This is a genomic window from Acinetobacter tandoii (genome assembly GCF_008867985.1).
GTDB lineage: Bacteria > Pseudomonadota > Gammaproteobacteria > Pseudomonadales > Moraxellaceae > Acinetobacter > Acinetobacter tandoii.
This window is the reverse complement of sequence record NZ_VXLD01000017.1, coordinates 1-45,579: the sequence shown is the minus strand read 5'-3', so window position 1 is coordinate 45,579 and position 45,579 is coordinate 1. Positions and strand designations below refer to the sequence as shown.

Here is a 45,579-nt window from a genome sequence, read left to right as displayed (position 1 = left end):
TTTAATATGAATTTAGATAAATCGAAATAGTGTGTGAGATAAAATTGATCAAGGCTAATAATGACAATAACAACCCAAAGAAGGGGGAGTAATCTAAATAAGCGCCGAATAAAAAATATAAAGGAAGATTTATAATTGTGGAAAAAATGATTATAGACAATTCCCATGCTTAGCCCTGAAAGCACAAAAAAGATGGAAACGCCATAAATACCTAAATTACCTAAGAGGCTGCCCGCTTGAGGATGCCACAATGTCCAACTGATAAGGTGATAAATCATGATGGCACAGGCGGTTACACCCCTTAACCAATCAAGGGTTTCATATCGTTTCATATATATTTTCTAATTAAGCATGAACGAAGTCATATGTCGACTCCGTTCAAAAGAAATTATTGCTGAATCAATTGCGTTAATTCATTCACATAAGCTTGCATCGGTTGCGGATTTTGATCCAAACGGCTTTCAATATTCAAGCGAAGCAAAGGTTCTGTATTGGATGCACGTACGTTAAAACGCCAAGTGCCGAAATCTAAGCTTACCCCATCAGTACGATCAATCTCAGGATTTTGATCTGCAAAATGGTCAAACAGTTTTTGAATTGTAGCTTGCGTATCTGCAACCTTAAAGTTGATTTCACCACTACATGGAAACTTGGTAATCATATCTTCAACCAAGCTAGATAAAGATTGCTGTGTTTCAGATAAAACGCTAATCGCCAGTAACCATGGAATCATGCCACTATCGCAATAAGCAAAATCACGGAAATAGTGGTGTGCACTCATTTCTCCGCCATAGACTGCATTATGTTCACGCATGACATCTTTAATAAAGGCGTGACCAGATTTAGACTGTACAGTAATCCCTTGATATTGATCGACAATATCTAAGGTGTTCCAGACCAACCGTGGGTCATGTACAATTTTTTCATTGCTTTGTTTTAACAAGAAGGCTTGAGCCAATAAGCCGACAATGTAATAACCTTCAATAAATTGCCCTTTTTCATCAAAGAGGAAACAGCGGTCAAAATCGCCATCCCAAGCAATGCCCATATCCGCCTGATGTTCTAGTACTGCATGACGGGTACTATCACGATTTTCAACTAAAATCGGATTTGGAATACCATTCGGGAATGTGCCATCGGCTTCATGATGAATTTTGATAAACTCGACTGGAACTTGCAGTTGCTTGAACTTTTGCTCCAGTGCATCAATCACATGTCCTGCTGAACCATTGCCCGCATTGACCACCAGTTTGAGTGGGCGAATTTTTTCAGGGCGAATGTAGGTGAGGAGGTGATCGATGAATTCAGGCAGAATATTGTAACTTTCAACTGTACCTCTACGCTCAACTGTGGTAAATGCGCCTGATTCCGCCAGTGCTTGAATATCTTTTAAACCGGTGTCAGCACTGATTGGGCGTGCATTTTCACGCACCAGTTTCATGCCGTTATAATCCATTGGATTGTGACTGGCCGTGATTTCGATACCCCCTTGTACGTCAAGATGGAAGGCACCGAAATACACTTCTTCAGTTCCTGTCATACCCAAATCAAGAACATTGACGCCAGCATCGATGAGCCCTTGGATGGTGGCTTGTTTTAGGCCTTCGCTGCTCAGACGGATATCGCAACCAATCACCACGGTTTTAGGTTGGTAAATTTGTCCATAGGCACGCCCAATTTTATAGGCAATCTCTTCATTCAATTCTGAGCCGAGTTTGCCACGAATATCATAAGCTTTAAAACAGGTAAGGCTGGTCATATTTTTAACTCATATTATTTGATAAAAAAGGCTCGAAATTCGAGCCTTTATTCTTATTCGACAGTAACACTCTTGGCCAAGTTTCGAGGCTGGTCTACATCGGTACCACGCAATACTGCGACATGATAAGACAGTAGCTGTACAGGGACGCTATACACGATTGGTGCTAAAGTCGCACTGATACTTGGTACACTTACTACGTGTTGGCGATCTTTATTGTGAATGCCACTATGTTCATCCGCAAAGACAAACAATTCACCACCACGTGCTTGAACTTCTTCCATGTTCGATTTGAGTTTATCTAGCATGTCATCTTGTGGAGCAAGAATAACCACAGGCATGTCATTATCGACCAAAGCCAACGGCCCATGTTTGAGTTCGCCCGCAGCATAACCTTCAGCATGAATATAGGAAATTTCCTTCAGTTTCAATGCACCTTCCAAGGCGATCGGGAAATGTGTGCCACGACCAAGGAATAAGCAGTGTTGTTTTTCCACAAACAATTCTGAAAGTCGCAAAATAGCTGCGTTATTTTGCAAAGTATCTAAAATAACCTTAGGTAAGTGCCATAACTCTGCTGCAATGCTTTGAATTTGATGTTCTGAAATGGTTTGTTTGATTTGACCAATTTTTAAAATCAGTAACATCAATGCGGCCAATTGCGTGGTAAAAGCTTTGGTTGATGCTACGCCAATTTCAGGGCCTGCCAAGGTCAATAAACTGTGGTTGGTTTCACGAATCATCGATGAAGTGGCCACATTACAAATTGCCATAGTCACAATATTGATATTCTTTGATACAGCACGCTTTTGGGTATCACGCAGTGCAGCTAAGGTATCCGCAGTTTCACCCGATTGCGAAATACATAAGTAAAGCGTGTTATTCACAATGACAGGAGTGCGATAACGGAACTCGCTGGCAATTTCGACTTGACATGGTACATCAATGAGTTGTTCAAACCAGTATTTGGCAATCATGCCGGCATGGTAGCTGGTCCCACAAGCTAGAATTTGCACTTGTTGAATGTTTGCAAAATCCGCTTCTGCATGCTTTAAGAAATCTGCGCGTAAAGCATTACCATCTAAAGCTTGAGAAATAGTTTGTTGTAATGCTTCAGGCTGTTCGTAAATTTCTTTCAGCATGTAATGCTTAAATTCACCTTTCGATGCATTGCTGACCGTTGCATCCAGTTCTTTCACTGGACGATTGACCAGTTGCCCATTTACAAATACTTCAATCTTGTCACGTGTTAAGCGAGCAATGTCACCTTCTTCAAGGTAAATAAAGCGGTTGGTAATCGGTAATAAAGCTAATTGATCCGAGCTAATGAAGTTTTCACCAATACCCACGCCAATCACAAGTGGTGAGCCTTCACGCACCGTAATCAGTTCATCAGGATAATCTGTGTGAATAATTCCCAGTGCATATGCACCTTTAAGCTGTGGTACTACACTTTGTACAGCTTCTAACAGGCTAGAGGTTGATTTCAAGGCATCATGTACCAGATGCGCGACAACCTCAGTATCGGTTTGTGAGGTGAATACATAACCCAGGGCTTCAAGATCATCTTTCAGCTCTTGATAGTTCTCGATAATCCCGTTATGTACGACGGCAACATGACCCGAGACATGTGGATGAGCATTATTTTCGGTTGGTTTACCATGGGTTGCCCAACGAGTATGTGCAATCCCAAGTGAACCTGTGACCAGTGATTCATTCACGGCTTGTTCAAGATTGGCAACTTTACCGACACGACGTTCACGTAAAATATCATCATGATTCACTAGCGCTAGGCCTGCCGAATCATAGCCACGATATTCCAGTCGCTTTAAACCTTCAATTAAAATATTGGTAATACTACGTTCTGCAACGCCACCGACAATACCACACATAGGAATATCCTCTTATTTCTTCAATTTTTGTGGACGTTGATAGTTTTCTTTGACTATCTGCTTTGAACGTTCAAAGGCTAAGTTGTGATCTTCAACATCACGGGTAATCACTGAACCAGCGCCGACAGTGGCACCATGGCCAATGCGTACAGGGGCGACCAGTGAACTGTTCGAGCCAATAAAGGCCGCGTCACCAATAATGGTTTTGAATTTGTTGGCACCGTCATAATTACAGGTAATGGTTCCTGCACCAATATTTGAATTTTCACCAATTTCGGCATCGCCTAAATAAGTAAAATGATTGGCTTTAGAACCCAGACCGATGCTTGAGTTTTTCACTTCAACAAAATTCCCAATATGGACTTCATTGGCGAGTTTTGCACCTGGACGTAAACGTGCAAAAGGTCCAATTTGGGTGTCTTCACCGACAATGGCTTGATCGAAAATGCTATACGGTTGCACTTTGGTGCCTGCAGCAATTTTGGTGTTTTTGATGACGCAACCTGCGCCAATCTCAACGGAATCACCCAGTTCGCAATCGCCTTCAATGATCACGTTAATATCAATACGTACATCTTGGCCAACTTTAAGCTTGCCACGTAAATCAAAACGACTCGGGTCAATCAAATGCACGCCTTGTTGCATCAATTGTTTAGCTTGGAAGTTTTGAAATTGACGTTCTAATGCTGCAAGTTGAATACGGTCATTCACACCTTCGACTTCAAAGTTCATCACAGGTTCAACTGAAGCGACCTCAAGACCATCGGCCAGTGCCATCGCCACGATGTCAGTAAGGTAATATTCACCCTGAGCATTATTGTTGGTGAGCTGTGGTAGCCATTGATGTAACTTGGCATTACTCACGCAATAGATACCAGTGTTGATTTCACGAATCTGACGTTGCTGTTCGTTGGCATCTTTATGCTCAACAATCGCTTGAATTTTCCCATTTTCGCGCACAATGCGACCATAGCCTGTGGCATCTTCAAGGGTTAAGGTCACGAGGCCAATCCCTGTTCCACGTGAAGCATCAAGTAATTTTTGTAATGTTGCGGGGGTAATACAGGGTACATCACCAGACAAAATCAGTGAGATGCCATCTTGAGGTAGTACAGGTAAAGTCATCTGAACAGCGTGACCAGTACCCAGTTGTTCTGCTTGTTCGACCCATTGTATTTGTTCATGGTTAAAGTGCTGTTGCACTTGTTCGCCACCATGTCCATAAATAGTGATGATGTGATCAGCATGGAGTTGCTTTGCTGTGTCAATCACATGTCCAAGTAAGGGGCGTCCTGCTAAGGGTTGTAACACTTTGGGGAGCTGGGAACGCATTCGGGTTCCCTTACCTGCAGCAAGAATAATCACAGAAGTTGTCATAACACACCTTACAAGCTGGCGCTAAGCCAGAGAAATATTGAGGTATATAAAAATACAGAGCGCTGCCCAAAGCCCCGCAATAATGTCATCGAGCATAATGCCAAATCCGCCGTGGACTTGGCGGTCAATGACGCGAATGGGCCATGGCTTCCATACATCAAACAGGCGAAACAGCAAAAAACCAATCAATGCAGAGAAGACACTCATTTGTCCGAAATAAATCAACGGTAACAAGGTAATAGATTGACCTGCAAACTCATCCCAGACAATGCGTCCATCATCATGTACGCCCATCACTTTGGCGGTTTGACCGCAAATATAGATGCCAATCAGTGACATGAAGATGATGGCGTATATGGAGTTGATAAAGCCTAAATTCAACCACAATGGAATAAAAAGCAGGGCAAAAGCCGAACCAAATGTGCCTGGTGCTTTAGGTAATAAACCAGAGCCAAAACCGACACCGCAAAATACAATACAGCGGTTCGACCAAGACATATGGTTAAACTGAATTGGAGGTTTATGCAAAGTGTTGATACCCTTGAAATTGAAGCGGATGATCTTTGCCATCTTTTTCAAATGTAAGCCCAGTAGATGTTGTAATAGTTCCAATCACCGTAATTTTTACATCTAATTGTTGTTGCAAAAGTTGTTGGTAATTTTGCGGGCTTATTGTAAAGCATAACTCGTAGTCATCACCACCTGCGAGTGCGTATTGCCATTGTTGTACTTGTGTTAAATGTTGCAGACTGACATCGATAGGGAGCTGTTCCAATTGTAGTCGAGCACCGACCTGTGATGCCTTAAGAATATGTCCAAGATCTTGTGCCAGTCCATCCGACACATCAATCATGGCAGAAGCTAAGCCTTTCAACTGCTGTCCAAGCTGGCAACGTGGTGTTGGGTAATCTAAACGGTGCTTTAAGGTATGATTTGGATGTTGAAGACCAAAGGCCGCATCACCGACCTGACCGCTGACGCAAACGTAATCACCGACTTGAGCACCTGAGCGTTTTACCGCTTGCCCCGTATCTACCCAACCGAGGGCGGTGACGGAAATGGTGAGGTGAGGGCTTTGGGTCGTATCACCACCAATTAAACTCACGCCAAATTGATCGCAACAATCGTAAAGTCCCCGACTAAATTCTTTCAGCCAGTCATGATCAATTTGGGGTAGGCTCAATGCCAATAAGATACTCTGCGGTTTGGCGCCCATCGCTGCAATATCGGAAAGATTCACGGCAACAGATTTCCAGCCAATGGCATGGGGAGGAGTATCGAGAGGAAAATGTCGTCCTGCAATCAAGGTGTCTGTGCAGATCACCAATTGTTGCTGCGGAGGCGGGGTAAGTACGGCTGAGTCATCTCCGACCCCTAAGTCGACTGAAGTATGCTTCTGTCGATTAAAATAGGTTTCAATGATAGAAAACTCAGCCATATTACTTACTACACGTCTTATTGTGCTTGTTGCTTTTCTGCTGCACGAAGGCTGTTGGCTAAACGGTCTAATACACCATTGATGTATTTATGACTGTCAGCACCACCAAAGTGTTTGGCAAGTTCAATCGCTTCATCTAAAACCACGCGATACGGGATTTCAAGATGTTCTTTCAATTCGTAAGCGCCTAAACGTAATGTTGCAAGTTCAACACCGTCTAGTGCTTCGATTTGGCGATCTAGCACAGGGATAAGAAGCGCATCCAAAGCTTCATGATTGGCAACCACTTGAGTCAGCAATTCATGATAATAGCTTAGGTCCACTTTATGCATGGCATTTTCAACACGCGTACGTGCTTCAATTTCATGCACTGGGTTGCGGCTCATTTGCCATTCATAAATGCCTTGTACAGCAAAACGACGTGCTTTACGTTTTGCAGCATAAGCGGCTTGAAGTGTTTGCGACATGCTTTAAATAGCCTTTAACAAGTTAACCATTTCAATTGCAGTAAGAGCAGCTTCGCTACCTTTATTACCTGCTTTTGTTCCAGAGCGTTCAATCGCTTGTTCAATGCTGTCCGTAGTCAATACACCGTTAATCACTGGTAAACCAGTGTCTAAGCCAACTACGCCTAAACCTTTGGCACATTCACCTGCAACAAAGTCAAAGTGAGGCGTACTACCACGAATCACAGCGCCAAGAGCGATGATGGCATCAAAGCGATCAGAAGCAGCCAGTTTTTTTGCAACCACTGGAAGTTCCCAAGCGCCTGGTGCATGAACAACAGTGATATTATCCTCTGATACACCATGACGTTTCAATGTATCAATTGCGCCTTCTAGCAAGTGTTCAACCACAAAGCTATTGAAACGACCAACTAAAATCGCGTAACGGCCTTCGCTCGCGAGATGTAATAAACCTTCAATTCGGCGAATCGCCATAGCAACCTCGATTATTTCGTTAATGTTTGTTGAGCGGTGACATATTCCACCACTTCAAGATTAAAACCTGATAATGCGTTGAAACGTAGCGGCGAACTTAGCAGCTTCATTTTTTCAACGCCTAAATCACGTAAAATTTGTGCGCCTACACCAATCGTTTGATATTGCTGAGACAGAGCTGCACTAGATTTGGTTTTCTTTGGTGCAGTTAGGCTGTCGAGGGCAGGGCCTAGATCTTGTAGATGACGTTGACCAATCCAGACCAGTACACCACGATCACTTTGTGCAATTTCTTTTAAGGCACGGTCTAAGTTCCACGCCGGTTCGCCATCTTGCTTGTTCAATTTGAGCAAGTCACGTGTCGGATTAAAACCATGTACGCGAACCGTAGTGATGCCATCTTTTGGCTCACCTTTGACCAAAGCCAAATGAATATCTGGATTGCCAATTTCACGGTAACGGAACAGTTCAAATGTACCGTATTCAGTATCGATGCTTTCTTGACCTAAACGCTCAACTGTTTGTTCATTGGTCATGCGGTAATGGATGAGGTCAGCAATGGTTCCCATTTTTAGGCCATGCTTTTCAGCGAAAATTTCTAAATCTGGGCGACGGGCCATGGTGCCGTCTTCTTTGATAATTTCACAAATTACAGAAGCAGGTTCTAGGCCAGCAATGCGTGCAAGGTCACAGCCTGCTTCAGTATGTCCTGCACGGTGCAGTACACCACCAGGTTGCGCCATCAATGGGAAGATATGTCCAGGCTGTACGATATCGCTAGGCTTGGCATGTGCCGCAACCGCTGTTTGAATGGTATGAGCACGTTCAGCAGCGGAAATACCTGTGGTAATCCCTTCGGCTGCTTCAATGGATAGGGTGAAGTTGGTGGCGTGTTGTGCACCATTGGCATCGACCATTAATGGTAAATTCAATTGCTGACAACGCTCACGGCTTAAAGTTAAGCACACCAAACCACGCGCATGTGTAATCATGAAGTTGATGTCTTCTGGGCGGACGTGTGTCGCCGCAATGACCAAGTCGCCTTCATTTTCACGGTCTTCATCATCCATCAGGATGACCATTTTCCCTGCACGGATATCTGCTACGAGCTCTTCAACGGTATTGAGCGGCATCAATCTTCACCTTTCTATTCGTCTGCAAATGACCAAAGTCTTTGCATTTCTGATTGTGGCATAGTCTAACGCTTTTTTAGACAGTTTGCCTATGCTTTTACTTTTCTGTACGTCGATTGTTATACACAGCCACGCAAGACTTTAAAAGAGTTGCACTATTTAAAAATGAGCAATCGATTAAACTCATGGGGTCAAAATCGGTTCAAATTTCCTAGAAAACGGGGGCGAACTGTACATTTTAGTCAAATCAGGCTGTATTGATCAGGATGGTTTGATTTCTAAGAGTATGCGGGTTTCTTACTTAAAATCACGATAAGTGAATTGCTTATGCTTTATAAGTCGAAAGCAAAATACTGGTTTCGGTGTTATAAATGCCCGAAATGGTTCGAATGCGCTCTAAGGTTTTATCAAAACTTTCCAAACTGTCCGATTTCAGCTCAACCAATAAATCCCATTTACCATTGGTGGTATGCAGCGTATGTACAGAAGGGTCGATTCTTAACTCTTTTACGACCGCACTGGTTTTGGTGCCTTCCACCATAATATTCATCCAAGCACGAATGGTGTTTTTCTCACTGCCGGGTTTTAAGCGAACGGTATAGCCCGTAATGATGCCACTCGATTCTAAATATTCGATTCGTTTCTGCACAGTATTTCGGGAAACGCGCACTTTTTGGGCAATGTCGGTAATTGACATACGGGCGTTGTCACGCAGCAAACCTAGAATTTGGCTGTCAGTATCATTCATTTTGATTTCCATGATTATCATTTTGATAAAATTTATTGCATTTTTATCAAAATTACAACTTTTTAGAGTCGTTTTGATTTTTCATACTATGCGTATTAGGTAACACTCCAGTTGGAACAACACCGAGCTGAGGCGGTGTCCAATAGATGGGGTGTTTCCTATTTTGAATGGATTAGCTCAATTAAATTCTCAGAGGATAAAATAATGTCTTTGTCATATGAAATGGAAAATAGTGGTGCATGGCAAACCTACCTTGCTCAGATTAACCGTGTAGCCCCTTATCTTGAAGAAGACTTAATCCCATTTATCAATACTTTAAAGCGTCCAAAGCGTGCGCTCATTGTTGATGTGCCTATTGTAATGGACGACGGTTCTATTCAGCATTTCGAAGGTTACCGTGTACAACACAATTTGTCGCGTGGACCAGGTAAGGGCGGTATTCGTTACCATCCAGATGTAGAACTGAATGAGGTCATGGCCCTCTCAGCATGGATGACCATTAAAACTGCGGTATTGAACTTACCGTATGGTGGTGCAAAAGGCGGTATTCGAGTAGACCCGCGTAAATTGTCACCACGTGAACTTGAACGCTTAACGCGTCGTTTTACCACTGAAATTAGCCCAATTATTGGTCCACAAATTGATATTCCAGCGCCAGATGTAGGCACTAATGCAGACATTATGGGTTGGATGATGGACACCTATTCCACGATTAAAGGTCATACCGTCACAGGTGTCGTGACAGGTAAGCCTGTACATTTAGGTGGTTCATTAGGTCGTGTCCGTGCAACAGGTCGTGGTGTATTCGTTACAGGTTTAGAAGTTGCCAAAAAAATTAACTTAGCACTTGAAGGCAGCCGTATTGCAGTTCAGGGTTTTGGTAACGTAGGTAGCGAAGCTGCATATTTATTCCATAAAGCCAACGCAAAAGTAGTATGTGTACAAGACCACACAGGCACAATTTTCAACGCAGATGGTTTTGACGTTAAGCAATTACAAGACTACGTTGCGATTCATAAAGGTGTTGCAGGCTTCCCTAATGCAACCGTAATTGAAGATGAAGCGTTCTGGACAGTAGAGATGGATATTTTAATCCCTGCTGCTTTAGAAGGTCAGATTACTGCTGAGCGTGCGCAAAAATTGACTGCGAAATTGGTCTTGGAAGGTGCGAACGGCCCAACTTATCCAGAAGCAGAAGATATTCTTTTACAACGTCAAATCATGATTGTTCCAGATGTGCTCTGTAATGCTGGCGGTGTAACCGTGAGTTACTTCGAGTGGGTTCAAGACATGGCAAGTTACTTCTGGACCGAAGAAGAAATTAATGAACGCTTAGATAAGCTCATGATTAAAGCGGTTGAAGATGTTTGGCATACAGCAGATGACAAAGATTGTAGCTTGCGTACTGCAGCGTACATTTTGGCTTGTGAACGCATTTTGAAAGCACGTAAAGAACGAGGAATTTTCCCAGGTTAAGGGGAAGTTTCGTGCCCTTCGGGGCACATTCAAGTAAGAAAAATATCAGATTTATTAAGGAAGAACAGACCATGAACCAGACTAGCCAACCGAATCGCCAAGATTTTAATCAGTATATGGTGCCTGTTTTTGCACCCGCTCAATTTATTCCTGTGCGTGGCGAAGGTTCTCGTTTGTGGGATCAGCAAGGTAAAGAATATATTGATTTTGCAGGTGGCATTGCGGTGAATGCGCTTGGACATGCACATCCAGTTGCAGTCAAAGCCTTAGTCGAACAAGGTCAAAAGTTATGGCATATCGGTAATGGTTATACCAATGAACCTGTACTTACCCTAGCAAAACAATTGGTTGAAAGTACCTTCGCCGATAAAGTGTTCTTCTGTAACTCTGGTGCAGAAGCCAATGAAGCGGCTTTGAAACTTGCGCGCAAAGTGGGCCTACTTTCAGGCTCTGCGCGCAAGAACAAGATTATTGCATTTAAAAATGCCTTCCACGGTCGTACCTTATTTACCGTTTCGGCAGGTGGTCAACCGAAATATTCACAAGATTTTGCTCCTTTACCAGAAGGCATTCAGCATCTTCCATTTAATGATTTGGACGCAGCCCGTGCAGCGATTGATGCCGACACGTGTGCCGTGATTGTTGAACCGATTCAAGGTGAAGGTGGGGTCATTACGGCTGATCCTGAATTTTTAAAAGGTTTACGTGAGCTGTGTGATCAACACGGTGCAGTATTAATTTTTGATGAAGTACAAACAGGTGTAGGTCGTACAGGGGCGCTATATGCCTATATGAACACTGAAGTGACGCCAGACATTTTAACCACAGCCAAAGCACTCGGTGGTGGTTTCCCAATTGGTGCCATGATTACCACAGATAAATACGCGAATATGTATGCAGTGGGAGATCATGGCACGACTTATGGCGGTAATCCATTGGCATCTGCTGTAGCAAATGCAGTGTTTGGCTTTATCAACACCCCTGAAGTATTGAATGGTGTACGTACTCGTGCGCAAATCTTTGCTGAAGGTTTGAAGCGTTTGAATGAACGTTTTGGCTTGTTTGAAGAAGTTCGCGGTCAAGGTTTATTGATTGGCTGTGTACTCAAAGCAGAATATGCAGGTAGAGCCAAAGATATCGTCACTCTTGCTGGTGAAGAAGGTCTCTTGGCCTTGGTTGCAGGTCCAAATGTCGTGCGTTTCACGCCATCTTTAATTATTCCAGAAGCGGATATTGAAGTAGGTTTACAACGTTTTGAGCGTGCGCTCGCACGTTTTGTTGGCGCGTGATAGGTCACCGCTGATGATGATTGTTAGACATGCAGAGCATCGAGATTTAGATGATATCTTCATTCTGGCGGGGAAGTCGGGCGTAGGTCTGACTTCTTTACCCCAAAATAAAGACATCTTATTGGCTCGAATTGCCCGCACACAAAAGACCTTACAAGGTCAAGCGGCGCCAAATGAGCAAGGTTATTTATTTGTTTTAGAAGATACCCAGTTGCAGCGCGTGGTTGGCGTGAGTGCGATTGAAGTTGCAGTGGGTTTGACGGAACCATTTTATAACTTTCATGTGGGCAAACAAGTTCATGCTTCACAAGCTCTGAATGTTTATAAGGCCTTAAACACCCTATTTTTAAGCAATGACCATACAGGATGTAGTGAGCTGTGTACGCTGTTTTTAGATCCTGAATACCGTAAAGATCAAAATGGTAAATTGCTCTCTAAAATCCGTTTTCTGTTTATCGCAGCATTTCAGCAGGCATTTCAAAATACCCTGATTGCAGAAATGCGTGGTTATTCTGATGAAAATGGTCGATCACCATTTTGGGATGCCTTGGGCTATCACTTTTTCAATATGGATTTCTCCACGGCGGATTACTTGAGTGGTATTGGGCAAAAAGTCTTTATTGCGGAATTAATGCCACGCTTCCCTGTGTATACCGATTTATTGCCATTGGCCGCACAGCAAGTGATTGCGCAAGTTCATCCTCAGACCGTTCCAGCTTCTCGTGTTTTAGAGTCGGAAGGTCTGCGTTATCAAGGGTATGTCGATATTTTTGATGCAGGACCAACCCTCGAAGCTGAAGTGAAAAACTTACGTGCAGTCAAGGAAAGCCAGACCTGTGCTGTGAAAATCGTGAGCAGTTTGCCAGAAGCGACAGGTCGTTATTTGGTGGCGAATGACCGTTATCATGATTATCGCGCAATTTTAATTCAACATGCTGCGGATGCAGACAACTTAAGTTTAACGGCTGAACAAGCCTATGCGCTTGGCGTACAAGCGGGGCAAAGTATTCGTATGTTGCCTTTAGATAAGATGGAGTAAAAATAATGTCACAAGGGAATTTATTTATTAATGGGACATGGTCTCCAGCGCAGGGTGCAGCTTGGAACAAACTTGATCCAGTTTCTCAAGAAGTGATTTGGCAAGGTGCAGAAGCTACGGCTGAACAAGTGGAACAAGCATGTCAGTCAGCACGTGCTGCCTTTGCTGCTTGGGCACGTCGTCCACTTGCAGAGCGTATTGAGGTGATTCATCGCTTTGCAAGCTTGCTAGAACAAAATAAACAACAGTTAGCGACAGTCATTAGCCGTGAAACCAGCAAGCCGATTTGGGAAACCTTAACCGAAGTTCAATCGATGATTGCTAAAGTGGCCATTTCGATTCGTGCTTACCATGAGCGTACAGGCGAAAGCATCACCGAAATGGCTGATGGTGCAGCCTCTTTGCGTCACCGTCCACATGGGGTATTGGCTGTATTTGGCCCCTATAATTTCCCAGGTCACTTGCCGAATGGTCATATTGTTCCAGCCTTAATCGCGGGCAACACCATTGTTTTTAAACCAAGTGAACTCACGCCGTGGACTGCGGAAGAAACCGTGAAGTTGTGGCATGAAGCAGGTTTACCAGCAGGCGTATTGAACTTGGTGCAAGGCGGTCGTAGCACAGGCGAGGCACTTGCGCAGTCGCATGAAATTGATGGCCTGTTGTTCACGGGTAGTGCCAATACGGGTTACCACTTGCATAAACAATTAGCGGGCGCTCCAGAAAAAATTCTCGCTCTAGAAATGGGGGGGAACAACGCATTAATTATCGATGAAATTACTGATATTGATGCAGTGGTGAATTTAACCATTCAATCTGCCTTTATTTCCGCAGGTCAGCGCTGTACTTGTGCGCGCCGTTTGATTATCAAAAATGGTGCTGTAGGTGATGCTTTCATTCAACGTTTGGTTGAAGTGAGCCGTAACTTGGTGGTGGGTCAGTGGGATGCACAGCCACAACCGTTCATGGGTGGTGTGATTTCATTGCATGCTGCACAGCAAATTTTACAAGCGCAACAACGTTTGGTGGATTTGGGTGCTGAGGTGTTATTGCCTGTGACTCAAACTGATCCAAACAGCAGCTTGTTAAGCCCGGGTCTTTTAGAGGTCACAAACGTCAATAATGTGCCAGATGAAGAATATTTTGGTCCATTGAGTTGTATCTATCGTTATGACCATTTTGATGAAGCTTTAGCGCTTGCCAATGCAACACGCTTTGGCTTGTCAGTAGGTTTAGTTTCACCAGATCGTGAACTGTTCGAGCGTTTATTGATTGAAGCGCGTGCAGGCATTGTGAACTGGAATAAACCATTAACAGGCGCTTCAAGTGCCGCGCCATTTGGTGGTGTTGGTGCATCAGGGAATCATCGTGCCAGTGCCTTCTATGCGGCAGATTATTGCGCATGGCCAATGGCATCACTAGAAAGTCAACAGGTAAGTCTACCTGAAAAATTATCGCCAGGCATTGTGCTGTAAGTCGACAGAAAAGGGAGTTTAGAAATGTCAGGCTATGAAATTAATTTTGATGGTTTAGTCGGTCCAACGCATCACTATGCAGGATTGTCTTTTGGAAACGAAGCTTCGACCAAAAACCGTAATAATTTATCGAATCCGAAGTTGGCTGCCAAGCAAGGTCTGTTAAAGATGAAAGCTTTGGCCGACATGGGCTTAAAGCAAGGTGTATTTGCACCGCAAGAACGCCCACATGTGCCAACTTTGCGCAAATTGGGCTTCCGTGGGGATGACCATAGCGTGATTGAACAAGCGATGCGTACTTCGCCTGCATTGTTATCCGCTTTGAGTTCTGCATCGTGCATGTGGACAGCCAATGCGGCAACGGTTTCACCGTCGGCAGACAGTACAGATGGTCGTGTGCATTTTACTGCGGCAAACTTGAACAACAAATTCCACCGCTCGATTGAACATGAAACGACCTCGCGTGTTATGGCAGCTATGTTTAACGATGAGCGCCACTTTGCCCATCACGAAGCTTTACCACCCGTGGCGTTGTTTGGTGATGAAGGCGCGGCAAACCACAACCGTTTAGGTGGTGCTTATGATCAAGCCAGCGTACAAGTGTTCGTTTATGGTCAGCAGTTCCTCGGCGGTGGTATTGGTCCGAAACATTATCCTGCGCGTCAGTCACGTGAGGCGAGTGAAGCTGTTGCACGTTTACATCAATTGAAAGCTGAACAAACCGTTTTTGTGCAGCAGCATCCCGATGTGATTGATCAAGGGGTCTTCCACAACGATGTGATTGCGGTGAGTAACCAAAACGTCTTGTTTCATCATCAACATGCATTTTTGAACCAAACGGAAGCTTTGGCCGAAATTCGTGAAAAAATGGCGAGTTTAGGTCAAGAGTTGGTGTCCATTGAAGTACCTGATCAGCGTGTTTCAGTGAAAGATGCAGTGAATACCTATTTATTCAATAGTCAATTACTCACACGTGCCGATGGCGGTATGAGCATTGTAGTGCCTGAAGAATCGCGTCAAAACCAAGCGGTATGGAGCTACTTGAACGACATGATTCAAATGGGTACCCCAATTGATGACATCAAAGTTTTCGATTTACGTGAAAGTATGCGTAACGGTGGCGGTCCTGCATGTTTACGTTTGCGTGTTGCCGTGAATGAAGCAGAACTGAACGCGATTAATCCGAATCTATTTATGAATGATGCTTTGTTTGCACGTTTAAATACGTGGGTAGATCAGTACTACCGTGATCAGTTGGCACAGCAAGATTTGGCCGACCCACAATTATTGATTGAAAGCCGTACTGCGTTAGATGAGTTGACGCAAATTTTAGGCTTGGGTTCGGTATATCACTTCCAACGTTAAGTAATCGTGCAGGGAAAGCAAATGATAGATTTTCTAGGTGATGTTTTAGCACAACGTATCCCGACTGTATCGCAGGGCGAACAGCATGATTTTCATTGGGAATGGTTAGCTGAAGGGGTTTTATCTTTTACTCCAAAGCAGGCTTATGAAAAAGCCATCGTGCTTTCCGCGGGTGTACATGGCAATGAAACTGCGCCAATCGAGTTATTGGCGCAGCTCAGTCAGGATATTTTTGCATGTGCGTTACAGCTCAAGGTCAAATTAATATTGATTTTGGGCAACCCTGTCGCGATTCGTTCAGGTCAACGCTATGTTGAAAATGATATGAATCGGATGTTTTGTGGTGCACATCAGCAATTTTCTGAAACCTTTGAAGCAAAGCGAGTGGCTGAGCTAGAGCAGTTGGTGGCAGATTTCTTTCAATCTTGCCCTGCACAGGTCAAACGCTATCACTATGATTTGCACACAGCGATCCGTCCATCTTTGCTTCCGACTTTTGCTTTATTTCCTTATCAAACTCATGGCTATGATGCGGTCATGTTGGCGTGTTTAAATGCTGCGGAACTGGATGCCTTGGTATACCACAATGCAGCGGGTCGCACCTTCACGCACTATACCAGTTCAAGATTTCAGGCAGCGAGTTCAACCCTTGAGCTTGGACATGCCAAGCCTTTTGGTCAAAATGATTTGGCAGCATTTGCTGCAATTAATCAAGTTTTACGTGCGGTGGTGACAGAACAAGCTTTACCTGCACGCCAAAAGTCAGCAATTAAAAACTTTCGTGTCGTCGATTCGATTATCAAAACTGAAGATGACTTTCAGCTCAATCTTGCCGATTCTGCGCCCAATTTCTCAATGTTCCAATCAGATGCAGTGATTGCCCTGCAACAGGGCAAACCTTATGTGATTGCACCAGAACAGGTCTGGATTTTATTTCCAAATACTCAAGTGAAAAAAGGGTTAAGAGCAGGCTTGATATTAACTGAGCTTCGTGTGTGATTATTCGTCTCGATTTATTAAATATGATGATGGTGATTTATAGAATTTAAATCGTTAAATTGATTTTCAATGGAATTGAATATATGGATATTGTAAAAAATATTAATGCAATATTTACGCCCAGTGATTATGAGTTCGCTTGTAATCAGTGGATAAACTCGCGTCATGTTTTTATTAAGCTATTATTTTTTAATGTTAAATTAATAAAATTGGTATAGGTTTTGCAATCTGTGTTGTGATTATTTGGTCGCTATTTTTATTTTATAAATTCGGTTAAATAATAAAATTAATATTATTGAAAGATAATATTTAGCTTAATTTTGGATGGATATTAAATAAGGAAAAATTTTATATCTGTCCCGTATTTGCACCTCTTTGAGGTGTAAATTGGAGTAATAAACATGATGAATGGAAATAAGTTCAATAAGTCGAAAGAAACCCTAGAGGGTGATTTACTGGGTGGACATCATTACGATTCAGCTGGAGAAGAACAACTCGATCGTTCTCTCAGCAATCGCCATATTCAAATGATTGCGATTGGCGGAGCTATCGGAACAGGTCTATTTATGGGTTCGGGGCAAACCATTGCCAATTCTGGAACCTCAGTCATTTTGACTTATATGATCGTTGGCTTTGTCCTGTTTTTTGTCATGCGTGCCATGGGAGAGTTACTGCTTTCCAACACCAATTATAAGTCATTTGTAGATTTTGCTACGGATTATTTAGGTCCTTGGGCAGGCTACTTTTTGGGCTGGACCTACTGGCTCAGTTGGATCATTACTGCGATTGCCGATATTATTGCGATTGGCGGTTATATGCAGTTCTGGTATCCCGATTTACCCGTATGGTTGCCTGCTTTGGCCACGATCACTGTTTTGACGGTACTAAACTTACTTACGGTGAAAATGTTTGGTGAAACCGAGTTTTGGTTTGCCATGATCAAGATTGTGGCAATTGTTGCCTTTTTAATTTTGGGTGTGAGCTTGGTGGTTATGGGCTTCGTGTCGCCAAATGGAGTCAAGGCATCGTTCTCACATATTACCGATCCTGATGCATTTTTACCGCATGGTGTGACAGGTTTCTTGGCGGGTTTCCAAATGGCAGTGTTTGCTTTCTTGGGTATTGAGTTGGTCGGTACAACTGCTGCAGAAACCAAAAACCCAGAAAAATCATTACCTAAAGCCATTAATTCAATTCCGTGGCGAATTCTGTTGTTTTATGTGGGTGCCTTGTTGGTCATCATTTCCGTAACCTCATGGCAGCACGTTGATCCAGGTAAAAGTCCATTTGTGGCTATGTTCCAATTGGTCGGACTTACAGCTGCTGCTGCTGTGGTGAACTTCGTGGTCGTGACTTCGGCAATGTCTTCTGCAAACAGTGGTATCTTCGCCACCAGCCGTATGTTGTATGGTTTGGCGGTTGAGAAAGATGCGCCGCAGCGCTTTAAAACCTTATCTAAAGGTAAAGTGCCTGTACAAGCACTGTTGTGTTCTATGATTTGTGTATTTATCGGTACGTTGATTCTGTTCGTTACACCAAATGTCATGTCTGCATTTAATATTGTGACAGCATTGACCTCAATTTTGACTGTATTTGCCTTTGGTATGATTCTGGCATCGTATTTGGCTTATCGTAAAAAGCGTCCTGATTTGCACGCGAAATCTATTTATAAAATGCCTGCGGGTATTTTTATGAGCTGGTTTGGGATCGCCTTTATGGTGTTTGTGGTTGCGATTTTATGTCTCGATCATGATACGCGTATTTCACTGTTTGTTTCACCACTTTGGTTTATCGGCTTATGGATTGCTTATAAGCGTCGTCAACGTCAAGATAGCGAGCGCACTTGGATTTTAGAGCATGGTCGTCGCATTGATCATGATGAACTATCAGAAAATAATTAATGAAGAGTGAGAGAGGGTATTTACCCTCTCTTTTTTATAACGACGAAGAGGGATTTGTCTTGAAAAAAGTAACATTATTGGCGTGTATGTTGGGGGCGGGGCTGCTGAATATGAGCAGTGCGATGGCGGCACCGATGTTGACATCACAGATTTCAGCAACACAGGCTGCGGCCCCTCAAGCCAACGCGTGGGTTGAAATTAATGTGCAAGCCTTTGAACAAAATATTCAAACCTTGCAGCAACAATTGCAGGATAAGAGCCAAATTTGTGCTGTGATGAAAGCCGATGCTTATGGGCATGGAATTCAGTTGTTGATGCCGAGCATTATCAAGTTAAATGTACCTTGTGTGGGCATTACCAGTAATGCCGAAGCCGCGATGGTGCGCCAATCGGGTTATCAAGGTCGTATTTTAAGATTGCGTGCAGCCACCGATCAGGAAATTCAAAATGCAGCTTCACTCAAGATGGAAGAATTATTCGGAAACTATGAGCAAGCGCAGCGTATTTCTACTTGGGCGAAACAGCAAGGGATTACAGTTGCCTACCATCTGGGTTTAAATGCGGGCGGCATGGATCGTAATGGTTTAGAGCTAAACAGCGAGCAAGGTAAACAGCAAGCCCTGCGTATGACCAAACTGCCAAATTTGAAGTTGGTCGGCATCATGACGCATTATGCAGTAGAAGATGAAAAATATGTACGGGAACGTTTAGCGGTCTTTAACCAGCAAACGAACTGGCTCATTAAAAAAGCCAAACTCAAACGTGAAGAGCTAACCTTACATACCGCCAATTCATTTGCCACTTTAACCGTGCCAGAGTCACATTTAGATATGGTCCGTGCTGGTGGTGTGATTTATGGTGACAGTATTCCTGACCGTGTGGAATATAAAAAGTTGATGACGTTTAAAACCCAAGTGACAACAGTGAATGCTTATTTAAAAGGTACAACTGTCGGGTATGACCAAACCTATACTTTAAAACGTGATTCTTTATTGGCGAACTTGCCGATGGGCTATTCAGATGGCTATCGTCGCGCTTTTAGTAATAAAGCCTATGTGTTGATTCGTGGACATAAAGTTCCTGTGGTCGGGCGGACGTCGATGAATACCACCATGGTCGATGTCACTGATTTTCCTGATATTCGTGCCAGTGATGAAGTGGTGTTGTTTGGTCAGCAAGGCAATGAAAGCGTCAAGCAAAGTGATTTAGAAGAATACAATGGTGCGCTGCTTGCAGATGTCTACACCATGTGGGGCAATTCTAATCCTAAAATTGCTGTACGCTAAGCTGACAATAATTCATTAATGTAAATGACTACCCCATGTCTGAACTTTCAGGCGTGGGGTAATTTTTATATGGCTGTGTAGAGGGGCAATTGATTGTCTATCCAGCTTAATATTGATCGTTCATGCTCAGTTGAGTCTTCACCTTCAGGGGAACACATCAAATTCATAAATCCCATTTAAGCTTTGAACTCGTATTCCTATAATTGGACATCCAATACCTTCTATGATCAAGATGTTAGGCTATTTTTAACGGTGATTATTTTTTTGTGCGTATTGTGGCTATACCCCAGAGCTTTGAGGCGATGTAAAAGTGGTTCAAAAGCACATGCAACGGCTATTTGAGTGTAAATGTTTGAGTCAGTAATTTTCTAAAAATTGCTGGCGAATCAGATCAATTTTGTAAAAATTTGGCGGGCTACTTGAATGAAAATGGATGGATTATTCAGATTTAAATTTTAACCATAAAAAAGCCCTAATCATTTGACTAGGGCTTTTTTGAATCTGGAGCGGGAAACGAGACTCGAACTCGCGACCCCAACCTTGGCAAGGTTGTGCTCTACCAACTGAGCTATTCCCGCATATTGAGCAGTTTTTTCTAAAACTTACACTAAAAAATTTGGAGCGGGAAACGAGACTCGAACTCGCGACCCCAACCTTGGCAAGGTTGTGCTCTACCAACTGAGCTATTCCCGCATGCCGTGTATAATACAGTATGAAAAATGATGGTCAATATGTTTCTGAAAAAACTTGTATCAATTGCATAAAATACAAGCATTTTATGCCAGATTTTCTAAAAAATTGCGCTTGAAACCCTAAAAGTCACCTCTGAATACAAAACATAGAGGTAGAACAGCTATACTGTATACAATCGATAAGATAAAGGCAGATTCTCATGAGCTTAGAATTACAACTGCGTGACCGTTTACAGCAATTGGCACCGACTTATTTAGAAATTGTGAATGAATCTTCGGGGCATGGTGGTTATTTTCCTGGCAAAGAGTCCCATTTCAAAGTGGTGATTGTCAGCGAAGCCTTTGATGGCTTACGTTTAGTACAACGACATCAGAAAATTTATGCGGCTGTGGGTGATTTATTGGCACCGAGTCGTATTCATGCCTTAGCCATTCATGCCTTTGTAGAATCGGAATGGCAGGGACAAGACACGTCAAGCCCTGAATGTGCACATGCACCTAAGCATTAAGGATATTGGCTTGTTATGGATGCTCAAATGTTGTTAATGCTGCATTGGTTGGCTGTTGTTCTGGCAGGTGTGGCAATTGTGATTCGCGCGCGGAGTTTATTTTCGGGAACCGAAGGTAATTTGCCGAATCCATCTGCACGTAAATTCTTTGTGGCTTTTCAGCACAGTGCTATGACCTTGTTGATTTTGACAGGTGTTGCCTTGTTGGTGATGAAAGGTTTTGAGGTACAGTCTTGGTTTTATGCCAAAATCATTCTGTTTTTCGTACTGTTATCTTCTTTAAGCAAAGCCTATAAGAAGCAGGATCAGATCGTTTTGGCACAACGCCGTGCTGGCTTGTTTTTAGCCGTAGTGGCGTTTGTTGCAATTTTGGGCTTGGTAATGATTCAGCCAAATTTTGGTTGATTGTCAGACATTTTCGATAACGATAAAAAAATGATCGTTTACACTGCTGAACGATCACTGATAAAAATTGAGGGAGGGGGAATATGCGGACACGTGTGGTGTTTAATCAGAAAGGTGGCGTAGGCAAGTCGAGTATTACAGTCAATTTGGCTGCGATTAGTGCTTATCAGGGCTTAAAAACACTGGTGATTGATTTGGATCCGCAAGCCAACTCCAGTCAGTATTTATTGGGGGATGATGCGACGTATTCGGTGGATAAGCCTGCATTGGAACCGAATATCGAAAACTACTTTGAAGAAGTGTTGGGAGCAACCCAAAGCAAAGCCGGTTTATTGGGCAATGCGATTGGCTCTTTACTAAAAAATCGTTCCAAAGGTTTGGAAAGTTATGTGCATCAAACCCCGTTTAAACTATTGGATGTGATTCCAGCCAGTCCGAGTTTAGGGGCTTTGGCCCATGCTTTAGAAGCCAAACATAAAATTTATAAATTACGGGATGCTTTGAAGTTACTCGAAGGCAAATATGACCGTGTTTATATTGATACTCCACCAGCCTTCAATTTTTTTACTTTGTCGGCATTAATTGCCGCAGATCGCGTGTTGATTCCGTTCGATTGTGATGTATTCTCAAAACGCGCCCTACAAAGCCTGATTGAAAATGTGATTGAAACCCAAGATGATCATAATGACCAACTGGAAATTGAAGGCATTGTGGTGAATCAGTACCAAGCACAAGCCAAGTTGCCGCGTGAAGTGGTGCAGCAACTAAAAGATGAAGGCTTGCCAGTATTGGAAAATATGTTGCCACCTTCAGTGCTGATGAAAGAATCCCATCATCAAAACCAGCCATTAATCTATTTAGCCAAAGATCATAAATTGACGCAGGCCTATCTTTCATTGTTCAATGAAATTGAGCAAAAATAAGATTGAGAAAACAGATGAAAAAAATTGCTTTATCTATCCTTGCTGCAAGTGGTTTATTGCTGACAGCGTGTGCAACCACGGTTAAACCGACTTATGTTTCGCCTACACAATATCAGTCATTGAACTGTCAACAATTACAGGCAGAGTATGACCGTATTCAACAATATTTAGACCAAGGTGTTTCAGTACCCAAAAGTACGGGAATGGGAGTCGATGTTGGACTAGGTGGTGGTTGGAGCCGTGGAGGAGGCTGGGGCTTTGGCCCAAGTGTTTCATTAAATATGGGACAGTCTTCAAATACCAAAAAGACCGAGATTTCCCGTTTGATGGGCCAGCAAGATGCTATTGTACAAGCTGCTCAGTTTAAAAACTGTCCAATTAAAGTAGTACCAAGAACTGCAAAATAGCTATTTCACCCTTTGTCATTGCACCACTGAAAGGATGAAGGGTGAAAGTTTTTCAAAATATTTCAATATAAAATATAATATAAATAAAGACTTATCTTGGTTTATTGTATTGTATACAACTTAACGGTTCTCAATTTAGACTAGGTTCGGCTTGTCCTTTAGGGTGGGTTTCAGATAAGGTGTGCAACACTTTAAGCTTGAGTAATAGGTTTTTATGATTGAGAGTTGGCTATTTGTATTTGCGATGATTGCGGTGTTCCTGATTCCAGGACCGACCAATGCATTACTGGCAAGCTCTGCGCATCAACAAGGTATTCCTAAAACCAGTTTACTTATTCCGGCCGAATTATTGGGCTACATCTATGCAATTAGCTTGTGGTCGCTGTTTATCCATTTGACCTATCCTGTCTGGCCGCATTTGATTACCTTGCTGCATGTGTTAAGTGCATTATATGTGTTCTGGATCGCATTTCATTTATGGAAGTCGACGCATTTGCAATCGCATCATCAAAAGCATCCTCATATTCGACCACATCAACTGTTTTTTTCCACGCTTAAAAACCCGAAAGCACTACTTTTCGCTGCTGGAATTTTACCATTAGAAATGTGGAATAGTAGTTTGAATGCAGGCTTGGTTTTTTTGGTCTTTTCTTTAATTTTGATTCCAGTTGCGCTGTTCTGGATGGTCTTTGGCAAAGCGATTTTGGCGGGAAATTTAAAGCAAATAAAAGCCGATCATTTATATAAAGGATCGGCCATGTTATTGATTATCTGTATGTTGCCAGTGGTAATTCGATTCTTTTAACGCTTATGCTTTTACTTTATTTTTTGCTAGTTTCTGACGAATAAAACCGATAATGCCTGGTAAGATACTGATAATAATAATCCCGAAGATTAAATGGGTGAAATTGTCTTTGACTACAGGCATATTGCCAAATAAATAGCCGAGTGTAATAAACGAGGCAATCCAGCAAAAAGCACCAATTAAATTATAGGTTAAAAAGAATTTATAATTCATTTTTCCTGCACCTGCGACAAAGGGTGCAAAGGTACGGGCAAAAGGTACAAAGCGGGCAAAAATAATGGTTTTACCACCATGTTTTTCAAAGAATTTTTGGGTATTAATCAAGTGCTGTTTATTAATAAAACGCGAATCAAGTTCAAATACCCGTGGTCCAATATATTTACCAATATGGTAATTCAGGGTGTCACCTAAAACTGCTGCAATAAACAGTAAAATGCCCAAGACCCAAGGATCCATTGCTCCTGTAGATGCTGCCAATGCCCCTGCAGCAAATAACAAGCTGTCGCCAGGTAAAAATGGCATGACCACTAAACCTGTTTCGACAAAAATAATTAGAAATAAAATAGCGTAAATCCATACCCCATAATTTGTAATAAATTCGAGTAAATGGTCATCTACGTGTAAAATAAAATCAATGAGTTCCATGGGGTAAAACATCGCGAAAATGTAGCCAAATCCTAGCAGTCCATATACGGAAAGTCAGTATAAAAACGTAATTAATTTTAGCTATCTATTGTTTCAAATATAAAACGATAAGTCTGAAAAATGCATATTTATTCTATTATCAACAAAAACTAAGCTGTGCCTATCCACAAAATTAAGAAAAGGTTCAATTATGTTTAATCCAAATGTTGTTGTGAAAAATATCGTGACTCAACCTGCGTTTGATAACGCTGTGAGTTTAATCGCCCGTGTGCTCCTCGCGTATATCTTTTTGGTTGCGGGCTGGGGCAAATTGACCGCCTATAGCGCTACCGTTGGTTATATGGAAGCAATGGGGGTGCCAGGTGCATTATTGCCTTTAACCATTTTGGTTGAATTTGGCGGTGGTTTGGCACTGTTATTTGGTTTCCAAGCGCGCTTTGCTGCACTCGGTCTAGGTATATTTAGCCTTATTACCGCGTTCATTTTCCACGGTGGTGCAGACGATGCTATTAACTTTATGAAAAACTTTGCTATGGCAGGTGGCTTATTTTTCTTGATGCTGCATGGCGCAGGCAAGTTCAGTCTAGATGCCCTTATTGAAAAATCAGAGGTTTAAATTATTTGCTGTAGGATTCAGCAATCCTATTGCAAGTCAGAAGCACCGATAAGTTCGGTGCTTTTTATTTAAATATTTGTTTTATATGTATATTTATTGGTTGTCCAAATAGTGTGCTTAATAACTGGAAAAATGGTAGAATATGGCGCTTATATTCGTTTGCCTATCATAGTTGTTTGTCATGACTACCAATTCTCAAATTACTGAAGATCGTATCCTTATTTTGGATTTCGGCTCTCAATATAGTCAGCTTATTGCACGTCGCGTACGCGAGGCGGGTGTATATTCTGAAATGTATGCCTACGATATGTCTGAAGAAGACATCCGTGCGTTTAATCCAAACGGTATTATTTTATCGGGTGGACCTGAAAGTGTGCATGAAGAAGGCAGTCCACGTGCACCGCAAGTGGTGTTTGAATTAGGTGTGCCTGTATTGGGAATCTGTTACGGTTTCCAAACCATGTCTGAACAACTCGGTGGTAAGGTTGAAGCGGGTACAGTACACGAATTTGGCTATGCTGAAGTTGATATTCAACAGCGCGATCACTTAATTGGTCAGCTTCAAGACCGTGAAAACCAATTACACGTGTGGATGAGCCACGGTGACAAAGTGAGCCGTCTTCCAGAAGGTTTTACAACAACTGCAAGTACACCAAGCTGCCCATTCGCTGCGGCATCTGATGAAAGCCGTCGTTTCTATGGCGTGCAGTTCCACCCAGAAGTTACGCATACTGCAAAAGGTGCAGAGTTATTATCTAACTTTGTTCACAAAATTTGTGGTTGTGGCGGTTTATGGACACCAGAACACATTATCGATCTTCGTGTAGAACAACTACGTGAACAGATTGGTGATGAAAAAGTTCTACTTGGTTTATCTGGCGGCGTAGATTCATCAGTTGTGGCTGCTTTATTACATAAAGCGATTGGTGATCAACTGACTTGCGTATTTGTAGACAACGGTTTACTTCGTTTAAACGAAGGTGATCAAGTGATGCAAATGTTCGCAGACAACATGGGTATCCGTGTGATCCGTGCCGATGCAGAAGAGCGTTTCTTAACAGCGTTGGCAGGTGAAGTTGATCCTGAGAAAAAACGTAAGATCATTGGTCGCGAGTTCATTGAAGTATTTGCAGAAGAAGCACGTAAACTTGATGGCGTGAAATTCTTGGCTCAAGGTACGATCTATCCAGACGTAATTGAATCTGCTGCAAGCAAGCAAGGTAAAGCACATGTGATTAAATCGCACCACAACGTGGGTGGTTTACCAGAAGATTTAGCATTTGACCTTGTTGAACCATTACGTGACTTGTTTAAAGATGAAGTACGTAAACTAGGTACAACTCTAGGTTTGCCGCATAGCATGATTTACCGTCATCCATTCCCAGGTCCAGGTTTGGGCGTGCGTATTTTGGGTGAAGTGAAAAAAGAATATGCAGATATTCTTCGTCTTGCGGACGACATTTTCATGCAAGAACTTCGTGATAGCGGTTGGTACGACAAAACTGCACAAGCATTTGCGGTATTCCAACCTGTTAAATCAGTTGGTGTAGTCGGTGATGGTCGTCGTTATGCATGGGTAATTGCACTTCGTGCGGTTGAAACTGTGGACTTCATGACTGCTCGTTTCGCGCACTTACCGTATGAATTGGTCGACAAAATCTCAACGCGTATTATGAATGAAATCAAAGATGTTTCACGTGTTGTTTACGACGTGTCATCTAAGCCACCAGCAACAATTGAGTGGGAGTAATTCAGAGATTTCAAGAAGCGAAGCTTCTTGCCTGAATTACGCCAAGAGCTATGCTCGCGGCAAAATAGAATGATTTAAGAAAGAGCGCTTAGGCGCTCTTTTTTTATTTTATACTATACAAAATCATGATTTTAATTATAGAGAATACCATGTCGCTTCCAACATATGATCAATTAATGCTCCCCTTAATGAAGTTACTTTCTGAACAGCATGAAGCGATAAAATTTGGAGATATGGCTACTTTAATGGCAGAACGCTCTGGACTTAGTACAGAAGAATTAAATTTAAGATTATCGAGTGGAACAAAAACAATTTTTTATGATTGAGTTGGTTGGGCTAAAACCTATCTTGTTAAAGCAGGATTGATAAATCAGCCAAAACGAGGATTCTGTGAGTTAAGCGAAATTGGGCGTCGATTAGATTTGAAAAATCTGACCAGTATTACGATTGAATTTTTAATGCAATATGAGAGCTTTTCAAATTATAAGTTAGGAATACTAAAAGAAAATAAAGAAGTTGAGAATGAGGTTAGCGAAGTTACTTTTATACAGAAGTTAGAAGAAACAAAAACTCCTGATGAAATTATTATAGGAACTACTGAGTTATTAAAAGAATCATTAAAGCGAGACCTGCTGAGATTGATAAAAGAAAATTCTCCACAGTTTTTTGAAAGGCTCGTAGTCGATTTACTTGTGGCAATTGGCTATGGTGGCTCATACCAAGATGCAGCCAAAGCAATTGGTAAGACAAACGATGGTGGTATTGATGGGGTGATCAGTGAAGATCGTTTAGGTTTGGATAAAATTTATATTCAAGCCAAGCGTTGGGAAAACACGGTTGGTCGTCCTGATATTCAACAATTTAAAGGTGCTTTAGCAGATCAAGTTGCTAAAAAAGGTGTATTTATTACCACTTCTAACTTTAGTAAAGAAGCAATTGAATCTGCCAGAAAATCAGGCATTGTATTAATTGATGGCGATAAATTAACTTCTTTAATGATCGAATTTGGGCTGGGTGTGCAAATTGAAAGAAGTTTCCATATTTATAAAATAGACCAAGATCGGTTCGATGAAGATAATTTTTAAGGACGCGTAAGCGTCCTTTTTATGGCTTGAAATAAGGAAGAATAGTTGATTTAAGATATATAAAGATATATCTTAATAAGTATAAATTCATCTATAAAGCGAATAAATATTATGAAACAGGGTTCCCATCATGACTATGAGTCGTACTCCCATTATACAGAACGCCCGCATGGTGGACGTCGTGGTCGTTTATTTGAAGCAGGTCGAATGAAATTATTGGTGCTATATCTGATTGCCCAAGCCCCCAAACATGGTTATGAACTGATTAAAGATATTAGTGAATTGGTAGGAGGCGGTTATAGTCCAAGTGCAGGCACCATCTATCCGACTTTAACATATTTAGAAGATATGGGTTTTGTTCAAGTGCAACTGACAGAAGGGGATCGTAAGCAGTTCTATATTACGGATGCGGGAAAAATACATTTAAAAGAACAGCATTCCGTGATTCAGCAGCTATTAGATAAGTTGGAAACCAAGCGAGATATACAAAATAAAGATGAGCTGATGGATATTCATCGTGCTATGGAAAACTTAAAAACTTCACTACGCCTAAAACTAAATGCTAAACCTCTTGATGCTGAAACCGTGCGTCAGATTGCTGCACAAATTGATGCTGCTGCCGTGGCAATTGGTCGACTTTAAGGATCTCGAGCCTAGTATGCAAAGTCAGGAATTATTAAAACAGGCACATTTAAAAGTCTCTTCAGCTCGCACTTCCATTTTGCAGCAATTATTGGATGCCACAGTAGCGTGTAGTGCAAACAGCTATATTTACAGCTACACCAGCAACAAAGCGGTTTGAGTTTGACCACTATCTATCGCGTACTGACAGAGCTAGAACAAGCAAAATTGATTGAACGACAATACCATCAACGCGCCAAAGCCAGTTTTGTAATACGGCAACAACGAACGCAGTTTCAAGTCTTATATCTGCAAAATGGGCAAGTCGAAGCATTTTAACATCAAGATTTATCCAACTATCTGAACCAGTTGGCTGATGTTATGCAACAGCAACTGGTCAAGGTTGAACTCATCTTACATGTACAACCTAAAGCTGAGTTTTAAATTTATTCGTTAAAAGGACAATAAAATGAAATAACATCAATATCATATTACAGTGCAACATCTTTGTGATGCCAAGGGACAACCCTCAACCTATACTGAAAAATTGGCATTCAATGTAGGTAATCATGATGATATTTTGGCGATTGTCGAGCGTATGCAACAGGCAAAATTGTTTGATAAAGATGCCACTGCTGCATTTGCACTTGGATTAAAGTTGTTTGGTGAAACACTGTTGGAAAATCGTCAGCATCCTTTATTTGAACAGCTATTACCGCAGTTTGGGCAATTTATGAAACATCTTAAACACAAATTGGCACAACAGACCACAGTTCAAGAGTAAGAGAAGAATAATCTAGGATGGACTTAGACTTCATTCGGTAAAGAATCAAAACAGACTACTTGATTGCGCCCATTTTGTTTGGCGCGATAAAGGGCAACGTCGGCTTCTTTAATCAGTAGATGTAAATCGACGTCTTCAGGATCAAGCTGTGAAACACCAATTGAAATGGTGAAATTAAGTTGAATATTATTGCCAATATACACCGTTGAGGATTCAATTTTTTGTCTTAATCGGTTGGCAATCATCATGGCATCTTCTAGTGCAGTTTCGGGAAGAAGCGCAACAAACTCTTCGCCACCAAAACGTGCTAAGACATCTTCGCGACGCATTTCTTTGCGTGCGATTTCCGCAATATTCTGTAGAACTTGATCGCCAATATCATGACCATAGCTGTCATTAATGCGTTTAAAAAAGTCGACATCAAACATGAGCAAACAAATAGATTGATATTGTGGCCATTGATGGATTTTTTGATCAGCAATCAATTCAAATTGGCGACGGTTGTTTAATTGGGTGAGTTCATCAGTATGTGCCAGTTCACGCAACATGTGACGATCCCATTCTTCTAACATAGAGCGTAAGAAGGTGCGGCGCGCATTTAAAGTGTTATTCCAACTGATATATAAGCTAAAGATGAGAATTGGAATATAGACCAGTAAAAAGATAATTGTTTGTTGTAGCGTATTATTAAGATGTATGACTCCAGAAATAATAACAGCACTGATGAGTAATGCCGTTAATACTGAAGGTCGAAAGCGGACTTGAATAGATAAACAGCCCAGCAAGATAAAAATGACCGAAGCATATTGATAAAAATAAACACTTGAGTTTTCAGATTGATGGAGTAGCCAGAACCATACTGTGGCAGCGAAAGCACTCGAGATTGGCAGTAATAAGTCTAAAGTTAGAATGTTTTTACAGTATTTAAACATCGCCCAATTCAGTAGCATAAAGCTTGATACTGCACTTGTACGTGCAATGCCTGAAATATAGACAATATCTGGCAATAAAAACCAATCTGCAAAAAAATAACAAAGAAAGGACAGTTGTGCTAAAAAATTAATTTGTCTTAAATGATGTCGTTGATGCACATTTTGATAACTGTAATAACACTCTTCAAATTGTGGCGGAATGGGGGCGTTACGATCTTGTAATGCATTGACGATTGCCGCACGATTTTCAGGTTCGCATAATTGGGAGGGTAAAATGTAAGTATTGTCAGGGCTATGCTGAATTTTATGGCGGTTTTCTAATTCGATGTTGTGCTTATGACCCAATTCAGTCTGTCCATATCCTCCTTTAATCATAGGCTACTGCTCCATTGTATTTACAATGCATTCTTATGAAATAATAAACATTAATCACAGTTTTGTATATAAAATGCACATTTTTCATTGGAATAGGTATGTAAAACTAAATTCTTTGTTCTTGTTCATATTTTTTCATTTTATTCGATAAATGCGATGCATTATATAGACAGCTGTATTTTATTGTATGGAAATTTTATCTTTCAGATAAAGATTTACATGTAAATTTTAAATTGAACTGGTCGTTTGTAGAGGTTATCGCTATGCTGATGTGATTGGATAAACATAGTTTTAGGATAACAATATGACGAATAGTAACTATATTGAACTTTCAGATTCAGATGATTGTGAAAAATATATTAACCAATTTATTCAAGAGTTTCCGCTACGTTCAGCAGAAATTGGTCAAGGAACTGTTATTAAACGTGCTTTGCCAAGTCGTCATAAACGCATGATTGGAGCATGGTGCTTCTTGGATCATGCAGGCCCAGTCAGTTTTCCTCAAGGGGATGGTTTGGATGTAGGACCTCATCCACATATTGGTCTGCAAACTTTCACATGGATGATTGAAGGCACCATGATGCATACGGATAGTTTAGGTTCGAAACAGCTAATTCGCCCGAAACAGGTGAATTTAATGACCGCGGGTTATGGAATTTCACATACCGAAGTTGCTCCTGCGACAGAAACCCATATGCACGCAGCGCAACTCTGGATTGCTTTGCCTGATGACAAGCAGAATATGGCACCGCGTTTCGATCATTACCCAGAATTACCCACTTTAGAACAAGACCAAGTTGAATTTACGGTGTTGGTGGGTGAGTTCTTAAATGTAGTTTCCCCTGTAAAAGTGCATACCGAACTGTTGGGTGTCGATATGAAAGCCTTGGCGTCGACCACAACACGGTTGCGACTAAATCCAAAGTTTGAATATGGTTTTCTAGCATTAGAAGGCACCGCTGTTGTTAATGGTCATGAATTAAATGATGACAACATGTTGGCATTAGAACCAGGTGTAACAGAAATTACAGTGGAATTGCATGAGGGAGCGCGTATTTTGTTGCTTGGCGGGGAACCCTTTGAATCGGCAATTTTACTGTGGTGGAACTTTGTAGGGCGTACTCAAGAAGAGTTGCAGTTAGCACGTGAACAGTGGGTCAATCAAGATGAGCGCTTTGGAAGTATTCCTGATTATGATGGACCGCGTTTAGAAGCCCCTGTTTTCCCAGATAAAATGAAAGCATCAAAATAACAAAGGAACAATAAGATGAGTATTATTGCGCAAGCACAGGTTCGCACACGTGCGGAACATTGGTTAGGTGACATCTCAAGTGGGACACATCATTTTCTCACAGATAAACCTGCCTCATTTGGGGGGCAAGATTTGGGACCAGCACCCTATGATTTTCTTTGTTCAGGTTTGGTGTCGTGTACCATGATTACTTTGCGTATGTATGCACAGCATAAGCAAATTGATTTGGGTGATTTTAGCGTGGAAGCCGAGTTTCATGGTAATAAGGATGGGCAGGAATGGATTGAGCGTCGGTTATCCTTTCAACAGTCTTTATCAGAAGAATTACAACAGAAAGTCCTTGAGATTAGTGAAAAGACTCCTGTTACCAAAACTTTATTACGTAGTTTAGAAATACACACTCGCCTGATGTAATCAGGCTTTTTATATTCGGGAGAATTGCTGAGGTTAAGCAATTCTGATATTGGCAAATTGAGGCTAGGGCATGATTACCTTACATCATTTGGAGCAATCTCGCTCTTTTCGCATTTTGTGGGCTTTGGAGGAGTTAAATCTGAATTATCAGATTCAGTTTTACCGTCGTTTGCCAACGTTTGCTGCACCTCCTGAACTGAAACTGGTACATCCTTTGGGTAAGGCCCCTGTTTTAACGGATGGGGAGGAGAGTATTGCTGAATCAGCTGTGATTTTAGAGTATTTACAAGAACAATATGATACACAGCAACAGTTCAAACCGCAGGATCATGCCAATAAACAACAATACCGTTATTGGATGCATTATGCAGAAGGCTCATTAATGCCGCTGTTGGTGATGCAATTGGTGATGACCAATGTACCGCAGCATGTTCCTTTTTTGATTAAGCCTGTCGCGAAAAAAATTACTGCGGGGGTGAAAGCAGGATTTATTCAACCCCGCTTAAAAGATCATGTGCAATTTTTAGAAAGCTATTTGGCTAGTCATGATTATTTTGCAGGTACGTTCTCTTTTGCAGATATTCAGATGAGCTTTCCTTTGCAGGCATTAGTGTCGAGAACTCAGGGGGAATATCCTAATATTCAAGCCTTTATCCAGCGTATTGCTCAGCGTCCAGCCTATCTCCGCGCACAAGGCAAAGAGCAAGCCTTATAAGGGTCGAGGGCATAAAAAAAGATGCTACATCAGCATCTTTTTTTATGTTACTTAGCGTTTGACGACAATGGAGTCGATACCGCTATGTTGTAAAGTTTGTTGTGCAATGACGGCTGCTTCTTGTGAGTCATAAGGCCCAGATACCACACGATACCAAGTTTTACCCCCTTCAACAGTTTTCACCACATCAGCGGATAAACCATTCAAGATAATTTCAGCACGGCGCGCATCAGCACTGTCAGGATCGGGGTAGCTACGAACTTGTAAAATATAGCTTGGTGTACGTTCTGCTGGTGTTGGATTGATTTGAGCTTCTGTAGCATCAGTTGCGGTGCTGCTTGCCGCTTGTTCTGCTTGAGGTGCTTCCACAATCACCACAGTGCCTGAATCTTTATTTTCAGGAATAGCCTGTTCGGGAATCGGGGTGACTTGTTGTTGTGGCAACAAATCATAAAAACGATAATCCTTGTTGGTTTCTTCCTGATAGTGTTCAGATGTCACCTGATTTTTAGGTTGAACAGGTGCCCACGGTTTCCATAGCATTAAAGCAACTGCAAAACTAAGTACGATAAGAATAACCACAAGCGTACCTAACCACGCTGGAATCAGTGGTTTTTTCGGCTTATTTGGTCGTTCTGAAACACCGCGTTGCGTTTTTCCAAACACGTGGAAACCTCTTTTCTTCTCATCAATACAAAGGACTGACTTATTATTTCTTTATTTTAATACACGGCCTCAATGGATTGAGAGAGGTGTGTCGTATCAAAATAAACAATCGCTTTGCAAAACTCAAGTTTCACAAAGCGAGAAATACATCAGTGTTTACATAGCCGCTTTCAAGTGCGTAGCTTTCGGTCTTACAGTTCAGGCATGGCTCTTGATCCGACGATGTGCAAAGCGTTACTTTACCTGTTACATCGTCTCAGGTGCAGATACACCTAATAATTCTAAACCATTGCGTAATACTTGTTGTACGTTTACTGAAAGCAATAGACGTGCTTGTGTAAGTTCAGCATCATCATTCAGTACTTTGTGCTCATTATACCAACCATGGAATAAAGCAGCCAATTCTTTCAAGTAGTTACCGACCTGATGTGGTTCGTAAGCATTGGCAGCACGTGCAACCACTTCTGGGTAAGCAGCAAGTTTGGCAAGAATTTCTGTTTCTGCATCCAAGTCCAATTTATTGGCAAATTGGCGGGCAGTTTCAGCATTGAAATTGACACCTGTTGTGGTCGCTTTTTCAAGCATACGACAGATACGGGCATGGGCATATTGAATGTAGTACACCGCATTGTCTTTGCTTTGTGAAACTGCAAGGTCCAAGTCAAAATCAATGTGTTGTTCAGATTTACGCATCACATAATAAAAACGTGCAGCGTCATTGCCGACTTCTTTACGCAGGTCACGTAAAGTCACGAATTGACCTGAACGCGAAGACATTTGCACCATTTCACCACTACGCCACAAGCTCACGAACTGAACTAAAAGGACAGTCAGTTTCTTCGAGTCATAACCCATTGCATCAATAGCAGCTTTTACACGTGAAATATAACCGTGGTGGTCTGAACCCCAAATATCAAGCAGGTCAGTATAACCGCGTTGTAATTTGTTTAGGTGGTAAGCAATGTCAGAGGCAAAATACGTGGTTTGACCGTTACGGCGTTTGACCACACGGTCTTTTTCATCGCCAAATTCAGTCGATTTAAACCAGATATTGCCCTCTTTTTCGTAGAGGAAACCACGTTGATCAAGGGTTTGAAGTGCTTCATCAATCTTTTCAGTTAAAGAGGCTTCACTGAACCAGTGATTAAAGGTCACACCAAACTCACCTAGGTCATCTTTAATATCATCTAAAATGGCTTTGAGGGCAGCTTGATGGAAAACGCGATAACCTTTGCCCGTCAATTGTTGTGAATTAAAAATTAAACCATCAATATGCTTTTCTTTGTCGCCAGAAAGTACCACTTTGTTGCCTTCAGCATCGAGTTCTTCGGCATATTGCACATCTTCAGGTACATCTTTATAGACGTCTGCTATAGGGTGAACATAGGTATTGCCATCTTTATCAATAATGCTTTGCGCAATTTCCTTAACGTAGTCCCCTTGATAGGCATTTTTCGGGAACACTAGTTCTTGACCTGTCAACTCTAGGTAACGTAAGTAAGTGGAGGTTGCCAAAATGTCCATTTGACGGCCTGCATCATTGACATAGTATTCGCGGTCAACTTTTGCACCTGTAGCTTCAAGCAGGTTCGCAACCGTCATGCCATAAGCTGCACCACGACCATGGCCTACATGCAAGCTAGATGTTGGGTTGGCGGAAACAAACTCGACTTGGATGCGTTTTTCTGCATTCACTTGGGTGCGACCAAATTGTGAGTTTTGTGCTTGAATTTGATCAAGTACAGCAAAACGCTGATCGGCATTTAAAAAGAAGTTAATAAAGCCTGGACCTGCAATTTCTGCTTTGCTGATGTCAGCTACTTCAGGCAGTGCTGCGAGAATTTTTTCGGCCAAATCACGTGGCTTGATACCCGCAGCTTTTGCACCAATCATGGCGATATTTGATGCGAAATCCCCATGGCTTCGGTCTTTGGTACGCGTCAAAGTACTGTTGTTATTCCAGTCAGATGGGAGTACGCCTTCCGCTTGAAGGGATTGCACTGCATGATCGAGCGCTGCTTGTATTGCCGTGTTCATAGAGTCGAAAATAAATGTCGCAGAAAAACAGCAAATATAGCAAATTTCGGACCATAAGGTGAGTCCTTTCTATAGAATGTTTTTTATTCGCCTTGAAATTTTTCATAAGGCTCTTATAAGCTGCATCACATCTTGTCAGAGAAACTATGGCATAGTGATTAAATACAAAATTTTGGAAGCAATAGATGACTACAGAACGTCCTAAAATTATTGGAAATATTCCGAAGCTGCCAGCCAAATTTGTCGGTTGGGTGATGCCCTTTTTTCTCTCTTGTTTAATGAGTGGTATTATTTCATTTATCAACATGCTACGTAATTTGGGTTGGAGTGATACCTTTTTATCACTTTGGTTTTCAGCATGGATGATGTCATGGGCAATTGCCTATCCCGTAGTGTTGGTGATGTTGCCATTGGTGCGTAAGTTGACTGGGCTATTGGTAGAGATGCCACCTAATCAACCACCCAAATAAGGATGAAAACTCACGAAGAAATTAGCCAAAAGTCTTAATATTTATAAGATATTGTTTTATATAATAATATTTTTACTTTCTTGAATTTTAGTATCATTTTAAAAAATACTAAGTGAATTAAATGGAATTGAGTGTAAAAAACTAAATTATAGAAAATAATGATAATTGATTTAGGTGTATTTAAGCTTTAACTTGCTAAAATAGCTATATATTATAAATATATCAGCAATATTAATGAAATCGGCATATATTTTAAATATAAAAAAACAATAAATAATGCTCCATTTAATAGCGAAATTATCTTAATACCATTATCACGTATCTAAATATACGTTGCTGGGAAAATAGGTCTAAGCTATACACCGAATCAAAAGAAATTTGATGACGTAAAGTAATCCTGCTGAGAGGATTGCGCGCACTGAGACTGGTTATGACAACTGCACAATTGAAGACGAAACACCCTTTATATATCCCGTACGCTGGAAACACTCTGTTAGAACTCCCACTATTAAATAAAGGCTCTGCTTTTACAGAAGAAGAACGCACGCGCTTTAATTTACATGGCTTGGTTCCGCATGTGATTGAGTCGATTGAAGAGCAAAGCCAGCGCTCATACCAACAATACTGTGCTTTCAATGATGAAATTAATAAGCATATTTACCTGCGCAATATTCAAGACACCAATGAGACTTTGTTTTATCATCTGATTGAAAATCATCTAAGTGAGATGATGCCAATTATTTACACGCCGACTGTAGGTGAAGCGTGTCAGCGTTTTTCAGATATCTATCGCCGTCATCGTGGGATTTTTATTTCATACCCTGATCGTGCACATATCGATGATATTTTACACAATGTAAATAAAAAGAATGTCAAAGTGATTGTGATTACCGATGGTGAGCGTATTTTAGGTCTGGGGGACCAAGGGATTGGTGGTATGGGCATCCCGATTGGTAAGCTTTCCCTCTATACTGCATGTGGCGGAATTAGCCCAGCTTATACTTTGCCAATTACGCTTGACGTGGGTACCAACAATCAACAATTGCTGAATGATCCTATCTATATGGGTTGGAGTCAGCCACGAATCAGTGGTGAAGAGTACTATAGCTTTGTGGATGAAGTGATGGCAGCGATCAAACGTCGTTGGCCGAAAGCACTGATTCAGTTTGAGGATTTCGCGCAAAATAATGCGATGCCATTGTTAAACAAATACCGCGATGAGGTGTGCTGCTTTAATGATGATATTCAAGGCACTGCAGCGGTTTCAGTGGGCAGTTTGATTGCGGCATCGCGTGCGGCAGGCAAGCAACTCAAAGACCAAATTATTACCTTTTTGGGTGCAGGTTCAGCAGGTTGTGGTATTGCAGAGCAAATCGTTGCGCAAATGGTAGCAGAAGGTTTAACTGAAGCTGAGGCGCGTGGACGTGTGTTCATGGTGGATCGTTTTGGTTTGATCACTGAAAATCAGCCTAACTTGCTTGATTTCCAACGTAAATTGGCGCAAAAACCTGAAGTGATTGCGACTTGGGGTAATGCTGAAGAACATATTTCTTTATTGGATGTGGTTAAGCAGGCTAAACCGACGGTATTAATTGGTGTTTCGGGTCAACCAGGTCTATTTACTGAAGAAGTGATTAAGACCTTGGCGAGTAATTGCGAATCTCCAATTGTGTTGCCTTTATCGAATCCAACTTCGCGTGTGGAAGCAGTGCCTGCAGATATTGTGCAATGGACCGAAGGTCGTGCATTGATTGCCACAGGAAGTCCTTTTGCACCTGTGAATTATCAAGGCAAAATTTATAACATTTCACAATGCAATAACTCGTATATCTTCCCGGGGATTGGTTTAGGGGTGGTGGCTTCAGGCGCAACTCGTGTAACGGACAGTATGCTCATGGCATCAAGCAATGCCTTGGCAGATTGCTCCCCTAAACTCAGTAACGCTGATGCAGATTTACTGCCAGATATCAATGATATTCAAAAGGTTTCTAAAATCATTGCATTTAAAGTGGCAAAAGCAGCCATGGATGCAGGCGTTGCACCGATGGTCAGCGATGAACTATTACATGAAGCGATTGAAGCGAATTTCTGGAAACCAGAATACCGTCAATATCGTCGGATTACCTTTTAATCCAATCGAAAGGTTTTAATAAAAAAGAGGCGTAAGTCTCTTTTTTTTATGGATAGGTGTTGAGCCTAAAACATTTCTCGAAAGTATGTTTAAACATGGAATAAAAATACTACAAAAAGAGCTAGACGTTGATTTGAGCGGTTCATTAGAATGTCGCGCTTAATATACGTATAACTTTTAATAACGAATTACAACTATGTTGAATCATATTCATCGTGTTTTAGACCAATTGGGTCTAACGACACTAAAAAGGGCTATTCACGTCCAATTTTCCAATGCGGAGTTGAATACGCAGGTCTTTCTACAGCGTATTGAGGGGAAACATGCGCTCAATGTTGGCTTAGAACTCGAATTAATCTGTTTATCGACCAATGCTCATCTGGCCTTAAAGCAATTTATAGGTTGCCAAGTGGCAGTTGACCAAGTGACCGATATGGGGCAATTGGCACGGATCACAGGCATCATTACCCAAGCCAGCCAATTACAAAGCGATGGTGCTTTTACGGTTTATCGATTGGTGTTGCAAGATGCAACGGCACTTTGGCATAAGCGACGTAACAGTCGAGTATTTATGAATAAAAGCGTGCCTGAAATTAGTGAAATTCTATTTAAGGAATGGCAGGAAAAAAGCACGCTGTTTAATGCTAGCCTGAGTCTAAATCTTTCAGGTTTAACTCAAAATTATGATGTTCGTCCATTTGTGATGCAGGCGAACGAAACCGATTATGATTTTTTAACCCGTCTATGGCGTAGTGAGGGTATTAATTGGCTGGTCGATGAAACCAGTCTGATCGTTAGCCATGCTTTGCAAGCGATTGAGTCACAAAAGTTAAGATTGATAGATGATCAGTTGCAATTTACTGCTTTGAATCGGGGCATTATCCGTTTTCATCGCAGTCATGCTACCGAGCGTTTTGATAGTATGACCAGTTTGGTGGCGCATCGACAATTACAGTCGACAGCCAGTTCGGTTCAACGTTGGCAAGCGGATACTTTGCAACAGGATGATGGAAGTGGCTCATTGTTGAGCAGCCATCAGCAGAGTGAAAGTTATGCCAATGAAAGCCTCAGTTTGGAACAGGCATGGTCAATTACGCCTGCTTGGATTTCAGACCTGACAGGCGCCGATCAGACCACGGCATCGGGGACGCAACAATTAGAAAAACTCAATGCGAATTTGGGGCAGTATCAAGCTGCTTGCGCTAAATATTTTAAAGCGCAGACGAGCGTGCGTGATGCGCAAGTGGGGTATTGGTTTGAATTGCAAGGACATCCTGAAATTGACCAACACACAGGTGCTGATAGGCAGTTTTTGATTTACGAAAAGCAGTTTTATAACCAAAACAATTTGCCCGTTGAATTACACAATCAATTGCGTCATTTGCTCGAATCTAGTCATTTTTCTCGCAGATCATCTGAAGAGCGTCAAGCCAATGAGCTGACACTGGTCCGTCGACAAATAAGAGTTTTACCTGAATACAATCCTTTAACACATCGCCCCGTGGCCTACCCGCAGCATGCTCGTGTAGTTGGACCAGAAGGCGAGAAAATTTATGTGGACGAATGGGGGCGAATTAAAGTTCGTTTTCTCTTTACCCAATCTTCCGATCATCAGCATGACGAAGGTGCAGGCAGCAATCAAAATGACACCGATTCAGCATGGGTGGATGTTTTAACGCCTTGGGCAGGCGAAGGCTATGGCGTCCGTTTTCTACCACGTGTCGGTGAATTGGTGGTGATTGACTTCTTTGATGGCAGTGTTGATCGGCCTTTTGTGACGGGGCGGATCCACGAAGCCGAACGTTATCCAACGCGTTTTGATGTAAAAGGACAATTACCTTCGACGAAGAAATTAAGTGGAATACGTTCTCAAGAAGTGGACGGAAGCGGTTTTAATCAGTTGCGTTTTGACGATACGACGGGTCAGATCAGTGCCCAGTTACAAAGCAGCCATGCTGCAACCCAGCTGAATTTGGGTAATCTTAGCCATCCTAAAGAAACTGAGCAAAGCAGTGGTCGAGGCGAGGGTTTCGAACTCAGAACTGATGCTTGGGGAGCGGTGCGTGCTGGCAAAGGCATGCTGATTAGTACTTATGCGCAAGAGCAAGCGATTGCTGACCACTTAGAAGCAGCCCAAGCGCAGTCTTTGCTTTCACAGGGCTACGACAGTATGAATGTACTGAGCGAAATTGCAGTGAAACAGCAAACAGATGCTTTGAATGTGATTCATCGGTTGCCGAAGTTTATTCAATCACTCGAGTTAAAAACCACAGGGCAAGCGCTAGAAAGCACATTAAATCTGTTCAAAGAAAGTATGAATAAAGATCCAATTCATGCATTAAAGGATTGTGGCGGTTTTATTGCAGACATCGGGGCATTAGGGGGCGATACCAAAACCGTTGTAGAGGAGTTCAATGCATTCTTTAGTGATGCCAAGGATGCTGCTGAAAATTTAAAAGCATTTATTGAAAATGTTGAAGAACATGGTGCTGATCTGGTTAAAGGTAAACTGGCAAGTATCAAGGATCGAATTCAGCAAAACCCTTTTGAGAGTATTCAGGAAGTAGGAAAAGTTTTAGCCAATGTTGATATTCAAGATTTTGACTTGATGAGTGCATGTGGAACTTTTCGCAAAGGAAATAAATTGGAAGTTACACCATCCAAAGCATTAGATTCTTTGCAAGACTTTATGGAGGGGTATACCCAAGGTCTAGAAAGTAGTTCTGATGCAAAGCAGCAAGAACAAGGCAAGATTTTTAGACAGGCCTTGATGTTATTAGCATCACCTAATGGGATTGCTTTAACAACACCTGAAAACATTATTCTACAAGCTTCGCAGGATATTGCGGAGAGTGCCAGTGGTTCAATTAACCTGAGTGCTCAGAAAAATATTATTGGGCATGCACAGGACAAAATCAGTTTGTTTGCCGCACAAAAGGGCTTTAAAGCTTATGCTGCAAAAGGGAAATTGGAGTTACAAGCACAGGATGATGCGATTGATGCAATCGCCAAGAAGGTCATTAAACTGATTTCTACTGAAGATAAAATCGAGCTTACAAGCCCAAAAGAAATTGTACTAACAGCGGGTGGGTCTCAGCTCAAAATTAATGCAGATGGCGTATTTTCAACTACAGGCGGTAAGTTTGAGAGTAAAGCTGGGCAGCATTTGTTTACGAGTGGGGCAACAGTAAATGCTGAGTTGCCGAAAATGCCGGAAACAGGAATGTACAGTATGAGATTTGATTTAAGTCAAATATTTGATATTAAAATATTAAAAAATATGGAATATAAATTAATTAATCATTCTAAGAAAATTGAAGCTGTATATGAGTTTGAGCAAGAAAGTAGCGCAAGAGTTTATAGTGATTCTGTTGATAATGTAGAACTCGCTTTAGTACCAGGAGTTTATTTAACAGAAATTAAAGAGTTAATTTCTGAACAGGAAGCTGAATCATTAGATGGTGACGATATTGATAGCTGTGGTTGTGGAGAAGAGCATGAACATGATTGAAATTTTACAAAGTAAGAGATCACAATTTTATTTATTTAATATTAATAGCTTAATCATTTTAGCTCTTGCTTTTTGTGGAGTTATTATTAGTTCGACTGTCTATGCAAAAGATATATTTAATGTTGAATTGAAATGTAAAGGGCATGATCAAGAATATTGTGATATTGTAAAAAATTCTGATAATAAAACTACTTTCATTTTAAGAAATATGAGATATCCTGAAGTTGATAAAGTAAATGAAAATATTTTTCATGCTTATGGTAGTTGTGGTTCACCATGTCAATATCATTTTTTTATAAGTAAAACACAGGAAGATCAAACTAAAGAGTTTATTGTCATAGATAAAAAAAATAATTGTTTAATTGAAAGTGATTCTGAAAAAAATATTATCTATGCTAGAATGTTGTTTAATAAAAATAAAAAAATAATAGCTAATTTGAAAAATAAAGAATTTAATAATGTTCCAATAGATAGCGCTATATATAACTCATTTCAAGAAAAATCATATTTTGATGATAAAGGACAATTACATTTAGTGGCAATGTTGGCGGATGTGGATAAAAAAGGTAATATTTTATATTTTAATAAAATAATTAAGAAAACTTGTGAGTAATAAATGAGCTATAGCGAAGATTTTAAAATATTTGTTGCAACTATTAATGGTGAAGCTGAAAATTGTAGTGAAACTTCATGGAAAGTTATTGCCCATACAATGAGAAACAGAATGGGGTTTGCAAACTGGAAATCCTGGAGCAATATTATCCAAATCGTTACAAAAACAGGATACGATGCGTATACTCAGAAAAATTCACCTTATAAAAGAGCAAAAAAAGCTTTAGATTCGGGTGATATTTCATCTAAGCTGATGAGTTTGATTAAAGCAGTAGAACCTATATTTAATGGAACAGAGCCTGATTTTACAGGTGGTGTTGTATATTATTATAGTCCTAAGGCACAGGCACAATTACATAAATCTGACCCTTCTAATTACCCTTCTTTAGTTCCTGATTTTGTAGTAAGTAAATCGAATCCTACTCAACAAGTTCAAATATCAGGGACTGAAAAAGATGATATGCGTTGGTATAAAGTTATAACTTCAATATTCGATGTTTCATTTGTTGATAATGCTGGTAATCCATTAGTTGGTGTAACAGTTGATGTGGTATATAAAGATAAAGAACCAGTACCTTTATTCAAGGGTTTAATTACAGATAAAAAAGGAAAGATAAAGAAGGTTAAGGTTTGTAGCTATATGGGTGCTAGGTTTAAGGTTAATGGTATTTTAGTAAAAGATAAGAATAATAAGGAAATCTCTTTATTGGGTGATGGAAAAAATTATGCATCAGTTATTGTAGTAAATAATGGGAAGGGTGGTATTAAGTCGAAAACAGATGTACATAATCAAACGCCACCTCCATTATCCAAACAACCCATAAGTACGGATAACTCTCAGAGCAATGAGGAAAAAATAGATCAAAATAAAATATTTAATAATATATCAGATGTTATTTTTGATCTTAAATTAATAGATAGTGAAAATAAGATAATACCCAATTTTTCATATTTCATAAAATATAAAGGAAATGATAAAAAGCATTCAGTTGGAATTGATGGGATTGAAAAAAATATAGTTGCTACATCAGGAGAGAAAATTTCTGTTGAAATAAGTGGGAAGGATTCTCGTCAAATTCTTAAATCTTTTACTGTTTCACAAGGAATGAAAGAACAATTAATAAAAATAGATTTACATTCATTTGATATAATATTTTATCATGATGATAACTTAAAGAAGCCTATAAGTAATTTAAATTTAGTACAGACTTATAGAGGAAAAACTAAATCTAAAGTTACTAATAGTAATGGTAAAATTACAGTCAAGGCAATGCCTGGATTTGAATTAAATTATAAATTAAGAGATGGTACTCATATTAGTACTTTAAAAGTAGATAAGAATAAAGCACAAAGGGAGATTTATATTGAAAAGGGTGCTATTGAATCAGCATCAGAAAAGTTAAAGACAGATGTTAGTAAAAATACTCCACAAAAAAGTAATACAACTCAATCTACATTAGTCTCTAGACCAAAGTCAGGAGCTGATCAGACCCTTAGAAGAGATCAAAAGCAATCAACGAGTGATGATGGTCACCCAAAAACTTTAGTTAATGACAATGGTGAAACTGAATTTACAGTATATACATACGATCAAAAAACTAATCAATTATTTAGTGGAGGAAATTATTCGATTGAATATAAAGATAAGAAAAAGAGCCACTCAAGTGGCATGCATGGTCTAGGTAAGAAAATACATAAAGGTGAAATTGGTCAAAAGATAAAAATTACAGTGATTAGTGCGGGAAGGGAATATATTGTTTTTGATGGCGAAATTAGTAAAGGAATGAAAGCCTTTGAGTTAAAATTAGATAGACCTGCTATCCCGAATGTATCAGATGTAACCATTGGGTTTAAAGGTGTTAATGAGCAAGAAAGACAAGTAATCGTCAGCCAGAAAACGAAAAATGTACTAGCTTACTTAGCTAAAGAAGCAAATATGAATAGGCTTTTTATTACAAGTACAATAAGGAGCCCAAGAGCTCAAGCAGAAGCAATGTATTTGAAGGCAACGCAATATGCAGGACCTGGGGAGGCTGTGAAAAAAGTTAAAGCAGATTGTATTGCTAAGGGGCTTGGAAAAGAAGAAACTATTCAGAAAATGGTTGATAAAATTATTGAGTTCCAAAAAAAAGGGCAGAGAGTTTCGAAACATTGCGTTTCAGAAGAGCAATATAGAAAAAATAATATTATTGATTTAGGTACGAACAGTAATGGTTTTGGGACAGGAAATACTTTGAACAGTGTAGGAAAAAAATTTAAAGAAGTTTGTCAGAAAGCTTTAAAAGATGGAATTATTTCAGGTTTTATTTCAGCAGATGTACCTGGTGAAGGCGCCATGCACATAGAGATTATGCAATGATGAATAGATTATTTCTTTTATTTGTAATTAGTTTGATGTATGCGTGTACAACAGAGGCAGTTCAACATAAGTCAAGTAATACAAAACTTTATTTTTCATATCGAATCTGTGAAAAGTCAGGAAAATGTAAGAATTTTACACCTACAAAAAAAGTAGATGATTATTTATTTAAAAGACTTGATCCTGCATATGATGAATTTTACATAAAAGATAATAATGGTAATTTTACTTTATATTATAAAAATGTTTATAGTGAAGATGTTCAAGTTGGATGGGCAAAAGCTAAAGTGGATAAAAATAATAATGAGTTGAATTTAAATATTGATAAAATTAACTTGGCCTTAGGTGGGGTTGATTTTATAAAGAATGGATATGCAACTAAACAAGCTGAATCAAAGAACTTTAAATCAGGATTCTATTATTTAGATGATAATTATGAAGGTGCTCCATATTATCAAAAGCAAAAAATAGTTTTTAAGAAAATTGCCGGAGATTTAGTTTTAGAATGCAATAGTTATTTAAATAACTTATCTGTAAAAGATAACTTTTATGGGATTTTTTATGGAGTGTGTTCGGATGGTAAAAAAGTTTATTTTAAAGAAGTCAATTGACTCAGAGGCTTTTCTAATACTAGTGTGAGATTAATTGTACTTACATTATTAGTTATAAATTATCTTTGGTTAAGATGAGTATTTAAATGTAATAAAATTTTTATTTTAAAATCAGTGTTTACTTATATTTTATT

General features: G+C 40.7%; 42 protein-coding genes, 2 tRNA genes and 1 pseudogene. 29 read left to right on the top strand and 16 right to left on the bottom strand.

From position 1 onward, the window contains the following. The 10 genes from F4W09_RS15870 to F4W09_RS15825 all read right to left on the bottom strand — a co-directional run. On the bottom strand, positions 1 to 332 hold a 332-nt coding region (locus F4W09_RS15870; protein ID WP_151505350.1), incomplete at its 3' end, for an acyltransferase family protein. A 56-nt stretch (positions 333 to 388) separates the two neighbouring features. Continuing rightward, positions 389 to 1,759: a phosphohexomutase domain-containing protein gene (locus F4W09_RS15865; RefSeq protein ID WP_151505349.1), complete on the bottom strand. Its 1,371-nt coding sequence runs from the start codon at positions 1,757 to 1,759 to the stop codon at positions 389 to 391. A gap of 53 nt (positions 1,760 to 1,812) precedes the next feature. Continuing rightward, positions 1,813 to 3,651 (bottom strand): glutamine--fructose-6-phosphate transaminase (isomerizing), encoded by a 1,839-nt coding sequence (gene glmS, locus F4W09_RS15860; protein ID WP_044739728.1) that lies wholly within the window; start codon positions 3,649 to 3,651, stop codon positions 1,813 to 1,815. A 12-nt stretch (positions 3,652 to 3,663) separates the two neighbouring features. Further along, entirely contained in the window at positions 3,664 to 5,028 is a 1,365-nt protein-coding gene (gene glmU, locus F4W09_RS15855; protein WP_151505348.1) for a bifunctional UDP-N-acetylglucosamine diphosphorylase/glucosamine-1-phosphate N-acetyltransferase GlmU, read from the bottom strand. Positions 5,029 to 5,049: 21 nt separating this feature from the next. Beyond that, positions 5,050 to 5,598, bottom strand: coding sequence for a phosphatidylglycerophosphatase A family protein (locus F4W09_RS15850; RefSeq protein WP_044739726.1), 549 nt, complete (start codon positions 5,596 to 5,598; stop codon positions 5,050 to 5,052). After that, the gene (gene thiL / locus F4W09_RS15845) at positions 5,549 to 6,466 is read right to left on the bottom strand and encodes a thiamine-phosphate kinase (RefSeq protein WP_044739725.1); all 918 of its coding nucleotides are present in this window, start codon (positions 6,464 to 6,466) and stop codon (positions 5,549 to 5,551) included. Before thiL ends, F4W09_RS15850 begins: the two co-directional genes overlap by 50 nt. A 17-nt stretch (positions 6,467 to 6,483) precedes the next feature. Next, positions 6,484 to 6,933 (bottom strand): transcription antitermination factor NusB, encoded by a 450-nt coding sequence (nusB, locus tag F4W09_RS15840; protein ID WP_016165654.1) that lies wholly within the window; start codon positions 6,931 to 6,933, stop codon positions 6,484 to 6,486. A gap of 3 nt (positions 6,934 to 6,936) precedes the next feature. Further along, entirely contained in the window at positions 6,937 to 7,407 is a 471-nt protein-coding gene (ribH, locus tag F4W09_RS15835; protein WP_016165653.1) for a 6,7-dimethyl-8-ribityllumazine synthase, read from the bottom strand. 11 nt (positions 7,408 to 7,418) lie between these two features. Continuing rightward, positions 7,419 to 8,540, bottom strand: coding sequence for a bifunctional 3,4-dihydroxy-2-butanone-4-phosphate synthase/GTP cyclohydrolase II (ribBA, locus tag F4W09_RS15830; protein WP_044739724.1), 1,122 nt, complete (start codon positions 8,538 to 8,540; stop codon positions 7,419 to 7,421). A 325-nt stretch (positions 8,541 to 8,865) separates the two neighbouring features. Continuing rightward, the gene (locus F4W09_RS15825; protein ID WP_044739723.1) at positions 8,866 to 9,288 is read right to left on the bottom strand and encodes an Lrp/AsnC family transcriptional regulator; all 423 of its coding nucleotides are present in this window, start codon (positions 9,286 to 9,288) and stop codon (positions 8,866 to 8,868) included. Between the two features lie 201 nt (positions 9,289 to 9,489). Between F4W09_RS15825 and F4W09_RS15820 the strand changes: the two genes are divergently transcribed. The 8 genes from F4W09_RS15820 (at position 9,490) to alr (ending at position 20,118) form a co-directional block, all read left to right on the top strand. Next, positions 9,490 to 10,764 (top strand): Glu/Leu/Phe/Val family dehydrogenase, encoded by a 1,275-nt coding sequence (locus F4W09_RS15820; RefSeq protein WP_171284991.1) that lies wholly within the window; start codon positions 9,490 to 9,492, stop codon positions 10,762 to 10,764. Between the two features lie 71 nt (positions 10,765 to 10,835). Beyond that, complete coding sequence (locus tag F4W09_RS15815) at positions 10,836 to 12,053, top strand: bifunctional succinylornithine transaminase/acetylornithine transaminase (protein WP_151505347.1); 1,218 nt, start codon at positions 10,836 to 10,838, stop codon at positions 12,051 to 12,053. 13 nt (positions 12,054 to 12,066) lie between these two features. After that, entirely contained in the window at positions 12,067 to 13,092 is a 1,026-nt protein-coding gene (astA, locus tag F4W09_RS15810; protein ID WP_016165648.1) for an arginine N-succinyltransferase, read from the top strand. Positions 13,093 to 13,097: 5 nt separating this feature from the next. Next, positions 13,098 to 14,567 carry a succinylglutamate-semialdehyde dehydrogenase gene (gene astD / locus F4W09_RS15805; protein ID WP_151505346.1) on the top strand — a complete coding sequence of 490 codons (1,470 nt, stop codon included), beginning with the start codon at positions 13,098 to 13,100 and terminating at the stop codon, positions 14,565 to 14,567. Between the two features lie 24 nt (positions 14,568 to 14,591). Then, positions 14,592 to 15,932 carry an N-succinylarginine dihydrolase gene (gene astB, locus F4W09_RS15800; protein ID WP_151505345.1) on the top strand — a complete coding sequence of 447 codons (1,341 nt, stop codon included), beginning with the start codon at positions 14,592 to 14,594 and terminating at the stop codon, positions 15,930 to 15,932. Positions 15,933 to 15,953: 21 nt separating this feature from the next. Beyond that, complete coding sequence (gene astE, locus F4W09_RS15795; RefSeq protein ID WP_151505344.1) at positions 15,954 to 16,931, top strand: succinylglutamate desuccinylase; 978 nt, start codon at positions 15,954 to 15,956, stop codon at positions 16,929 to 16,931. Positions 16,932 to 17,332: 401 nt separating this feature from the next. Further along, positions 17,333 to 18,832, top strand: coding sequence for an amino acid permease (locus F4W09_RS15790; RefSeq protein ID WP_044739718.1), 1,500 nt, complete (start codon positions 17,333 to 17,335; stop codon positions 18,830 to 18,832). 59 nt (positions 18,833 to 18,891) lie between these two features. Further along, a complete protein-coding gene (gene alr, locus F4W09_RS15785; RefSeq protein ID WP_151505343.1) occupies positions 18,892 to 20,118 on the top strand; it encodes an alanine racemase in 1,227 nt (408 codons plus the stop codon). Positions 20,119 to 20,620: 502 nt separating this feature from the next. On the opposite strand, the gene F4W09_RS15780 is transcribed toward alr, so the two are convergent. Both F4W09_RS15780 and F4W09_RS15775 read right to left on the bottom strand, forming a co-directional pair. Next, a tRNA-Gly gene (locus F4W09_RS15780) sits at positions 20,621 to 20,696 on the bottom strand. A gap of 39 nt (positions 20,697 to 20,735) precedes the next feature. Continuing rightward, positions 20,736 to 20,811 (bottom strand) — tRNA-Gly (locus tag F4W09_RS15775). 199 nt (positions 20,812 to 21,010) lie between these two features. Between F4W09_RS15775 and F4W09_RS15770 the strand changes: the two genes are divergently transcribed. From F4W09_RS15770 to F4W09_RS15750, 5 genes are all read left to right on the top strand, one after another. Continuing rightward, positions 21,011 to 21,319 (top strand): BolA family protein, encoded by a 309-nt coding sequence (locus F4W09_RS15770; RefSeq protein ID WP_151505342.1) that lies wholly within the window; start codon positions 21,011 to 21,013, stop codon positions 21,317 to 21,319. A gap of 15 nt (positions 21,320 to 21,334) precedes the next feature. Next, positions 21,335 to 21,724: a SirB2 family protein gene (locus F4W09_RS15765; RefSeq protein WP_016165635.1), complete on the top strand. Its 390-nt coding sequence runs from the start codon at positions 21,335 to 21,337 to the stop codon at positions 21,722 to 21,724. A gap of 83 nt (positions 21,725 to 21,807) precedes the next feature. Next, positions 21,808 to 22,647: a ParA family protein gene (locus tag F4W09_RS15760; RefSeq protein ID WP_151505341.1), complete on the top strand. Its 840-nt coding sequence runs from the start codon at positions 21,808 to 21,810 to the stop codon at positions 22,645 to 22,647. A gap of 14 nt (positions 22,648 to 22,661) precedes the next feature. Beyond that, positions 22,662 to 23,054, top strand: a complete 393-nt coding sequence (locus F4W09_RS15755) for a hypothetical protein (protein ID WP_104441250.1) — start codon at positions 22,662 to 22,664, stop codon at positions 23,052 to 23,054. Positions 23,055 to 23,268: 214 nt separating this feature from the next. Continuing rightward, a complete protein-coding gene (locus tag F4W09_RS15750; RefSeq protein ID WP_151505340.1) occupies positions 23,269 to 23,859 on the top strand; it encodes a LysE family translocator in 591 nt (196 codons plus the stop codon). A gap of 3 nt (positions 23,860 to 23,862) precedes the next feature. On the opposite strand, the gene F4W09_RS15745 is transcribed toward F4W09_RS15750, so the two are convergent. Then, positions 23,863 to 24,504 carry a DedA family protein gene (locus tag F4W09_RS15745; protein ID WP_044739569.1) on the bottom strand — a complete coding sequence of 214 codons (642 nt, stop codon included), beginning with the start codon at positions 24,502 to 24,504 and terminating at the stop codon, positions 23,863 to 23,865. A 190-nt stretch (positions 24,505 to 24,694) separates the two neighbouring features. Between F4W09_RS15745 and F4W09_RS15740 the strand changes: the two genes are divergently transcribed. The 7 genes and pseudogenes from F4W09_RS15740 to F4W09_RS15715 all read left to right on the top strand — a co-directional run bounded on the left by F4W09_RS15740 (position 24,695) and on the right by F4W09_RS15715 (position 29,360). After that, positions 24,695 to 25,120, top strand: a complete 426-nt coding sequence (locus F4W09_RS15740; protein WP_044739570.1) for a DoxX family protein — start codon at positions 24,695 to 24,697, stop codon at positions 25,118 to 25,120. A 181-nt stretch (positions 25,121 to 25,301) separates the two neighbouring features. After that, entirely contained in the window at positions 25,302 to 26,870 is a 1,569-nt protein-coding gene (gene guaA / locus F4W09_RS15735; protein WP_044739571.1) for a glutamine-hydrolyzing GMP synthase, read from the top strand. Positions 26,871 to 27,019: 149 nt separating this feature from the next. Beyond that, a pseudogene (locus tag F4W09_RS15730) lies at positions 27,020 to 27,955 on the top strand (restriction endonuclease). A gap of 111 nt (positions 27,956 to 28,066) precedes the next feature. Further along, a complete protein-coding gene (locus F4W09_RS15725) occupies positions 28,067 to 28,597 on the top strand; it encodes a PadR family transcriptional regulator (RefSeq protein ID WP_104441248.1) in 531 nt (176 codons plus the stop codon). Positions 28,598 to 28,613: 16 nt separating this feature from the next. Further along, positions 28,614 to 28,757 (top strand): hypothetical protein, encoded by a 144-nt coding sequence (locus F4W09_RS17180; protein ID WP_171492451.1) that lies wholly within the window; start codon positions 28,614 to 28,616, stop codon positions 28,755 to 28,757. Positions 28,758 to 28,759: 2 nt separating this feature from the next. Then, positions 28,760 to 28,915 (top strand): hypothetical protein, encoded by a 156-nt coding sequence (locus tag F4W09_RS15720; RefSeq protein ID WP_244948584.1) that lies wholly within the window; start codon positions 28,760 to 28,762, stop codon positions 28,913 to 28,915. 151 nt (positions 28,916 to 29,066) lie between these two features. Continuing rightward, complete coding sequence (locus F4W09_RS15715; RefSeq protein ID WP_244948585.1) at positions 29,067 to 29,360, top strand: DUF3861 domain-containing protein; 294 nt, start codon at positions 29,067 to 29,069, stop codon at positions 29,358 to 29,360. Between the two features lie 23 nt (positions 29,361 to 29,383). Here the strand turns inward: F4W09_RS15715 and F4W09_RS15710 are convergent, their stop codons facing one another. Then, complete coding sequence (locus tag F4W09_RS15710) at positions 29,384 to 30,667, bottom strand: GGDEF domain-containing protein (RefSeq protein ID WP_104441247.1); 1,284 nt, start codon at positions 30,665 to 30,667, stop codon at positions 29,384 to 29,386. A gap of 304 nt (positions 30,668 to 30,971) precedes the next feature. On the opposite strand from F4W09_RS15710, the gene F4W09_RS15705 reads away from it, so the two are divergent. The 3 genes from F4W09_RS15705 to F4W09_RS15695 all read left to right on the top strand — a co-directional run bounded on the left by F4W09_RS15705 (position 30,972) and on the right by F4W09_RS15695 (position 33,048). After that, positions 30,972 to 31,919 carry a pirin family protein gene (locus tag F4W09_RS15705; protein ID WP_044739575.1) on the top strand — a complete coding sequence of 316 codons (948 nt, stop codon included), beginning with the start codon at positions 30,972 to 30,974 and terminating at the stop codon, positions 31,917 to 31,919. A gap of 15 nt (positions 31,920 to 31,934) precedes the next feature. Continuing rightward, positions 31,935 to 32,333 carry an OsmC family protein gene (locus tag F4W09_RS15700; protein ID WP_151505338.1) on the top strand — a complete coding sequence of 133 codons (399 nt, stop codon included), beginning with the start codon at positions 31,935 to 31,937 and terminating at the stop codon, positions 32,331 to 32,333. A 70-nt stretch (positions 32,334 to 32,403) separates the two neighbouring features. Continuing rightward, complete coding sequence (locus F4W09_RS15695) at positions 32,404 to 33,048, top strand: glutathione S-transferase (RefSeq protein ID WP_151505337.1); 645 nt, start codon at positions 32,404 to 32,406, stop codon at positions 33,046 to 33,048. A 51-nt stretch (positions 33,049 to 33,099) separates the two neighbouring features. On the opposite strand, the gene F4W09_RS15690 is transcribed toward F4W09_RS15695, so the two are convergent. Together F4W09_RS15690 and argS are read right to left on the bottom strand one after the other, a co-directional pair. After that, entirely contained in the window at positions 33,100 to 33,714 is a 615-nt protein-coding gene (locus tag F4W09_RS15690; RefSeq protein ID WP_044739578.1) for an SPOR domain-containing protein, read from the bottom strand. A gap of 246 nt (positions 33,715 to 33,960) precedes the next feature. Further along, positions 33,961 to 35,751 carry an arginine--tRNA ligase gene (gene argS / locus F4W09_RS15685; RefSeq protein ID WP_151505336.1) on the bottom strand — a complete coding sequence of 597 codons (1,791 nt, stop codon included), beginning with the start codon at positions 35,749 to 35,751 and terminating at the stop codon, positions 33,961 to 33,963. Between the two features lie 185 nt (positions 35,752 to 35,936). Between argS and F4W09_RS15680 the strand changes: the two genes are divergently transcribed. The 6 genes from F4W09_RS15680 to F4W09_RS15655 all read left to right on the top strand — a co-directional run bounded on the left by F4W09_RS15680 (position 35,937) and on the right by F4W09_RS15655 (position 45,445). Next, positions 35,937 to 36,221, top strand: coding sequence for a DUF2798 domain-containing protein (locus tag F4W09_RS15680; protein ID WP_151505335.1), 285 nt, complete (start codon positions 35,937 to 35,939; stop codon positions 36,219 to 36,221). Positions 36,222 to 36,651: 430 nt separating this feature from the next. Then, entirely contained in the window at positions 36,652 to 38,352 is a 1,701-nt protein-coding gene (locus F4W09_RS15675) for an NAD-dependent malic enzyme (protein WP_016165616.1), read from the top strand. Between the two features lie 196 nt (positions 38,353 to 38,548). Beyond that, entirely contained in the window at positions 38,549 to 41,863 is a 3,315-nt protein-coding gene (locus F4W09_RS15670) for a type VI secretion system Vgr family protein (RefSeq protein WP_016165615.1), read from the top strand. Next, positions 41,850 to 42,476, top strand: a complete 627-nt coding sequence (locus tag F4W09_RS15665) for a hypothetical protein (protein WP_016165614.1) — start codon at positions 41,850 to 41,852, stop codon at positions 42,474 to 42,476. Before F4W09_RS15670 ends, F4W09_RS15665 begins: the two co-directional genes overlap by 14 nt. 3 nt (positions 42,477 to 42,479) lie before the next feature. Next, complete coding sequence (locus F4W09_RS15660; RefSeq protein ID WP_151505334.1) at positions 42,480 to 44,834, top strand: hypothetical protein; 2,355 nt, start codon at positions 42,480 to 42,482, stop codon at positions 44,832 to 44,834. Further along, entirely contained in the window at positions 44,831 to 45,445 is a 615-nt protein-coding gene (locus F4W09_RS15655) for a hypothetical protein (RefSeq protein WP_016165612.1), read from the top strand. Before F4W09_RS15660 ends, F4W09_RS15655 begins: the two co-directional genes overlap by 4 nt. The last annotated feature ends 134 nt before the right edge of the window (positions 45,446 to 45,579 follow it).

What these genes read in the sequence shown, in the direction of transcription:
- F4W09_RS15790 (WP_044739718.1), top strand. Translation starts at nt 17,333, where the DNA reads ATGATGAATGGAAATAAGTTCAATAAGTCGAAAGAAACCCTAGAGGGT.
- F4W09_RS15825 (WP_044739723.1), bottom strand. Translation starts at nt 9,288, where the DNA reads ATGAATGATACTGACAGCCAAATTCTAGGTTTGCTGCGTGACAACGCC.
- F4W09_RS15750 (WP_151505340.1), top strand. Translation starts at nt 23,269, where the DNA reads ATGATTGAGAGTTGGCTATTTGTATTTGCGATGATTGCGGTGTTCCTG.
- argS (WP_151505336.1), bottom strand. Translation starts at nt 35,751, where the DNA reads ATGAACACGGCAATACAAGCAGCGCTCGATCATGCAGTGCAATCCCTT.
- guaA (WP_044739571.1), top strand. Translation starts at nt 25,302, where the DNA reads ATGACTACCAATTCTCAAATTACTGAAGATCGTATCCTTATTTTGGAT.
- F4W09_RS15770 (WP_151505342.1), top strand. Translation starts at nt 21,011, where the DNA reads ATGAGCTTAGAATTACAACTGCGTGACCGTTTACAGCAATTGGCACCG.
- astD (WP_151505346.1), top strand. Translation starts at nt 13,098, where the DNA reads ATGTCACAAGGGAATTTATTTATTAATGGGACATGGTCTCCAGCGCAG.
- nusB (WP_016165654.1), bottom strand. Translation starts at nt 6,933, where the DNA reads ATGTCGCAAACACTTCAAGCCGCTTATGCTGCAAAACGTAAAGCACGT.
- F4W09_RS15675 (WP_016165616.1), top strand. Translation starts at nt 36,652, where the DNA reads ATGACAACTGCACAATTGAAGACGAAACACCCTTTATATATCCCGTAC.
- glmS (WP_044739728.1), bottom strand. Translation starts at nt 3,651, where the DNA reads ATGTGTGGTATTGTCGGTGGCGTTGCAGAACGTAGTATTACCAATATT.
- F4W09_RS15760 (WP_151505341.1), top strand. Translation starts at nt 21,808, where the DNA reads ATGCGGACACGTGTGGTGTTTAATCAGAAAGGTGGCGTAGGCAAGTCG.
- F4W09_RS15865 (WP_151505349.1), bottom strand. Translation starts at nt 1,759, where the DNA reads ATGACCAGCCTTACCTGTTTTAAAGCTTATGATATTCGTGGCAAACTC.
- F4W09_RS15755 (WP_104441250.1), top strand. Translation starts at nt 22,662, where the DNA reads ATGAAAAAAATTGCTTTATCTATCCTTGCTGCAAGTGGTTTATTGCTG.
- astA (WP_016165648.1), top strand. Translation starts at nt 12,067, where the DNA reads ATGATGATTGTTAGACATGCAGAGCATCGAGATTTAGATGATATCTTC.
- F4W09_RS15710 (WP_104441247.1), bottom strand. Translation starts at nt 30,667, where the DNA reads ATGATTAAAGGAGGATATGGACAGACTGAATTGGGTCATAAGCACAAC.
- F4W09_RS15765 (WP_016165635.1), top strand. Translation starts at nt 21,335, where the DNA reads ATGGATGCTCAAATGTTGTTAATGCTGCATTGGTTGGCTGTTGTTCTG.
- ribH (WP_016165653.1), bottom strand. Translation starts at nt 7,407, where the DNA reads ATGGCGATTCGCCGAATTGAAGGTTTATTACATCTCGCGAGCGAAGGC.
- F4W09_RS15660 (WP_151505334.1), top strand. Translation starts at nt 42,480, where the DNA reads ATGAGCTATAGCGAAGATTTTAAAATATTTGTTGCAACTATTAATGGT.
- F4W09_RS15665 (WP_016165614.1), top strand. Translation starts at nt 41,850, where the DNA reads ATGAACATGATTGAAATTTTACAAAGTAAGAGATCACAATTTTATTTA.
- F4W09_RS17180 (WP_171492451.1), top strand. Translation starts at nt 28,614, where the DNA reads ATGCAAAGTCAGGAATTATTAAAACAGGCACATTTAAAAGTCTCTTCA.
- F4W09_RS15655 (WP_016165612.1), top strand. Translation starts at nt 44,831, where the DNA reads ATGATGAATAGATTATTTCTTTTATTTGTAATTAGTTTGATGTATGCG.
- F4W09_RS15745 (WP_044739569.1), bottom strand. Translation starts at nt 24,504, where the DNA reads ATGGAACTCATTGATTTTATTTTACACGTAGATGACCATTTACTCGAA.
- F4W09_RS15670 (WP_016165615.1), top strand. Translation starts at nt 38,549, where the DNA reads ATGTTGAATCATATTCATCGTGTTTTAGACCAATTGGGTCTAACGACA.
- F4W09_RS15695 (WP_151505337.1), top strand. Translation starts at nt 32,404, where the DNA reads ATGATTACCTTACATCATTTGGAGCAATCTCGCTCTTTTCGCATTTTG.
- astE (WP_151505344.1), top strand. Translation starts at nt 15,954, where the DNA reads ATGATAGATTTTCTAGGTGATGTTTTAGCACAACGTATCCCGACTGTA.
- F4W09_RS15700 (WP_151505338.1), top strand. Translation starts at nt 31,935, where the DNA reads ATGAGTATTATTGCGCAAGCACAGGTTCGCACACGTGCGGAACATTGG.
- F4W09_RS15850 (WP_044739726.1), bottom strand. Translation starts at nt 5,598, where the DNA reads ATGGCAAAGATCATCCGCTTCAATTTCAAGGGTATCAACACTTTGCAT.
- F4W09_RS15740 (WP_044739570.1), top strand. Translation starts at nt 24,695, where the DNA reads ATGTTTAATCCAAATGTTGTTGTGAAAAATATCGTGACTCAACCTGCG.
- glmU (WP_151505348.1), bottom strand. Translation starts at nt 5,028, where the DNA reads ATGACAACTTCTGTGATTATTCTTGCTGCAGGTAAGGGAACCCGAATG.
- F4W09_RS15815 (WP_151505347.1), top strand. Translation starts at nt 10,836, where the DNA reads ATGAACCAGACTAGCCAACCGAATCGCCAAGATTTTAATCAGTATATG.
- thiL (WP_044739725.1), bottom strand. Translation starts at nt 6,466, where the DNA reads ATGGCTGAGTTTTCTATCATTGAAACCTATTTTAATCGACAGAAGCAT.
- F4W09_RS15725 (WP_104441248.1), top strand. Translation starts at nt 28,067, where the DNA reads ATGAAACAGGGTTCCCATCATGACTATGAGTCGTACTCCCATTATACA.
- F4W09_RS15705 (WP_044739575.1), top strand. Translation starts at nt 30,972, where the DNA reads ATGACGAATAGTAACTATATTGAACTTTCAGATTCAGATGATTGTGAA.
- astB (WP_151505345.1), top strand. Translation starts at nt 14,592, where the DNA reads ATGTCAGGCTATGAAATTAATTTTGATGGTTTAGTCGGTCCAACGCAT.
- F4W09_RS15680 (WP_151505335.1), top strand. Translation starts at nt 35,937, where the DNA reads ATGACTACAGAACGTCCTAAAATTATTGGAAATATTCCGAAGCTGCCA.
- ribBA (WP_044739724.1), bottom strand. Translation starts at nt 8,540, where the DNA reads ATGCCGCTCAATACCGTTGAAGAGCTCGTAGCAGATATCCGTGCAGGG.